The following is a 41926-nucleotide window of genomic DNA, read 5'->3' as shown; positions in this document are numbered from 1 at the left end:
ATAAGCTGGCATAGTCCATAGATAAAGGCGGTTAGCATATTTTGCTGCCCCGAAAGTGACGAAGAACCAAATAAAGTATATGTGTGAAGTGTTTCATTGACAGGGGCGGCTTATAAAAAAGAAGAAAGGAAGAGAATTGCTTCCCTTCCTTTTTTCGTATGAGGTTGATGGTCGTTATTCCATTCCTGGGTTCTGAACCATTGCTGTGTTACGTTTGATTTCGACAAATAATTAATACCCCGGATTCTGAACCAATGCTGTATTACGGTTCATTTCGTCACGATGGATTGGAGCGAAATACAGTTTGTTGTCCCATTTACGTACTTCACGGAAGCTTAAATCAAGCACTTGGTAAGTGTAATTCCATTTATCATCGTTGTGTACGTATGGTAATTTAGAGGTCTGTCCTGATTTCAAACGAGCAATTACAACAATACCGGTCGGTTCGCGAGTTACATCAGAAGTAATCATCCAACGACGAATGTCATAGAAACGTGAATCTTCATAAGCTAATTCGGAACGACGTTCCTGACGCAAAAATTCACGCAGGTCAGCTTGATTGAACGCTTTACCTCGGATTGATAAAGTTGTTTTTGTATCTGGACGACCGATACGGTTACGCAAAGCATCCAAATAAGTTGTAGCTTCGTCAAGTTTGTTTAATTCGATTGCAGCTTCGGCTGCGATCAAGTACATTTCAGCTAAACGAATGTATGGGTAGGTTGCAGTTTGCCAATTATGCTCGGTTGCATCAAATGATGTATCGATTAGTTTTTTTTCTATATAACCGGTGTAAGAACCATTCCAGTTTTCGATTGACGACTGTCGGGTGTCCACACCTACGATACCGGTGAAACTTTCACGGGAAGTTACTTCGCCTGTTGAAGAATAACCTGTCACTACATCGACAGTTGTTCCGTCAGGTGATTCGTAAAAACCCATTTGTAATGTTCCAAGTGGAGTCGGGTCGAGTGCAGTTGCGTCGGATCCACGAGGACGCCCCCATTCCAGACCATCGTAACCGATAGTGGCATAGAAACGCGGTTCGCGGTTGTAATACGGATTTGATGTCACTTTTTCTCCTGGTTTACGCAAATCTTCATATAGGCTTCCGTCTTCCATTTCGAACGACATAACCAAGTCATTAGTTGGACAAACGCCACCCCAATTATGGTAACCGTTCGGACCATGACAGATAGCGGCGCGATTGCGAAGCATATTTTCGTCTACATCTTTATTTATAAATTGCTTATACCAGATGGATTCCGAGTTGTTGGTCAATGCTATGTTATGGAAATTGTTGGTTATTTCTTCTATAGTCCCTGCATTGCAATTGACTAAATTGTAGATACCACTGTTAATGACGTCTTTTGCTGCTTGTAGAGTCTGTTCGTAAAGGGCTTGGCGGTCGCCATTGTATTGATTGCATTCTAAAGTGTTTATTGAACGGTCAGCAAACAATGGACTGGCGACGTGAAGCATTACTCGAGCTTTCAAAGCCATGGCTGCGCCTTTTGTCGCACGACCGGCATCTGCAGATTCGGGTAACAAGGTGATCGCTTTTTCTAAATCGGACAATATAAAATTCAAACAATCAGCCATGTTGCTACGCGGAACTTGCAAAGTAGAGGCTTCTTCAAGACTATAAGTTTTGTCTATCAGAGGAATACCACCGAAGCCACGCATCATCTCCGTATAGAGATATGCACGAAGGAAGTACGTTTCTCCTTTCATAATACTTAAATCATAACCTACTTTTTCAGGGACATTATCGATATTGGATAATATGAGATTGGCTTCATAAATACCTTTGTAACGTTCTTTCCAATAGAATGGACAGTTTCCATCGTCATACCAACCAACATCACTGGGGGAAATGGTTCCTTCGTTCACGGCTTTGCAACCATAATCGTGCGTGAAGTAAGCATCATCTGTCATTGCTGTAGTGCTACATTCATCAGATCCATGGCGTACAAAACTGTAAACATCATTTACAATTGCTTGTACCAAGCCTGCATCTGACCACACTGCATCTCCATCATACTGGTCGGCGGGTGTCAGATTCATAAAATCCGAACATGCACTCATTGAGGCTATGAAGCCTGTAGCAAGTAGTAAACCTATTTTTTTCGATATCTTATTCATAATTCAATCATTTTAAAAAGTTGCTTGTACACCAAAATTAATCACTCTTCTCACCGGATAAGAGTTCAAATCTTCAGATCTTGCTTCTGGATCAGCATCTTTAACCCCATCAATGGTGAACAGGTTGCTGCCATTTGTATAGAGACGTAACTTAGAGAACCCTGCTTTTTTCATCCAGTCGCCCGAGAAAGAATATCCGATTTCAAGGTTTTTCAGACGCAGATAATTAGCATTACGCAGGAAAATAGTGCTATAGTTATTGGGGTTCGCCCAATACTGGTTCTCACGTTCATAAGTGCGTGGACCATTTTTGTATGGTTCATCGGCTGTCCAACGTTCGTCGTAGTAGCTTTTCAGGAAGTTTCCAATCGTACCTGACCATGTCATGATATATACTTGGCCACCTGTAGCACCTTGGAAAAGAGCCATTAAATCCCAACCACGCCAATTCAAACCGAGGGTTAAACCTCCTACGAAGCGTGGTTCGTCGGTTTTGTCGGAACGGACTTTATCGTTGGCATCGATTACTCCGTCATTGTTGTAATCAACAAACTTTACGTCTCCCGGAACGGTTCCTTCCCAATGTGGGTAGGAGTCAATTTCAGCTTGATCGTTGAAGATACCGTCTGCAATATAATATAAGTCTGAACCTACTGGCATTCCAGTCGATTTTTGGTATTCCGGCACCCCAGGAGTCTCATCCCAGAAAAGAATTTTATTGCGGGCGTAGGTCATATTGAATGATGCATAATATTCCACTTCGCCAATGCGATCATTCCAGCTGGCCAACATTTCGAAACCACGGTTTTTCATTTCTCCTAAATTTTCGCGTGGAAGGGTAATACCTGTGATTTCAGGTAATGATGCATTGCGGGAAATCAACATATTAGTACGTTTGTGATAAAAAGCGTCAGCTTCTATGCTCAAACGGTTATTCAAGAATTTGAAATCAAGACCTACGTCGTATGTTGTACCAACTTCCCATGTGATTTTTTCGTTCGGTGTACGGGTCGGATATAAACGTTGTGACTCTGTTGTCCCGAATGGAATACCATAATTACGGAATCCGTAAGTGTTCAGATACTGGATGGAACGATCGTAGTTCCCATCGGCATTTAGCAAAGCATCGTTTCCTGTTTGTGATACGGAACCTCTCAGTTTGAAGTAATCGATAAAGCGAATATTTTCTTTCCACCAGCTTTCTTCAGAGACACGCCAAGCGGCAGATACGCCAGGGAAGAAACCGTAGCGTTCACTTTTGGGGAAACGATAAGAACCGTCAGCACGCCATACGAACTCAACCAGATAACGCTCCAAATAGTTGTAAGAAAGACGTCCAAAATAATTTAAACGGGATTCTTCCCAAGAATAACCTTCTGCTAACTGATTTGTAGCACCTCCTAAGTTTAACTCCGGTTTAGAATCTGTAAGGAAGCCAACGCGCTTAGCTAATGTGTATTCATAATGCTTTTTCTGAGCTTCCACACCAAAAGTAATACCAATGGTATGTTTACCGAATGTGCGGTTGTAATCAATCATCGCATTGGTCATCCAATCGGTCTGTTCGGAATGTTCACGTGTCAATTCCGGACTGCTGAGCCATTGTGCTGAAGCCGAAAGGCCGGAAGCATCACGGTTAATACCGTCCCACGAGTAAAGAATAATAGGTTTCTTTAATAGATTACGGTTGTAGAAATGGATGTCGTATGAAGCATTGCCACGTAAAGTCAAACCTTCTATCCAAGGTATCTTTACTTCTGCTGAAATATTGTTTTGTACATAGTAGTTTTTTTGTTTGTCGAAGCCTGCAGCATCGGTACAGGTTACAGCTGGATTATCACCACGTTCAATAGCTGGGCCTGGTTCGCCTGTAGGCCAGAAAGCAGGTGATGTTGGAAAGCTTCGACGTGCACCGTTGAAAATGTCTCCTGCACTTTTAGCTGGGTATTGAGTATATTCGAATCGACCTGTCGTGCCAAGAGTGAACTTCACATATTTACTTGGAGTTATATCTAAGTTTGTACGGAGACTGTACTGGTCGTAACGGTTGGCGGAGTTTTTATACAATCCATCTTCACCATTGGCTGCTAAGTTTACAAAATACTTAACTTTTTCTGTACCTCCATTTACACCTAAATCTACTCGATAAAGGGGAGAAGCTGGCTTTAATATGGTATTGAACCAGTCTGTATTAGGATAACCCCAAGGATCTTCACCGGATTGGAATTTACCTAAAGCATCTTCGGTATAGGTTCCGGGATTAATTTCGTTGATCATTGTTGCATATTCATAGGCATTGGCCATTTTAGGTATGCGGGTAGGTTGTGAGAAACCTGCATTTGCGTTAAAGCTAACGGAAGGTTTCCCTTCTTTACCCCGTTTGGTTGTAATCAAGATTACGCCGTTGGCTGCGCGTGCTCCATAGATGGCAGCAGAGGCGTCTTTCAAAACAGACATAGATTCGATTTCGTTTGGATTGATACGGTTCATTCCACCATCACGGTCGGGTATACCATCAATTACAATTAACGGATCTTTACTGCCTAATGAATTTGTACCACGGATACGAATGGTTGTACTACCACCACCGGGTTCGTCGGCTGTCTGAAAACCGATAACACCTGGCATTCGTCCTACCATGGCGTTGGTTAGATTGGAAGTCGGAGAAGCTTTCAGTTCTTCACCGGTTACACTGGCAACGGAACCTGTCACAGTCACTTTCTTTTGTGTGCCGTAACCGACTACTACGACTTCTTCCAGTTTTTGAGTGTCTTCTTTTAAAGTTATATTGATCGTGGATTGGCTGCCAACCGGAACTTCTTGCGATTGATAGCCGATGTAAGAAAAGACGATAGTCGAATTGGAGGGTACCTCCAACGTATAATTACCGTCGATGTCGGTAATTATACCGATTGTAGTCCCTTTTACTGATACGTTGACACCGATTAGGGGTTCACCGGTCACATCCACTACGGTACCTTTTATGGTCTTTTGCTGTGCAAGTGCCGTAGCTGTAAACATGACGCAAAGCAAAAAACAGCCGAGCGTCCTGAATAAATGGTTTAGAGAATATCTTTCCATGTTTTAGAGATATTAAATGAATATAAGGTTAAAAACATTAATGGATAACTACTTATCCGTTTTGTGAATAGATGAATTGAGCTATGTTTTCATAGGCGATAGTAATTTAATTAGACGTATGTTTGTAAAGAATAATTGCATTGAAGATTTTTTACTTGGTTGCATATAATTTAACTTTTTAGGTTAACATTGAGTTTCTTACGGAAATGTTTCTGTAATGAAACACAAGCCCTGTTAACAATTATGAACTTGTTCCGGGGACAAAAGTGGGCAAAAAGGAGATTGAATCAAAATAAATGTATAAAAATGTTTTGGCTTGTAATTGTTTATTGCGTTGTGTAATTCTGCTGTGGTTTTATTAAAATGATAAGATCAACATATAGAGATATTTGTTTATTTTCATGCGTTTTTTTGTTCTTAAATTGCAATAATAGTTTTTCCCGTTTATTTGAATCAAGACAAAAAAGGACAGTGGATAAGCCACTGTCCTTATAAAGAGTGAAGATCTAAATCTAATCAGTCACCATATCCCGGATTTTGAATCAGATTCGGATTACTAAGTGTTTCATTACGCATTATCGGTAAATAGTAGCATTTGTCAACAAACTGGCGAGCTTCTTCAGACAAGTCGATCGGTTTATATTTGAGATCCCATTTAGTCGGGTCTGCATTATATTTGTCTTGTTTGCCAACTCCCGGTTTCAGCCATGCGGTTACGCGAATACCTTTCAGGCTATTCAATCCCGGTGCTTCCGGTGCAATCATCCAACGGCGTAAGTCCCAATAACGGATTTCTTCAAAACTAAATTCCAGACGGCGTTCGTTTTGATAGATTTTACGCAGTTCTGCCTGGTCATTGGTTGTAACAGCCGGCAGATTGACATTTGCACGGTATTCGTTCAAGTACTTTTTGGCCTCGTCCAATTCTCCTAATTCAATACAAGCTTCGATATAGCAGAAATAAACTTCCGACAAACGGATAAACGGGAAAATGGCGTTGATTTTATTACGATGGTCGCCATCGGCCGGATTGATGTATTTTTTCAGATAATAACCGGTGTAAGTTGCATTCCACTTTTCACCACCTCCTGAGCGGGTATCCATACCTGAGTAAAATTTGGAATCATCTGTTTCTTGAGGATCCAATTGGTAATAACCTGTCTGGATTTTACCCTCAGGTTCAATCGCTGCATAGTCGGCCGGACGTTGTATCCATTGCATACCGTCGTACATGATGGTTGCATAGAAACGCGGTTCGCGATTTTCGTAAGGAGCAGTAGCATGTTTAGTATTGTTCCAGTCAAATTTACTTCCATCTTCCATTGCAAATGCGTCGACCAAATCCTGTACCGGAGTGTTTCCACCCCAGGCATGGTAGCCTGATGGACCGTTGAAAAGCGGCATTTTGGTTCCACTTTCATCTTTTGTGTCGATGAAATAGCGGGAGAAGATGTTGTCGGCACTTTCTGTCAGGAAGAAACGCCAGATCTCGTTTGCTTTTTCTTCCGTAGAAAGACCGGGACCTCCGTAAGTCGGGATGGCATGTCCCATCGGGTTGTCCAATAACTCTTTTGCGGCTGCTTTGGCTGCTTTCCAACGTTCGGTTTGTGTCCCTTCCGTATAGAAAATGAGTTCAGGATGGGCGTATGAACCCAGCAAAGAGGACTTGGCGGAGGCTTTCGCTTGGTCGTGAAGGTCACTTGCGACATCTGTCAGTACGCGTACTCTCAGGGCTTTTACCGCTGCCAATGTTGCACGGCCTTTCTGCGTGTTGGCGAAGGTATGGTCTTTCAGATATTCGGCAGCATTGTCGAGGTCGCTTAATACCTGCTTGATACAATCCGTATAAGAAGAACGGGGCAACAAGAATGATTCCTGTGGATCTGTCAGTTGCGTTACTTTCAGTTGCAAGGGGACACCGCCGAAAGCTCTTGTCAGGCGATGGATGAAGTAAGCACGTAAGAAATAGGCTTCACCTTTCAACTGTTGCTTGGCATCCTCTGCGAAGGTTGCCGTTTCAAGATTTTCGATGAAATCGTTGCAGGAACGGATATTCAAATACAAACGTTGCCATTGATGTCCGCTCTGTGTCTTTGCAAACCAGCCTAAGTTCACGTCTGTTACGGCTCCTGCATTGCTTTCACGGAATTCACGTCCGTGAGTGAACAGCGCCTCGTCGCAAGCAGAGGCTTGCAATTCTTCTGTAAAACCTGCATCTTGGAATGCGAAGTATATGTCATACATATACGCTTCTGCCAGATTTTTTTCTTTCCAGATGTCTTCAGCCATGATTTCAGTCTGGGATTTCGTATTCAGGAAATCCGTGCTACAAGATACTGTCATCAAAGCGGCTGACAATAAACATAATATATTCGCTTTTTTCATTTCGTACTAATTTAGAAAGTTACTGTAAAACCGACATTAATGATTTTAGACTGCGGATAGTTCGTTGCATTGCTGCTTGTACTTTCCGGGTCAATATCCTTGCAAGGCGAGAATGTCAGCAAGTTTACACCGTTTACATAAATGCGGGCGTATGAGATCAGCTTTGTCTGAGCCAACCATGCTTTCGGCAATGTCCAGCCCAGTTCAAGGTTTTTCAAACGGATATAATTTGTGTTGACCATCCAATATGTATTGTTACCGGCAGCCGTTCCGTCCCAGTAGTAAGCCGAACGTTCGTTTACGCGCGGGTAGAGGCTGGACGGATTTTCGATAGACCAGTGTTTGTCATAGACATATTTTGGATAGTTGCCGATATCACCTGCTTCCCAGTAAACCTTGGTCCATGAATCGGCTGCACCTTGGAACAATACGCTCAAGTCGAAGTTCTTCCATTGCAAGTTACCGGTAATACCATACGTCCATTTCGGTTCGTTGGTGCGGTCTGAACGATAGCGGTCGTCCGGTGTGATTTTGCCGTCGCCGTCCAAGTCTTTGAACTTCATGTCGCCGGGGCGCAAGTCTGCGTCTTTCGTGATACCGTCGTAGTTCGGGCGATTGGCCGTATTGTTGATTTCGTCCCAATCTTTGAACACGCCGTCATATTCATAATACAAATCTGTATTCATCGGATGGCCGGTTGATTTTTGCCATTCCGGTGATCCCGGTGCTTCGTCCCAGAACTTGATGGTGTTCTTGGCGTAACCTCCAGTCGCCGAAATGCTGTAACGCCAATCTTTTCCGATATTGTCACTCCATTCTACCTTGAAGTCGAAACCGGTGTTGTCTACTTTACCGATGTTTTCGGCCGGAAGTGTCAAACCGGATGTTGACGGGATGGAAGCATTTCTACGCCACAAGATGTTAGAACGCTTGTTGTAGAAATAATCGGCTTCCAAATATAAGCGGTTGTCGAATGTACGGGTTTCGATACCGACATTAAAGTTGTTTGCACGTTCCCAAGTAATGTTCGGGTTCGGGAATCGACTGATTCTTAATCCTTTTTCGTCTTTGTTGTCGATGATCATACCCCATTCGTAGTAGTAGGTCGGAGAGAACTGGTATTCTCTTAACGAACCGTCGAAGTAAACTTGGTCGTTACCCATCTGTCCCCAAGAGGCGCGGACCTTGAAATAGTCGATGAAAGATAGGTTCTCTTTCCAGAAATCTTCTTCAGAAATACGATATCCCAACAATACGCCGGGGAAGAAACCGAAACGGTTACCTTCTGCAAACATATAAGAACCGTCATAGCGCCAGACGAACTCGGCCAAATATTTTTCTTTGTAGTTATAGGCCATACGTCCGAAATAGTTCATACGGGCGCGTTCCCAATTGGCTCCGTCACTTTTGGCATTCTTTTCTTTATCACCACCGGCATTGAAGTGATGTAAAGCGTTTGATAAGAAATAACGGCGATAAGCATTGAATGATTCGGCATTTGACCAGTCACGTTCCATACCGACCAAAAAGTTTACGCCATGATCGCCGAAATTGCGGTCGTATGTCAAAATACCGCTCAATACCGTATTGGTCTGGTCGGTAGACTCCATTGATAAATCAGGATCTTCATGGCTTGGATAGCTTAACATCGGCGTTAATTTCGGTGTTTTTCCATCGGCGTCATAGCTGACACCATCCCAATCGTACAAAGTCCAAGGCTGGAACCAAGTCTTGCTTTGTTTCAAATATTTATCGTAAGAAACAGAGGCGGTCAGTTTTAATCCTTCAATCCACGGTTGGGTAATTTCAACTTTGGCATTGCTCTGGATGTAATAACGTTTGTCATGCGTATAACCGGTTTCATCCGTGCAAGCAACAACCGGGTTACGTCCGTATTCCTGTGCCGGTCCGGGCAGTCCGTTCGGCCAATAGGCATGGTCGGTTGGTCTTCCGCGGGAAGTGAACCACAATAAGTCACCTGCTCCCTGGCTGGGGAAATTACGGTTTTCCTGACGTCCCATCAACTGTGCACCTACTTTGATGTAGTCGTTGAACTGTGCGTCCACGTTCATACGCAGGTTGAACTGTTTGTAGTTGTTGGCTGATTTGTGGTACAAGCCATCGGTAAATTTATGACCGAAGTTTACAAAATACTGATATTTGTCAGAACCACCTTCCAAAGAAGCGTTATGTACACGCTGCGGAGACCAGTTTTTAAAAGTTGCGGCATACCAGTCGGTGTTGGGGTATCTCCAAGGGTCGCTTCCGTTACGATACAATTCAATTTCTTCCGGAGTCCTGAATAATGTATAATCACCCATGGTCTGTCCGTTGTTCTTTGCCGGATTGAGCATGGCTTTGTTCATATACAATTCGTTTACCAATTCGGAATATTGGACGGCGTCGCACATTTCCGGCAAGTTGGTCGGTTTAGACCAGCCTTGATTGAATGAATAAGTGAATTCCGGCTTTTTGCCTTGGCGTCCTTTCTTTGTTGTAATCAAGATTACACCATTGGCGGCACGTGCACCGTAGATAGCGGCGGAAGCATCTTTCAAGACAGACATCGTTTCGATTTCGTTCGGATCCAAACGTTCCAAACCACCGGCTCTTGCTGCCACTCCGTCGATAACGATCAGCGGGTCGTTGTTACCAAGTGTGTTTGAACCACGGATTCGAATCGTCGCTCCATCGTAACCGGGCTCTCCGGAACGTTGGTAGGTTACGACACCGGACATTTTACCGGCGATAGCATTTGATAAGTTGGCTACCGGCGATTTTATCAAATCATCACCTTTTAGCGTGGAAACGGAACCGGTAACGGTTTCTTTTTTCTGTACACCATACCCGACAACGACAACTTCATCAATGTTTTGAGTATCTTCTTGCATGGTGATATTGACGGTTGTTTGGTTTCCTACAGGAAGTTCTTGTGTTCTATATCCTATATAAGAAAACACAAGAGTGGCGTTTGTTGGAACTTCTAAAGTATATTTACCATCAATATCAGTAATAATACCGATAGTAGTACCTTTTACAGATACGTTCACACCGATAAGAGGTTCACCTGTAGCATCGACAACTGTACCTTTGATGGGCTTTTGTTGTGCAAAAACAACTGTTGTACATAGTACAAAAAGTGATAAGGTTAACATTCGGAAGAGGTTGCTGATGACACCGCTTCGTGTTGAATGTGTTTTCAAAGAAAAGTCTTTCATGTTCTTTCTTTATTAAATGAATATAAGGTTAAAAAAACAATAGGATATTGCTATCCAGCTTAAAAAAATAGAATTTCGAATATTATTTAGATCATAGGCAGTATGAATTAAATGAAACATATATTTTGGAAAAATTGATTATGCTGTATGAAAGAAAATTACGATAGGGGAGCGGCCGCTATAGGTCATCAACCCATTTGTTGATAATTGCTCTACGATGTATATCTTCGATAGATTGCGTTATACACTCCTTGAACTGTGTTTGAATGACTATTGGTCTCATAATGATTTTTTTAAGTTAACAGTCTATTAAGGGGCCGATCATTTACTTAAAGTAAACACTGACCTTGTTAATAGTTTTAAATTGTATCCGCGGCAAAGATATTACAAAATGTTATATATGCAAAAATAATTGCAATGAAATATTACAAGGTACGCTTATTTTGTTCTGGGACTATTGTTAATTTGGTTACATGAACAGTATATTAGAAAATATAGATACAATTCGAAGGAATAAAGGCTATTCGCAGGAATACATAGCGACTCAAATAGGAATGAAGCAAGCTGGGTTTAGTTTGATTATGTCTGGAGAACGAGAATTGAAATACAATACCTTATTGCAGATTGCAAAGGTGTTGCAGCTCTCTGTAATAGATCTTATCACATTTCCGGAGAAGTATGTTCTCTCCAATGGAGAAGGCATGTCGACTGAAGCTGTTCTGCAAATAAAATTGGACAGCGATAAAAAAGATCAGATATTGAATATTGTGTTTGGGGAACAGATTGCGGAATTGTTGAAATCGAGATGATTCCTTTTTAGCACGGAAGGAGAGGCTCGAACTCCCGACACCTGGTTTTGGAGACCAGTGCTCTACCGACTGAGCTACTTCCGTGTTTGCGGGTGCAAAGGTAAGAGAATATTCTATAATTCCAACTATATGTACAAAAAATAGTTGATAAAACCGCTTATTTTCTCGATTCTTTGGTGATTCCCGGAATTTCTTTTCTATCTTTGATGTAATAGAGTTGTTAATCGGATATGTAATTTATACAAACAATCAACAAAGACATGAAAGACGAATTAGACATGAATGCCAACCTCTTGGTTGAGTTTCTTCAGAAACCATCTTCCGAATTTACAAAGGCGGATATCGTATCGTACATTAAGGAGAAGAATATCCGGATGGTGAACTTTATGTATCCTGCCGGTGACGGGCGTTTGAAAACATTGAATTTTGTCATTAACAATGCCGCATATCTGGACGCAATCCTGACTTGTGGGGAGCGTGTGGACGGTTCCAGCCTGTTTTCGTTTATCGAGGCGGGTAGCAGCGATTTGTATGTGATTCCGCGTTTCCGTACGGCATTTATCGATCCTTTTTCCGAATTGCCGACATTGAGCATGTTGTGCTCGTTCTTTAATAAGGATGGCGAGCCGCTGGAAAGTTCGCCGGAATATACGTTGCACAAGGCGAGCCGGGTTTTTACGGATGTGACGGGCATGCAGTTCGAGGCGATGGGTGAGTTGGAGTATTACGTGATTGCGGATGAGGAAGATTTGTTCCCGGCAACCGATCAACGTGGGTATCATGAATCGGGGCCTTATGCGAAATTCAATCAGTTTCGTACGCAATGCATGCAATATATCGCCCAAGCGGGAGGGCAGATAAAGTATGGGCACTCGGAAGTCGGCAATTTTACCTTGAATGGTAAAATCTATGAACAGAATGAGATTGAATTCCTGCCGACGCGGGTGGAAGATGCAGCCGATCAGTTGATGATCGCCAAATGGGTGATCCGTAATCTGGCATACGAATACGGGTTGAATATTACGTTTGCCCCGAAGATCACGGCTGGAAAAGCGGGGTCCGGTCTGCATATACATATGCGCATTATGAAGGATGGCAAAAACCAGATGTTGCAGGAGGGCGTTTTGTCGGAAACGGCTCGTAAGGCGATTGCCGGCATGATGAAGTTAGCTCCGTCCATTACGGCTTTCGGCAATACGAATCCGACCTCTTATTTCCGTCTGGTCCCTCACCAGGAGGCTCCGACGAATATTTGCTGGGGCGATCGTAACCGCTCCGTATTGGTGCGCGTTCCGTTGGGATGGGCTGCCAAGAAGGATATGTGTTCGTTGGCAAATCCGTTGGAGACGGATAGCCACTATGATACGACCCAGAAACAGACGGTCGAAATGCGTTCGCCGGACGGATCGGCTGATTTATATCAGTTGTTGGCGGGACTGGCGGTTGCTTGCCGGTACGGGTTTGAAATTCCGGATGCGTTGGATGTGGCCGATAAGACATACGTGAACGTGAATATCCATCAGGAAGAAAACAAGGCGCGTCTGGAAACATTGGACCAATTGCCGGATAGCTGTGCCGCATCGGCCAAACGCCTGCAGGAGCAGAGGGCGGTATTCGAACAGCATAATGTCTTTAGTCCGAGCATGATCGACGGTATCCTGAAGAAACTGGAAAGTTATAATGATACAACGTTACGCGAAGACCTGGAAAATGATCCTGAAGGGATGCTTGAACTGGTAAACCGGTATTTCCATTGCGGGTAAATACTGATTTATATGTATTTTAAATCTTCGAACATCTTTTTGTATATTGCAGCCTTTTCCTCTAATGGCTTGGGGTAAGCCCTGGAGGAAGAGGGCATGCGATAAAGGCGGAAGATACGGCCTGAAAGGGTAAAGCGGGAGTAGGAGCCGACTTTGGGCTCTTCCAACGGGGGTAACATCGCAATAAGCGTGTCCATTGCCTTTTGGCCTGTAACGACGATTGCTTCGCATTCCGGTATTTTAGCCAGAACCTCGACCGGATCCAACGGTGTGACCACTTGCAGGAAGTTGTCGGAAGCATTATTCTTTAAACGAATGATTTCCATTGCCGTATCGCCGATCCCGATCCCTTTTTCCCGGCAGAAGGCTTTTGTTTTCTCTTCACTGAAAGCCTTTTTTGTCTCTAAGAAATATTCTTTATCATTATAGAAAATCAATCCGAGTATCCGCCACATGTCGTTTTGGATATTCGGATAGTAGAAGTTCATCGACCAGCGTGCACGTGGAGGAGGGAAACTCCCTAACATCAGCAACTTTGTGTTTGCCGGGAGGAAGAAGCCCAACGGATGCTGTTCTACCGCCTGTGGGACTGGAGTTTCCATTATTTTACCTGCTTGGTCCATTCGTCCGGTTTGAAGCCCACTACTACCTGGTCGTCGCCGACCAAAAGAGGGCGCTTGACCAGTTTGCCGTCAGAAGCCAACAAGGCGATCTGTTCCTCTTCGCTCATTGCAGGCAGTTTGTCCTTCAGCCTCATCTCTTTATAAACCTGTCCGCTGGTATTGAAGAAGTTCTTGAGCGGCAACTTGCTGCGTCCGATCCATTCCGTCAGTTCTTCGACGGAAGGATTCCGGTCGATGATGTGACGGTCTTCGTATGTTACCTTATGTTCATCCAGCCACTTTTTGGCATTCCGGCAGGTACTGCATTTCGGATATTCTAAAAACAGGTAGCTCATGCGGTCACGATATTATTTGTCTTCTTTCTTCTTTCTTTTGGCATCTTCTTTGGCCATCAGCACGACATTGTACACGAAGTCGGTCATCCATTCTTCCGAATAGCCGAGTGTCTCTTTGTATTTCCGTATTCTCCAGGCGACTTTCTGAACGCCGACGTCTTTCCATTCCGAACGGGTTACGATCTCGTGGATCGTTTTCTGGGTCTGCGAATATAACAGCTTTTTCACCAGCATGGAGAAGCGGAACTTCCATTGCATCAAGTTGTCGAGCAGGGAGAAGAGGTCGTTGTTGAATCCCTGGTACATGATGAAATAAGACTTGATGTCGTTCTGCGTCTTACAGTTCTTTTTGATGGACGCATCGATTTCTTTGAAGAAGTTCTCATTCAGTCCGTATTCCTGCATCAGGATTTTGCGGGAACGGGATTTCTCGGCTATACCCAACTTGTTGTTCTGTGTCGGAATCTTTAGCATCCGTTTAAACAACGCCATATCGTTCAATATGTTGAGGTTGGTGATACCTAACTGTACAGCCATTACCGCCTGGTAATACACGCGGATCAGCGTAACGAACTCCTCTACGGAACCTTTCGATACGACTTCTGTTTCTTCTTCTTTCTTCTTAAATAGCTTAGAAATGAAATTCATTGTGTGTATTTATAATTATTGCCGACAAATATAATAAGAATCTTTCTATATGCCTAATAGTATATTTTGCAGGATGTAAACAGCAGCTCCCGACAGATAGCCCGCCAACGCAAGCAAGGAGATCCGTTTCAGATACCAGATGAAGTTGATCCCTTCCAGCCCCATCACGACGACTCCGGCGGCAGAACCGATGATCAGCATACTGCCACCTACACCGGCACAGTAGGCAAGAAATTGCCAGAACACGCCGTCTTGTACGAAATAGGCCATATAGACCGGATCGGCAGCCGTAGCGATCATAGCGTCTGAAGCGACCGGATACATGCCGATAGCGCCGGCAACGAGAGGAACGTTATCGACAACGGCAGAGAGTGTCCCGATAATCAGGTTAACCGCATATACGTTGCCGATCGTATCGTCCAGCCAGATGGAAAAACTGCCTAAAACACCGCTACAGCGCAGGGCGTCCACAGCCAGCAGGATACCGAGGAAAAACATCAGGGTGGCGCCGTCGATACGGCTCACGACCTTTGACAAACGGAGTTTTAGGTCTTCATTGATAGGCGTCCGCCTGTACATCAGTTCGGTGAATACCCATAAAATGCCGACTCCCATCAGAATCCCCATAAACGGAGGCAGGTGGGTGATCGTCTTGAACACGGGCACGAACAGCAGGCAGAACACGCCGATGCAGAGGATAGCCAGTTTTTCGTTCGCTTTCAATACCTTTAATAAAAGGTTATCCCGGTTTTCCTCAAAAGCGTTCGGAGGCGTAACTTTGCCGTGCAGATAGCGGGATATGATCAATACGGGAACCATTGCCGATACGAGACTCGGTAGAAACAGATGCGGGATCGTTGCGGAAGTCGAGATATTCCCTCTTACCCACAACATGATCGTCGTCACGTCGCCGATGGGCGACCAGGCCCCGCCGCTATTGGCGGCGATCACGATGATGCTGCCGAAGATCCAGCGTTCCTTATAGTTACCGATCAGTTTCCGGATCAACATAACCATCACAATAGACGTCGTCAGGTTATCCAGGACGGCCGACATGAAGAAAGTGATCGTGGCAATGACGAACAGTAGTTTCCGTTTGCTGTTGGTGGTGATGCGGTTGGTGATAAACATGAATCCTCCGTGTGAATCGACCAGTTCCACGGTGATCATCGCCCCAATAAGGAAAATCAGGGTTTCCGCGATCTCACCGATACTGTTCAGTATCTGGTGGTCGACGACAAAGCGGATGCACTGGTCTACGTAGGGCAGATCCCGCATGAATGGGAATGCATCTAAAAAAAGTTTAAACTCTTCAGCCGAAGCTGTCGGAATGAATTGGGGAGAACCCAATGTATATAAAACCCAAAGGATTGTTCCGGTCAGGAGTGCTGTTCCCGCTTTATTGATTTTTAGCGGATGTTCCAGGGCGATAAGCAAATATCCTATCAGGAACACGATGATCATTGCTGTCAACATAGTGTATCTATTAAATTTAATTCAATGTGACAAAATTAAGAATTTATTATAAGAGAAACACATTTGTTAAGGGCTTTGTTTAGAATTGCCTGGCATATTGTTAAAAAAGCAGGTGACACTGAAAGAATTAACGAATATGCGGAATTTAATCCAGCTCCAACTTGATAACCGTCCCGTATGAAGGAACATTTTTGAATGCTTCTTTCAGGTCATACTCTCCGGCATAGACGCGGGCACAGGTTAAGACCCCGCCATGTGCGAAAAGACATACTTTCTGAAAGCCGCTTTTCCTTATTTCATTTAGGAAATGACTGACACGGTTGTATTGATCTTGCAGGGATTCGCCTGATGGAGCCGGAACATTGATCCAGTCGTCGAACCAGGCTCCCGACCGGGGATCGGAGGATAGTTCGTCCCAAGATTTCATCTCCCATTCCCCAAAGCTGATTTCTTTAATACGGTCTTCCTTTTCTGCATCCGGGTAGCCGCAATAGTCTGCGAGGCGGACACAGCGTGTAAGCGGGCTGCTCCACACCTTGTCGAATGTATGGCCGGATAAGGTCTCTTTTACGATTTTGGCTTCATCCTCGAATGAAGGGCGAAGCGGAACGTCGGTTTGTCCGTATGCATAGCCGGCGGGAACGTCGACGGAAGTATGCCTGACCAGATAAATTTCCATGTTATAATGCGATTTATATGATTGTTGTATAAATAACGGCTATTCCCAGATAGAAACTCAGTTCACAAAGCAAAAATGTTGCTCCGCAGCAGTCACCTGTATAACCTTGTATTTTCTTTTTCATCAGAGAGGTGAGAGAATAGAAGACAAGAACAGGCAGTAGACCTGCCAGAAAATAAATGGGTTCCGGCAGCCAGAACATCGGAATAAGGGCGGAGAAAAGGCAAAATGTATATTCACTTGTTGTCATCCGGCTGTAGACCGTTTTGTTTTTAGCCTCTTCTTCCTTACGTGCATAGGGAAGCCTGTTGATGATCATTCCGGCGACTCCTTTGGAAAAAGGATCGCCTGCCAGTATCGCACTTCCGGCGAGAGCCAGCGGCAGGCTATTTAACAGCGTATATAACAGCACAAAATAAAGAATCAATCCGATCACCCCGTAACTTCCTATATGTGAATCCTTCATAATTGAAAGAATGCGTTCGCGAGAGGTTCCTCCTCCGAAGCCGTCGAAAAAATCGGCAAGTCCGTCTTCGTGCAGGCAACCGGTTATCAGCAGGCGGGTGACGATTGCCAATAGTACGGCAACACTTGCCGGAAGTGCCAGTGAGGCTGCGTAAAGCACGATCACGGAAAGCCCGGCAGTGAGCCAGCCGACTAACGCCCAGCGGCTGACTACATTCTTGAAATATTCCGAAGGAACTTCAGCCAGTCGCCAGAATGGTAGCCGGGTGAAAAATATAAAGGCGGCAAGGATACGGAGCATGGGGGAAATTAAAAATTATGAATTAAAAATTAAGAAATAAAGGAATTAGAAATATTTGGTGATGGAGGCTTGCCGGAAGCTGTGCATCTCGTTGATCATGCGGACTGCCGAGTCAACAATCGGATAGGCACATACGGAACCGGAACCTTCACCCAGGCGTAAGCCGAGATGTAACAGCGGCTTGGCTTGTAAGATATCCAGTACGCGTTTGTGTCCAGCCTCGTCCCCGCAGTGCCCGAATATGCAGTATGGAATCATGTCCGGATACAGGCGTGAAGCAGCCAGTACGCAGTTCGTCATAATAAAGCCATCCACCAGAACAACCATCTTCAACTCGGCGGCACGGAGCATGCCTCCTACAGCCATCACCATCTCGTAGCCGCCGAAATAGCGGATCACGTCCAACGGGCTGTTATCTCCCTTGTAGTTGTCGAGTGCCTTTTTTAAGACATTATATTTATGTTTGATTCCTTCGTTATCCAAGCCGCTTCCGGCGCCTACGCAATCGATCAGTGGGATTCCTGTCAGGCAAGTCATCCACATGCTCGACGCAGCGGTGTTTCCGATTCCCATCTCACCAAAACTGATCACGTTGCACCCTTTGTCGTAGCAATCCGTGACAATCTCGGCGCCGTATTGGATGGCCAATTCCATTTCATCCTGTGTCATGGCCGCTTCATGCAGGAAGTTGCGGGTTCCTTTCCTGATTTTCCGGTCGATCAACTCCGGGATGGCAGGGAAGTCGAAATCCACACCACCATCGACAATCTTGATTTCGAAGCCGTGCTGGCGTGAAAGGAAACAGACGCCTGCTCCCCCGTTCAGGAAGTTATGTATGACTTGGCGTGTTACTTCTTTGGGAGATTTGCTGACTCCTTCGTCGGCGATCCCGTGGTCGGAAGCGTATATTACGTTAACCGGATGATGAAGTGCCGGGGATAATGTTTGCTGGATCAGACCGATTTGAAGGGCTATTTCTTCAAGCGTACCCAGTGATCCTTTGGGTTTTGTCAGATTATCGATTTTGTCCTGCAGGGCTGTGGCAATAGCGATGTCAGGTTTTTGAATATTGAAAGAGATCATTGTATAGTGTTTTATTATTTAACTTTCATGGGAATACCGCTCACCATGAGGACAACTTCGTCGGCATGGGATGCGATGTATTGGTTAAGCCAACCTTGCAGGTCTGTGAACCGGCGTTGCACCGCATCGGGAGAAACGCCACCCAACCCGATTTCGTTTGTGACGAAGATCAGATAGGCATCCTGCTCTGTAAATCTATTGAATTCATCTTTTAACTCGGCTAACGAACGATTCGTGTCGCCTTCATTGTCGAAGAAAAAGTTCGTGCCCCAGAGGGTGACACAATCGATGACGACGACACGCCCGTTCAGATCGTGTCTGCTCAGGTATTTTTCTTCCTCGATATTCGTCCATTCCGGTCCCCGGTCGGCTTGGTGGCGAACTACACGCTCGCGGAACTCATCGTCCCAAACACGTGATGTCGCCAGGTAAACCGGATTAGCGGTCAGTGACAGAGCGAGCTTTTGCGCATATCCGCTTTTCCCGGAACGTTGACCGCCTGTTACTAAAACGATATGCTTTTTTTTCATTGTCTTATTCTCCTTTCGGTTTATTGCGGGCAGCAGCGCGTTTAGCTTTGTTGAGCGGGTTGTTCTTACTTGTCTTGCGCAACGCTGCCGATTTCGGGGAAGAAGCCAGACGCTGTGCGACGGCCGACCGTCCTAATGATTTGCCGAATTTGGGCCGTAGAGCTTCTTTCAGCATCTCTTTTTCGATATCGGTTGCCTTTGTCTCTTTTTTTGCGCTTTTCCCGTTGCGAGCGGCATGACGGGCAGCAGCATATTTATTGTATTTTACATATTTACCGGGGCGCAGGCCTTTTGAACCGGTTGTTGGAGAGGCTGCTTTCTTTTCGGAAGTCGTTGCAACCTGCGGTTTCTCTTTTTTTGTTTTATTCTTCTGTTCGCCGAATACCAGTTCCTGGGCTTTGCCACGTGCGACGGAAGCATGTTCGGACGTATGCTTTCCTACTTTAACCTGTATATCATCCAACATGACGATATCGGCTTCGGTTACTTTCTGCCCGACATGAGGCAGGCTGCCGTTTACGGTGACACGTCCTTCTTCGATGAACTTGTCCGCTTCCCTGCGTGAACAAAGGCCGGAATCACTGATGAGTTTATTTAATCTTACTTCCATTCTGTACGTATTTATTTAGTGGATAATTATTGATATTAAACAAACAATAAGCCCCATGGCAAGTTCGGCATTACTGTTTATTTTGATAGCAATTAACATGTCTTCTGTTGTGAAAGTCCGTTCGTTAGTCCCGATATAAGGCTTTTCCACCGGCTTCCCGAAATAGTCGTGGGTTCCACCGAAACGGCAGTTCAATATGGCGGCAAGGGCGGATTCCGGGTAGCCTGAATTCGGGCTGGCATGAGCCGGGCCGAAACGCTTTACGAAATCCATTTTGTTCAAGTTGCCGGAGACAGCCAGCATCAACCATGCAGTCAACCGGGCTGGGATATAATTGGCAAGATCGTCGAGCCTTGCGGCAATCTGTCCGAATTCGAGATAGTGCTCGTTTTTATAGCCGATCATCGAATCGAGCGTGTTCACCATCTTATAAGCCATCATGCCGGGAAGTCCGAGCAGGGCAAACCAAAACATGGGAGCGACCACCCCGTCGCTCAGGTTTTCCGCAAGCGTTTCGAGAGCGGCAGCCCGTATCTCTTGCGGGGAAAGGAGGGAAGTGTCACGGCCAACGATCCGTCCGACCTGTTTGCGCCCTTCTTCCGTGCTGCGGTCCACAGCCTCGAAAACGGCTTTTACTTCTTTGGCCAGCGTTTTTCCCGCCAGGCAGTAAAAGACGCCTATTCCGACCAGGATCGAAGCGACCAGCGGGTAAAAGTACTCGGCAAGCACCAATATACGTTCGCAAAGCAAATAAGTTCCGGTAACCAATACGAGCGCCATGACACCTCCTTTGACAGCCCGGTCATTCCCTTTGTTCAGCGTCTTTTCTCCTAAGGAAATCACTTTGCCGAAGCCCACAACCGGATGTGGCCATCCCTCAGGATCACCCAACAGGCGGTCAGCCAGCCATCCACCGATGAACGGGAGGGCTTTTGCCATATAAAATGATTGATGAAACCAATAATACATAATAGTGGCAAAGATAAAAATATAATTTCAGTTATGGAATTCATTGCCTACATTCCTCATGATTTATCGGGCTGAAATCGTAACGGGGTCTGCATGTCGTGGTGTGTTTGCCGCCGGGTAATCGTTTGCCGACATTCGTCGGCAGGCCTGTTGACAATTGTCGGCAGGCTTGCTCATAACTGTCGGCAGGCTTGTCGACAATTGTCGACAGGCAACCGCTCCAGCATGAATATACGAAATAATCCCGTTCATTGTACCTAATCTTTTGTATCTTTGTCCTGCATTTAAAGCAGATATGAATATATGATAAGCTATTTACAAATAGACAAGTTGACTAAGAGCTTTGGGGATTTGGTTTTGTTCGAAGAGATCACTTTTGGAATCGCGCAAGGGCAAAAGGTCGGGTTGATAGCCAAGAATGGAACGGGGAAAACGACTTTACTGAATATTATAGCCGGAAAAGAGGATTATGACAGTGGGGCGGTCGTGTTCCGTAATGATCTCCGGGTTGGGTATCTGGAACAGACGCCGCACTATCCGGATGGGTTGACCGTGTTGCAGGCTTGTTTCTACTCATCGAACGAGACGGTCCGCTTGATCGCCGAATATGAGCAGGCGATGGCGAGCGGCGACCACTCCAACCTGGAAGATATCCTGCTTCGGATGGACAATCTGAAGGCTTGGGATTACGAACAGCGTGCCAAGCAGATTTTAGGACAGTTGAAGATTCATAATTTCGACCAGAAAGTGGAAACGCTTTCCGGCGGACAGTTGAAAAGGGTGGCTTTGGCAAACGTGCTCATCACCGATCCTGAATTGATCATCCTCGACGAGCCGACCAACCACCTGGACCTGGAAATGACCGAATGGCTGGAAGGATATCTGTCTCGCGCGAACATTAGTATTTTGATGGTGACGCACGACCGGTATTTTCTGGATCGTGTCTGTAGCGAGATTATCGAGATAGACCGGAAGCAGATCTACCAGTATAAAGGGAATTACAGTTATTACCTGGAAAAACGACAGGAGCGTATGGACGCGTTGAATGCCGAGGTGGACCGGGCCAGCAATCTGCTTCGTAAGGAACTCGACTGGATGCGCCGTCAGCCGCAGGCGCGCGGGACTAAGGCGAAATTCCGGATTGACGCTTTCTATGAGCTGGAAAAGAAAGCCAAGCAGCAGCATGACGCCGGAAACGTCAATCTGGATGTAAAGGCTTCGTATATCGGATCGAAGATTTTCGAGGCGGAACATGTCTCGAAAAGTTTCGGTGATTTGAAGATCGTGGAAGATTTCAACTATATATTCGCCCGTTACGAGAAGATGGGGATTGTCGGGAATAACGGAACGGGAAAATCGACTTTTATCAAGATGCTGATGGGAGAAGTGGAGCCTGACAGCGGCCGTTTTGACGTGGGCGAGACAGTCCGGTTCGGGTATTACAGCCAGGACGGCCTCCAGTTCGACGAGCAGATGAAGGTGATCGATGTGGTCCAGGAGATCGCCGAATATGTCGATCTGGGTGACGGGAAGAAGATGGGTGTTTCACAGTTTCTGAATTATTTCCTTTTTGCTCCGGAGAAACAGCATAACTACGTTTACAAGTTGAGCGGGGGAGAGAAACGCCGTTTGTATCTCTGCACGGTCTTGATGCGTAGTCCGAACTTTCTTGTGCTCGACGAGCCGACGAACGACCTGGATATCGTCACGCTGAATGTGCTGGAAGAATATCTGCGGAACTTCAAAGGATGTGCGATCGTCGTGTCGCACGACCGCTATTTTATGGATAAGGTGGTCGATCATCTGCTGGTGTTCCGGGGAAATGCCGATATAAAGGATTTTCCGGGCAACTACACGCAATATCGCGAATGGAAAGAGGTGCAGGATCAGTTGGAAAAAGAGGCTGAAGCGGCATGCCTGGCGAAGACGGCTCCCGCCGTGGAGAAAACGCCGCGTCCTGAAAAGGAGCAGAAAAAGAAACTGACTTTCAAGGAACGCAAGGAGTTTGAAGCGCTCGAAGTCGAGATTCCTCAGCTCGAAGCCGAAAGAGCAGAGTTGGAAACGGCTATGAGCAGCGGCTCGTTGAGCAACGACGAGTTGTTGGCCAAATCCGAACGAATCGCAAAAGTAATAGAAGAAATAGACGAAAAAACAATGCGCTGGCTGGAGTTGAGCGAGCTGGCGTGAGTAAAATGGAAGAGCATAAACCTATATTGTGGAACCGGAATTTTGTGCAATGCTGCATTTCCTATTTCCTGATGAACTTCTCTTTTTATATGCTGATGCCGACGATGCCGGTCTATCTGGTGGAAGTTTTAGGAATCGATACGGCAAATGTGGGGATCGCTTTGTCCAGCTATACGATCGGCTTGCTCTGTGTCCGGCCTTTTTCGGGTTTTTTAGTGGATTGTTTTTCGCGTAAGCCGTTATACCTTTTCGCTTTCTTTGTTTTTGCTTTCATGTTCGGCGGGTATCTGATTGCCACGACCATGCTGACGATTATGACTGTCCGTTTCATTCAGGGGGGCTTTATGGGGTTGACTTCGGTTGCCGGCAATACGATTGCGATCGATGTGATCCCTTCTTCCCGTCGTGGCGAGGGGATGGGGTTTTACGGTCTGACGATCAACTTGGCGATGTCGCTGGCTCCGTTGGTGGCGGTTGCCATCTATGGGAAAGGCGGGTTTCATCAGGTTGTCTCGATTGGTTGGGTGGCGGCTTTTATCGGGGTCGGTTCTGTTTGCCTGATCCGCTATCCGAAACGGGAAAAGGTTCCGCGGCCGCATTTTTCCCTCGACCGCTTTATCTTGGTGAAGGCGTTGCCCGCTGCGCTCGCTTATATCCTGGTTGCTATTCCTTATGGGATGATTACTTCTTTTGTCGTTTTGTACGGAAAGGAAATCGAAGTGGCCGATCCGGGCTATTTCTTTATTTATATGGCGATAGGAGTGGGAACGTCGCGCCTGATCTCCGGCAGGCTGGTCGATCACGGGAAAATCCATTGGGTGTCGGTCTGTTCTTCGGTCTGCTTGTTGGTGACGTTTACCGTGTTTGCGACTGTCCACCAGCCTTGGGTTTTCTTTGCCTGCGCCTTGATGATCGGCATCGGCTACGGAGTGGGGGTTCCGGCTTTCCAATGCCTCTTTGTCAATGTCGCTCCGCATAGTATGCGCGGTACGGCTACCTCTACTTATCTGACCTCTTTTGATTTGGGGGTCGGTATCGGGATGCTTTCGGCCGGTTTTATCGCTTCCTGTGCCGGGTTGGCTGTGGCCTATGGAGTGGGAGCCGGTTGTTGCCTGGCTTCGCTTGCCGTTTATCTGCGTTGGGTGAGGCCATCGTATGAGAAGCATAAATTATTAGTATAAGTTGATTATGAGGAAAGAGAAAAATAGTATTAAAGTACAACGTTACGAATCGCCTTGCGGTTTGTTGTTACTCGGTTCGTTTGGTGACAAGCTTTGCTTATGCGACTGGCAGGTGGAAAAACATCGTGATCATGTAGACCGACGGTTGAAACGGATGCTGTGTGCCGAATTCGAGATTGGCACATCGGAAGTAATCGAGAAAGCTGCAAGGCAACTCGACGAGTTTTTTGCCGGAAAGCGTAAAGAGTTCGACGTGCCGCTTCTTTTCGTTGGCACGGACTTTCAAAAAGCAGTATGGAGCGAACTGTTGAAAATACCTTTTGGAAAGACGGTTTCTTATGGCGAAATGGCCCAGCGTATCGGTATGCCTAAAGCTGTCCGTGCGGTTGCCAATGCCAATGGCGCAAATTCCATGTCGATATTCGCGCCCTGTCATCGGGTGATCGGCAGTGACCGTTCGCTGACAGGTTACGGCGGCGGGCTTCCGGCTAAAAAGTTCTTGCTTGAATTGGAATCCCAACCTAAGCTGGCTCTGTAAATCGAAGGTCGTCCGGTTTGCAAGTAGCCATGATGGAATTTCCGATATCCATCCGGTTTTACCGGAGTGGTTGGTGGGACAGTCTTGTTCGGTATCGGGAAATGCGAATTCAGGGTGATCAAGGAATAGGAACCGGATGCAAAGGCGCAATAAATGGAGTAAACAGACTTTGATAGATTATGCTTATACGCTTATCGATTTGATCTATTAGTAGAGAAAACGGTGTCTTATTTATAATAAATGTTTCATTTGTGACTCAAAAAGATTTCCTAATTGTTAAATAGTATCCAATTTGCCAATTGTTAACAATATTTGAACATATCCAAGAACAATGTTGTAAAACATGTTGTTATATTTGCAGTAACGAAAAGAAAAAAAAGGAAGGGGTAAATGGCCCCTGTGTTTAGGTTTAACAATTTAATGTTTAGGTATTATGAGACGTTTAGGTATGGCTGTAGCAGCCGTTTTATTATGTGCAACAATGGGTTTTGCACGCGAGAACCGTAACAATGTGAGTAAAGAACCGTTTGCTATTAACTTTGAAAAATTGAGCAACTATTTGCAGTTGTCTTCTAACCAAGCCAATGAAGTAGCAAACATCAACGAGTATTTTCTGGATATGCAGGGAGAAAGTCTCCGGGCAAGTGAAAAAATGCGTGACAAAAAGATGCGTCAGGCTGTTTATGGAAATCTGAAGTTGATGAAGAAGGTTCTGACACCGGAACAGTATCGCAAATACTTGGTTCTGTTGAATGTGACAAATAATAATAACCGCACTTTGAATTTCTAATGATTCAATCCTGATCAGGTTATTTTTGATAGTAGAAGAGATTGTGTGCTTTATGTGTGCAATCTCTTCTTTTTTATCTATCTTTGCGCTGTTTTTAACAAATAACAAACAACACATAAATCGAACAACGCAAACATGGAACAACCGCTTAAACTGGTTTCTAATGCCACGCTGAAAAGAAATGCAGCAGACTACACTTTGATTATCATCGGTGCTTTTTTACAAGCACTTAGTTATGTTCTCTTCTTAGCTCCTTACAAGGTCGTCCCGGGAGGAGTCTATGGTATTTCGATCGTATTGCACTATGTCACAAAAGGACTTTTCTCTTTTATGCCCGACGGTTTGCCGATGGGTGCTACGGCTCTTTGTTTTAACATCCCGCTGATGATTTTGGCGATGAAAAAGATTGGATTGGCGTCAGGTCCCAAAACAATTGTGACGTTTGTGCTGATTTCCGTTTTTACAGACTCTTTATCTTATTTGCTGGGTAACCAGCCTCTGGTGGAAAACGATAGCTTTATCGCTTGTTTTTACGGGGGAGCCATTTTGGGTATCGGTGTGACTTGCGTGTTCCGTGCGCAGAGTACCAGTGCGGGAACGGATGTTCTGGCCCGTGTGATTGCGAATAATTCGAATCTGAAAGTCAGCAATATGATTATTTTGTTAGATTCGGCTATCGTGATGTTGGGATTGATTGTTTTCCGGGATTGGGCGGTTCCTTTGTATTCCTGGTTTGCTATTTTTGTGTACGGGAAGATTGTAGAGATGTTCCAGACGGAGAATCCGAACCGGGCGGTCTTTATCGTATCGAGAAAAACACAAGAGATAAAAGATCTGATTGTCGGAAAGATGGGGATGCGCGGCACTTTCCTGCATGGCCGTGGTATGTATGAGGGCAAGGAGAAAGAAATCATCTTTACCATTGCCGAGCGTAAAGACCTGCCCCGCCTGAAAGATGAGGTGAAGGAGATCGACCCGAATGCCTTTATCTCGACTATGCACGCAAGTAAGGATTCGCCGCGTCCGGGTATTTAGGTAATTGAAAATTGAGAATTGAAAATGAAAACTGCCGTAAAGGCGACAAAGTGAAACTAATTTTCAATTTTCAATTTTCAATTCTCAATTATTTCCTATCTTTGCCACACCTATAAAAATAACAGTAAAAAGTAATGCCTAATATTTCACAACGAGGAGCCGATATGCCGGCTTCCCCCATTCGGAAACTTGCCCCGTTGGCTGATGCTGCCAAACAGAGAGGTGTTCATGTCTATCACTTGAATATCGGTCAGCCTGACCTGCCTACCCCGCAAGCGGCATTGGATGCGATCCGGACGATCGATCGGTCGGTGTTGGAATACAGTCCCAGCCAGGGATATCGCAGTTATCGTGAAAAGTTAGTGGGATACTATAAGAAGTATGATATAAATCTGACGGCAGATGACATCATCATTACGACAGGTGGCTCGGAAGCCGTATTGTTTGCTTTCCTCAGTTGCTTGAATCCGGGTGATGAAATTATCGTGCCCGAACCGGCCTATGCCAACTACATGGCCTTTGCCATTTCGGCAGGGGCGGTGATCCGTACGGTGACGACGACGATCGAGGAAGGTTTCTCCCTTCCTAAAGTGGAGAAGTTCGAAGAGCTGATCAACGAGCGTACCAAAGCGATCCTGATCTGTAATCCCAATAATCCGACCGGGTATTTATATTCCCGTCGTGAAATGAACCAGATACGGGATATCGTGAAGAAATATGATCTTTATCTTTTCTCGGATGAGGTGTACCGTGAGTTCATTTACACCGGTTCGCCCTATATCTCGGCCTGCCATCTGGAAGGGATCGAGCAGAATGTAGTGCTGATCGACTCGGTTTCCAAGCGTTATTCGGAATGCGGTATCCGTATCGGCGCCTTGATCACGAAGAATGCCGAAGTCCGCAATGCCGTTATGAAGTTTTGCCAGGCCCGTCTGAGTCCGCCTTTGATCGGCCAGATTGCTGCCGAGGCTTCTTTGGATGCTTCCGAAGAATATGCCCGTGAGACGTATGATGAATATGTCGAACGGCGTAAATGTTTGATCGACGGCTTGAATCGTATTCCTGGCGTATATTCTCCGATTCCGATGGGGGCTTTCTATACGGTAGCCAAGTTGCCGGTAGATGATGCCGAAAAGTTTTGTGCCTGGTGCCTGAGCGATTTCGAATATGAAGGGCAGACGGTCATGATGGCTCCGGCTTCCGGTTTCTATACGACTCCGGGATTGGGGAAGAATGAAGTCCGTATGGCTTACGTCTTGAAAAAAGAAGACCTGGCGAAAGCGCTCGTGGTGCTTCGGAAGGCACTGGAGACCTATCCGGGAAAAACAGTGTAAATGAATTGTAAATTGTTTTGAGCGTAGAGTACTTTATAGCAAAACGCATCTATTTCAGCAAAGAGGGGGACCGTCAGGCTACTCCTCCCGTTGTTCGTATTGCTATGGTCGGAATAGCCTTAGGACTGGCTGTCATGATTCTTTCGGTGGCTATAGTCATAGGTTTTAAGAAGGAGATCCGGAACAAGGTGATCGGTTTCGGCTCCCATATCCAGATCACGAACTTCGATAATAATGCTTCCTACGAATCGACTCCGATTGCGGTAAGCGACACGCTGCTGGATCACCTGAAGGCTTTTCCGGGCATTACGCACGTGGAGGCTTTTGCCACGAAGCCGGGAATCCTGAAAACAGATACCGATTTTCAGGGGATTGTCCTGAAAGGCGTGGATGAAGACTACGACTGGACTTTCTTCCGCAATAATCTGAAAGAGGGCGAACTGTTTACCCTTCCTGCCGATAAGGCGTCTACGGATGTGTTGATCTCAAGCTATCTAGCAAATTTGTTGGGACTGAAAGTGGGGGATTCCTTTTTGACTTATTTTGTGCAGGATGAAGTACGTGCCCGTAAATTCCGTATAACGGGTATTTATGAGACAGGCTTTGTCGATTATGACAAGCTGTTTGTGATAGCCGATATCCGCCAGATACGCCGCCTGAACGGTTGGGCGCCTGACGAGGTGAGTGGCTTGGAATTGCAGGTGAGTGATTATGACCGGCTGGACCGGATTGCCGAAGATTTGTATTTCGATATTGCAGAAAAGCAGGACCGGAATGGCAACACTTATTATACACGTTCCATCAAAGAACTGAATCCGATGATATTCGACTGGTTGGAAGTGCAGGATATCAACGTGGTGGTGATCTTGGTACTGATCCTTGCCGTCGCCGGCTTCACCATGATTTCGGGGCTGTTGATCATTATCCTGGAACGAACGAACATGATCGGCATATTGAAAGCTCTGGGTGAAAATAATGCCAGTATCCGTAAAATATTCCTTTATATCTCCTTTTTCCTGATTGGCAAAGGGATGATTTGGGGCAATGTGATCGGAATCGTACTTTGTCTCGTCCAATCTTGTTTCCGTGTCGTAAAGCTCGATCCGTCTGTTTATTACTTAGATGCGGTTCCTATCGACCTCACCGTCTTTTCTATCGTTTTACTGAACATCGGTACATTGGCTGCCGCCATGTTAATGATGCTCGGACCTTCCTACCTGATCACCAAAATCCATCCGGCAAAAAGCATCCGGTTCGAGTAATCATGTGCCAATTGGTTAATGTGCCCGATCAAGCATTATTCGTAAAATCTTTTTTCCCGTTGAACATCCTGTAAATGCGGACATATATGTCATAGGCCGGTTGGGCGATTTCCAGCAGGGGGAGCCAGGCGGTCAACGGTTTTTGTTGCAGGAGCAGCGCTGATTTTTTATAGACGAACGCTTTGATCGTGAGGCGAAGTAGCAAAAGCAATCCGGCTGATATCGAGAGCAGCCAGTTACCCGAAAGCCCGGCAATGATGGCGGCAATCGTCGCAATCGCGAAGAGCAGATAACTGAGGGTCTCCATCCGGTAAAAAGCCAAAGAGTGTCCTTTGTAAAAATGCTCGGTAACGGCGCGTGAGGCTTTCATCTCTCTCCAGGCTCCGATGTCTTCTATTCGGTTCATCTCAATGATGGAATTGGGTGAAAATTGCACCAGCGTATTGGTGGAATCCGATACTTCGTTGATGAACAGGTTGTCCGCCCCGGCGTGAAGGTTGAGTGATTTGGAGTAACCTTTGTGGGCGAAGAACAGTTTCTTGCGATAGGAAAGATTCCGGCCGTTTCCCGTGAAAGGATGGTGGGAGAGGGCGGAAGATATCATTTGCAAACCATTCGTCAGGTTATCATAAGCAATGAGTTTGTTCAGGAACCCTTTTGTATGGCGGTAGGCGCAAAAGCCTAAAATGATATCCGTTTCGGGGTGGTATGAATCGGCCATCGCCTCGATCCATTTCGGACCGAGCGGGCGGCAGTCTGCTTCGGTGAAAAGGAGGGTATCATGACGGGCTGCCTTGATTCCCATTGTGAGGGCGAGTTTCTTATGGCTCAGGTATTGAGTGTCTACAGGCACGTATGTGTAGTAGAGATTCTTGTATTCGTTTGAGAATAGTTTGAGGACATCCTCGCTGTCGGCATCGGAGCCGTCGTTGACGACGATCACTTCATAGTCCGGATAATCCTGGTTCAGAAAAGCCGGCAGGTTCTGCCGCAAATCCTCTGGGTCCCCGTGTGCATAGATAATGACGGAGACAGGTTCCGATTCCCGGTTTGCCGTAACCCGTCCCGTGCTTTCGACCGTCTTTGCCGCGCGTAGCGGACGTGCATATGTGACCAAATAGTAAAGCAATTGAATGAGAAACAGTCCTCCGGTCATTCCGGCAAGACACATTTCAATGTTTGAGAATACCAATACGTTTTCGCTCATCGATTTTTTTATTTTCGAATGTGCAAAGGTACGGAGATTTATTTGCTTTCGCCAGCTTTCGGGCATTGTTGAGGGATAACAATGGAGAAACGGCTGCCTTTTCCCACTTCGGACTGGACTTCTATATGTCCGCCGAAATATTCGGCGATTACTTTGCAAATAGACAACCCTAACCCGGTGCCTTTCGCGTACTCGTCCAACTTGGAGAAGCGGTTAAAGATGGTCTCCTGCTTCTCTTTAGGGATTCCTATGCCGGTATCTTCCACAAAGATGCAGATTTGCTCCTGTTCCATAGGCTTGAATCCGACTTTGATGTATCCGTTTTTGGTGAATTTGATGGCATTGTTGATAAAGTTATTGATTACCTGCATAAGCCGGTGCTTATCTGTGGACAGCAATATGTCTTTTTCCGGCAGTTCGGTGAGCAGTTTTACATTTTCCGGCATCAAGATATGGTAAGTCTGATAGATTTCCATCATTAATTCTTTCAATGGGAACTCTGTAAATACGAAAGTCATTCGTCCTGATTCGATACGGGACAGATCCAGTATGTCGTTGATCAGGTTGAGCAACAGGTCGCTGTTGATGTTGACCAGTTCGATGAAACGTTCTTTTTCTTCTTGATCAATCTCTATGTCGGAATTCAGAATGTTTGAAAATCCTACGATCGCATTCAGCGGGGTGCGGATCTCATGGCTCATATTGGCCAGAAACGCAGATTTCAAACGGTCGGATTCCAAAGCTCTCAATAAAGCCGCCTCCAATTCTTGGTTTTTAACGAACAACTGGGCTTGTGCGGTCTCCTTGTGTGCCTGTTCTTTCAACCACATGCGCCATAGATAGAGGGTGATGGTGCAAATAAGAATGAATATAATACTTGTGGAGATGGTAAGAGGCTGTTTGTATAGTTCATAGAACGGTACATTCACGAGACGGACGTAAGGAGGTATTTTCTCCAACGGGAAGTTAGCCGCCTTTATGGCATGCCATACCATAATGTATTCTTTGCTATGTTCTTTGAAGGGTATTTGCCTGGCTGGAGTCCCTCGCAAAATGAGGGAAGCCGTTTCTGCTTGTTCCTTTGCCTGTATTTCTACGGAAGTGAGATATCCTCCGATATATCGGTTGTTTTTCGGGAAAAATTCATATTGGACAGACTCGTTGTAAGCGGTGAGGGCCGGATAATCGACTTGTTGGCACATCGCGTCGGAAAGGTAATCTCGATTGATTTCCAAATAGGCAAAACCTGTTCCACGGATGAAAGCGCTTAATATGTGTGCGCTGGGCAAATTGCGGTACGGGATTGTAAAGACATACCCGATCGATTCGGGATCGGCATCGTCAGACGAATTGGCTCCGTCTGCAGTAATTTCCCGAAGTCTTTTCATGTAGTTGAAGGTTTGTTCGTCGACTAATTCCGGATGGCTCATGAGATATGTATTCCAGCGGATCAACTCGATGTGGGGGGCCGTCTTGATTTGTGCCAAAAGATCGTGCAATGTTTTTTCGCCCATTGGAGTGTCGACGCAATCGACCTTGATTTTTAACTGGCCGAAAAGGTCGTGCATAAATTCGATGTTTTTAATGAAATCGTGTTTGTCTTGCCATCCTGTTATGTTGGGAAAATCTTTTAACCGTTCCCAGTCCGGGTAACTTATGCCCGCGAAAACGACGGGCAGCTGTTTCGCAAGAGGATGTCCGCAAGACAGGAGGTAATCGAGCGCATCGTTGTCGTTGACCAGAAGGATGTCCGGCTTTATTTTTTTGATCGAGTCGAGAAACTGGTACATCCGTTCATTCATTTTTTGATTTTGATCTACCTGAGAATCCAAATAGAAAGGATAAATGTCCGCGTCTATCTTTTGTTTTTGGAACGTTTTTTCGAGTATTTCGTTAAATAGCGGATAGGTATCCTTCCCCTTTTCGTAGGAATGGATCAGGGCGACCTTCTTTTTATCATCGGAAATGTTTTTGCATCCGGTGATAAAAGGTACTGAAAGTATTAGAAGTAAGTAGATCGAATATTTTAAAAAAGGCTTCATCTGTATAGTTTATTGATTTGCAAATATAATTCAAAAACTATATATTCCCTTTATATTACGATCAATAGTTTGTTAAGTTTTTGAATTTAGATAACACGATTGTCAGCAGTTTGACGGGCATTTTGACCCGGTTATCAAGGCTGTCGGCATTCATATGGACCCGTTGGTCGCTGCTTTCCAGGGAGGGCAGACGCGTGCGTATGACGACCAGACGGGGATGACGAACCACTTCCTGCAGGAATTGCAGTCGGACAAGTATAAGGATGATGTGGAAAAACTGAACCTTTCCGGCTGGATCGATGCCTTGAAAAAGGCGAACGACCTATGCGCCTCGGAGCCGGAAAGGGTGGCAGCACAGGTTCCGGCGACATCACGCCCACTCCTCCTTCGGAGGCGGTGAAGAGGAGCGTCCCGGCGAATTGTAAACCCGGCGTTCTGAAAAAGAAAAAGCGGAGATGGCAGGATCTCCGCTTTTTTTATGGATAAAGATGCAAATCCTATTTCTTCCCGCATAGCTTAAACAGCTTGCAAAGGTCGTAACCGGCGGTGAGCTGGAAGACGCGGTTCTTGTCGGAAATGTTTTCCCTGTCTACATTGGAAGTTACTCCTGCGTTATAATTGAACGCCAGATCCAGCCCGAAGTCGAAACGATAACCAAGCCCTATAACGATGGAGATTCCTGCTTTTCGGTAGGAATTTGTACTAAAAGAACTTGTAGGGATATAAGGAGAATGCCTGTTTGGGAATATCTCCAATTGGGGGCCTGCAAAGATGTTCAATCCTTTCAGGAGGTAGGGCATGTATAGCTTGGCCTTCAAGGGGATTAGCAGGCATTTGTCTTTTCGGGAAGCATTACCGTGGGATTCTAAAGGATATTTCATGCCTTGTTTGGTGAACAGAAGATCCAGTTCGGTAGCAAAGTTGCTTATCCTGTATTCTCCGAAAATACCTCCGACGAAGTGGTTACAGTAGTCAAAACCTTCGGCTCTGTTGGAAAAACCGATACCGAGGCGAGGACCTACTGACCATTGATGTTGCGCCATCGCACCATTTAGGGAAAGAAAAGCGATGAGAGTAAAGATGATCTTTTTCATGTTTTTAATTTTTAGGTTTAATATTAGTCATTTCCAGATTATTCCTATAATCGAAAGTATTATAGGAATAGAAGCTACCACTTGTGTACCAGCCATCGGAGAAACCACCCCATCCCCAATTGCAATGAACTGAAAGTGGTCCTGATTCTTCTCGTTTTTCAACGTAAATGCGCCATATATCGTAGCCATCATCTTTTTCATATTTGTCATAAGTCTTGTAGGAACTTCGACGACGGCAGTCAATGATCCAAGTGTGGTCACTGTCCGGGTTATAACCGGAAACCATTACAGGAAGTACCATTTGTTCAGGCTTGTATGAACTATAATAGGAAGTTTGGTATCCATTGTTGTTTAAGAATTGGTTCGCACTTTTGTGAGAGATGCCAGTTCCATTGGCGTCAACGTCTTTGTTTTGAATCTCGTCAAATATTGATTTGATACAATCTTGCAACTTTTCTTCATAACATTGCGATGTTTGGGTAAAACGTTTCCAATCAGCAGTAGTAATATTTTTGTAACCGATTTTGTAGTGTCCCATTATTTGTACAAGAGCAATTAATGTACATCCGGCATATGCTTTTTGTGTTGCACTGACATAAGGGAGTTTGTTGTTATATGGAGATGTCTGCTTCCATTGGGTAGTCAGTATCGTCCCATATTCAGTTCCGGCATCACCTATTGTCTCTTCTCCCATATATTCATAATCCGGATCAGGAAGAAACCCTTGTTGCATATATAAATAATGGATCGGTCCGTCATCAATCCAACCGCTTTTGGTAGAAGCAAGACGTTCCGATACTGCGTTATACAAGGAGTCTGTGTTAAAGCTCTCTATTTTGTCTTTAATGTAATAAGGCAATCCTTCACAAAACATTTTTAGCCCTTCATTATAAGCCGTATCATTAAGGGAGCCATATTCGGAAAAGGCAAAAACCTCTTCAATGCGACGGTCTGCGGAAACCATGGAAAAGCCCTCTTTTCCTTCTGTGATAAATTCTACTACGTAGTATCCGGGGACTTCATCTGTTGAACTTTTGGTTTGCATTGTTGGTAAAGAGACTTTTTTGCATGACTTGATGATACTGTTATTTCCTGATTTAGTGAGTGCATCTTTCATATATCTCTGACGCACCATTTCGATGGCCTCGCTTTCCGGTATGGTGAAGCTTCCCGTTTTTTTGATCTTGATGGCGTTGGCTTCATCTACGGACATTTTGAGTGTGATCTCCTTTGCCTCTTTTCCTGATAGATTCTCTTGTATGTCCTCATTGGAACAAGAGAAGGATAAACATGACAAGAGTAGAATAAAGATCACTGTACAACCTGAATTTAGGGGATTGTTTACATGTGTTTTCATACGCAGTAATTTATAGTACTAAACTTAGGAAAAAATAATGAATACAAACATAAGGTTTTAAATAGAAAGATCCTAATATTGTGTAAAAAATAAAAGGCGGTGTGTCAAAACTCCTTTATTACGATCTTTAAGGCACGGATTTCACGGATTTACACGGATAAATTTATTATCTTTCCGTGTAATCCGCGTAATCCGTGTCTAAATTGTGTCTATTGTAAGCAGGATTTTCTTTTTGACACACCCTCTTTTACATATACATTCGGTTTTCAGCCTTTTACAACCTGTCCGAATAATAAGCCGCCGGCAGTTTCCGGCAGTTATATTGCGAGGCCATCACTTCGCCGTAAGCACCGGCGGAGCGGAGGGCGATCAGGTCGCCGCGATGGGCGCGATTCAGTTCGACGTCTTTGCCGAAGACGTCGGACGATTCGCAGATCGGACCGACAACGTCATAAACTTCAACTTCTTCGTTGCTGGTGATATTCTCCATGCGGTGGTATGCGTCGTACATGGCCGGGCGGATCAGTTCGGTGAAACCGGCGTCCAGGATGCAGAATTTCTTCGTCTCGCCGACTTTTACATACAGCACTTTGGAGATCAGCGAACCGCATTGTGCGACGATGGAACGTCCCGGCTCGAAATGAACCTGCTGGCCGGGGCGGAATTGCAACAGTTTGTTGAATACGGCAAAATAGTTGTCGAAAGCAGGGATCGGCAAATGGTTCGGGTGATAATAATCGATGCCGAGGCCGCCGCCGAAGTTCAGATTCTCGACTTCCAGTCCACGCGCTTCCAATTCTTCCTGAATTTCATTGACACGGATTACCAGGCCACGGAAAGCGGCCATATCTGTAATCTGTGAACCGATATGGCAATGGATGCCGATCAGTTTGACATGTTCGAGACGGCTGACCAAGTCTAACACCTGTCCGAGCTGGCTCAGGTTGATGCCGAATTTGTTCTCTTTCATGCCGGTCGTGATCTTGGCATGTGTATGCGCGTCTACTTCCGGGTTGATGCGGAGGGCGATCGAGGCCACTTTGTTCTTGGCGGCAGCCAGTTCGTCCAGGATTTCCAGTTCGGCTGCCGATTCTACGTTGAAGCAGAAGATATCGTTGTCCAGTCCTAAATTGATCTCCCAGTCCGCTTTGCCTACACCGGCGTAAACGATTTTGCCGGCAGGGAAACCGGCATCGAGTGCCGCTTGTATCTCACCGCCGCTCACACAGTCGGCTCCCAAGCCGTATTCTGCAATGACTGACAAGATACGGGGATTGGCGTTCGCCTTGATTGCATAGTGGACATGATAGCCATACTTTCCGGCTTCCGTTTTTACCATATCGAGCGTTTCCTTCAGCAGCTCGATGTTATAATAATAGAAAGGCGTTGTCAGCGCCTTGAATTTGTCTGTTGGAAATGTTCCTTTGAGCATATATGATAATTAGTATATAAAATTGGCACGGATTACACGGATTTCACTGTTTTCTGAGTTTGCTCAAACTGCGTAATCCGTGTAATCCGTGCCTGAAATTTTTTATGGAATTACTGTTAGTTGTTGAATAAGTGATCGCTTAACGCTTGCAGCGCCCTTGTCTTGTCGGAGGCTTTCACAAGCAGCGAGACGTTGTAGTTGCTGCCCCCGTACGAGATCATTCGTACCGGCACGTCCTTCATCGCCTGGACGATGCGGGCTTCGAAACCGACGTTGTCCCATTCCAAGTCGCCGACAACGCAAACGATGACCATATCTTCGTCCACCGTAACCGTTCCGTATTTTTTCAGGTCGTCGACGATCTCTTCCAAATGCTTGCGGTTGTCGATCGTAACGGAAACGCCTACTTCGGAAGTCGTTACCATGTCGATCGGAGTCTGGTAGTTTTCGAATATTTCGAACACTTTGCGCAGGAAGCCGGTAGCCAACAGCATACGGCCGCTCTTGATCTTGATGGAAGTGATATTGTCTTTTGCGGCGACAGCTTTGATCTTTCCTTTTTCCGTCATGTTGGAGATCATGGTGCCCGGAGCTTCCGGCTGCATCGTGTTCAACAAACGGACTGGGATATTGTTCAGCTTGGCCGGCAGGATGCAGGTCGGGTGGAGGATCTTGGCCCCGAAGTAAGCCAGTTCGGCTGCTTCTTCAAAGTGCAGGTGGCGGACCGGCGATGTCTTTTCAACGATGCGCGGATCGTTGTTGTGCATACCGTCGATGTCTGTCCAGATCTGGATTTCTTCGGCGCCGATAGCCGCACCGATCAGGGATGCGCTGTAGTCGCTGCCGCCACGTTGCAGGTTGTCGATCTCGCCGTAGGCATTGCGGCAGATGTAACCTTGTGTGATGAAAAGGTCTGCATCCTTGTGTTCGTCCAGCAACTTGACAAGCTTTTCCTTAATATACACGGGATCCGGTTCTGCGTTCTTGTCCGTGCGCATATAATCCAGTGCCGGGATCAGAACGGAGTTTACGCCGCATTCGTTCAGATAGAGGTTCATCATGCCGGTAGAGATCAGTTCGCCCTGTGCCAGGACAACCTTTTCTTCGAACAGCGTGAAAAGATCCTTCGTGAACGTGCGGATATGATCGAAATGATGTTTTATCAGTTCTTTGGCTTTCTGTTTGTATTCGTCTGTGCTGTAGAGTTCTTCAATATGGCCGTAATATTTCTGCGCCAGTTTATTGATGACCTCGTTTGCTCCGTCAGGGTTTTTCTTGTACAAGTAATCCGAGATTTCAACCAATGAATTGGTCGTACCGGACATGGCAGACAAGACTACAATGTTACGTTCTCCCGTAATCAGTTTTGCTACACCTTTCATTCTCTGTGCAGATCCCACAGAAGTACCGCCAAACTTTAAAACTTTCATTTTCTTTTACTATATTAATTTGTTCTTCTTCGCTTTAAATGCGTGTGCAAAGTTACATAAAAAATTATTCTCCAACATCACTTAGGCAGGCATTCTCACATTTTACTATACGCGCGGGATAATTATGTACCAGCGTGTAGTTGTGGGTCGTCATGATGACAGCCGTCCCTTTGCGGCAAATGTCGTGCAGGAGCTGTACGATTTGTCCGCTTGTCTCCGGATCCAGGTTGCCGGTCGGTTCGTCTGCGAGGATCAATACCGGGTCGTTCAACAGGGCGCGGGCAATGACGATGCGCTGCTGTTCGCCGCCCGAAAGCTCGTGCGGCATCTTATAGCCTTTATCCTGCATTCCGACTTGGAACAGCACGTCGTCGATGCGTTCGTTTATCTCGCTTTTGTTTTTCCATCCGGTCGCTTTCAGGACGAATTCGAGATTTTTGTGTACCGAGCGATCGGTCAGAAGCTGGAAATCCTGAAAGACAATACCCATGTCCCTGCGCAGGTAGGGGATGTCTTTCCGTTTCATATTGCAGAGGTCATAATCTAAGAACCTGGCATCCCCTTTCTTGATGGGTATTTCGCAATACAAGGATTTCAACAGGCTGCTCTTGCCGGAGCCGACTTTTCCGATCACATACACAAACTCTTCGCTGTAGAGCGTAAGGGAGGCTTCGTGAAGGATGACGTTCTCCTCACGGCAGATTTCCACTTTATCCAGTTCAAGCAGGGGTATCTTTTCCATTGTTGTTATCCTTTATGTCTGCTTTTTAATTCGCGTGCGAGGTCTTCGATGCGAAGTCCTTTGCTTGTCAATAATACGATCAGGTGGTAGATCATGTCGGCTGCTTCGTAAACGAGGCGTTCGTCTGTCCCGTTGGTAGCTTCGATAACTGTTTCGACGGCTTCTTCGCCCACCTTCTGTGCCATGCGGTTGATGCCTTTCTGGAACAGGGTGGTGGTGTAGGAACCTTCCGGCATTTCCTGGCGGCGCTGTTCGATGAAGTTCTGCAAATATTTGAGGAACATGATGTCTTCCACATTCTTTTCGCCGAAACAAGTGTCGGCGCCGGTATGGCATACGGGACCGGCGGGAATAGCCTTGATCAGCAGTGTGTCGTTGTCGCAATCGGCGGCGATGGTGATGACCTGCAGGGTGTTTCCGCTGGTTTCGCCTTTCATCCAGATACGGTTTTTTGTACGGCTGAAGAAGGTCACTTTACCGGTTGCTTTTGTCTCTTCGTAAGCTTCTTCGTTCATGAAGCCCAACATCAATACCTTGTTTGTGTTGTAGTCCTGAACGATGGCGGGAATCAGGCCGCCCATTTTTTCAAAATCTAATTTCATTTTTTTATCTGACTATTATATTGTTCTTAATTCATCCGTATGCGTCTCTTGGTCCTTCGGTATCTGTTTCCGGTTTCATAGGCATGAAACAAAAGTTTCACTTGCATGGAACGGAAGTTTCACCTGCATGAAACAAAAGTTTCTTTTAAAGGAAACGGTAGCTCTCTGCCGTGGGCATCAGAGGCGGACGTTGATTCCTTCTTCGTGGAGATACTGTTTCAAAGCTCCTATGCCGATTTCCCCGAAATGGAACACGCTTGCCGCCAGAGCTGCGTCTGCTTTTCCGAGAGCAAAAGTGTCGCGGAAGTGCTCCATTTTCCCGGCTCCCCCCGAAGCGATGACCGGAATGTGGAGGTTGTCGGCCAGCGTAGCCAACGCTTCGTTGGCGTAGCCGTCTTTCACGCCGTCGTGTGTCATGCTGGTAAACAGGATTTCTCCGGCTCCCAGGCTTTCAGCTTCTGCCGCCCACTGGAAGAGACGTTTTTCCGTCGGAATACGTCCGCCGTTCAAGTAGCATATCCAGTCGCCCGTTTCGAAATTGGCATCGATGGCGACCACACATACCTGGCTGCCGAAGTTCTTGGCAATCTCTTCGATCAGTTTCGGATTGCGCAGGGCTGCCGAGTTGATGGAAACCTTATCGGCCCCGGCGCTCAGCAGGCGGTCCACATCTTGCAGCTCGTTGATGCCGCCGCCGACCGTGAAAGGAATGCTGATATTGGCCGCGACCTTTTTGACCAGTTCCGTAAATGTCTTACGTCCTTCGTGCGAAGCGGTTATATCCAGATATACCAATTCGTCTGCTCCCTCCCGGCTGTATTGTGCGCCCAGTTCGACCGGATCGCCGGCATCGCGGAAGTTTACGAAATTGATTCCCTTAACGGTTTTTCCATCTTTTATGTCCAAACAGGGTACTATTCTCTTGGCAAGCATATATCATCATTGTTTTTTATCAGGTGAAGCGGATCAAATCTTTCAACTGTATCTTCCCTTCGTAAATCGCTTTACCGAAGATGACAGCCGGAATACCCGCTTCAGCCAGTTTTTCAATATCTTGTATGGAACTGACACCTCCGCTGGCTATCAGGTAAAGCAGAGGTATTTGTTCCTGTATCTCCTTATATAATCCGATGGCAGGCCCTTGCAGCATGCCGTCGCGACTGATGTCCGTGCAGATTGTCTTCGTGATTCCTTTGTCGTGATAATTCCGGACGAAAGGGATCAGCTCTTTGTCTGTCGTCTCTTCCCATCCGCTTATCGCGATCTTTTTATCTTTGGCATCTGCTCCGAGGATGATTTTCTCCGGACCGAACCTGGTGATCCAGGAGGTGAACGCCTCCGGGTTCTTCACGGCGATGCTTCCGCCCGTAACCATCTGCGCACCGCTTTCGAAAGCGATTTCCAGATCTCCTTCCTGTTTCAGCCCGCCTCCGAAATCGATGATCAATGACGTGCGTGTCGCCAGCCGCTCCAACGTGCGGTAGTTGATGATCCGTCCTTGACGTGCTCCGTCCAAGTCCACCACATGCAGGCGGCGGATGCCGTGATCTTCAAACATCTTGGCTACTTCCAGGGGGTCTTCGTTATACACTTTCTTGGTGTCGTAATCGCCCTGGGTGAGTCGCACGCATTTCCCGTCGATCATATCTATTGCCGGAATCAACTCTATCATATCACCTTACAGTTTTAAAAAGTTACTTAATATGACCTCGCCGATCGAACCGCTTTTTTCCGGGTGGAACTGTGTCGCATAGAAATTGCCTTTATGCAGGGAAGCGCTGAACGGAAGGATATATTCGGTTGTCGCGGCGGTGTATTCGTTTACGGGTACATAATAACTATGTACGAAATAAACAAACTTGTTCTCCAATTGCTTGCCGAACAGTCCGCCTTTGACATCCGTAATCGTGTTCCATCCCATGTGCGGGACTTTATCCGCATGTTGTTGCGGGATGAAACGTTTTACTTCCGTATCGAAAATGCCCAGGCAATCCGCGTCTCCTTCTTCCGAATGGCGACACATCAGTTGCATGCCGAGGCAAATCCCTAAAACCGGTTGCTTCAATCCTTTGATAAGGGCATCCAGTTTATGCTCTTTCAGGTGTTCCATGGTGGTCTGCGCTTCACCGACACCCGGAAAGATTACTTTGTCCGCTTTACATAACAGTTCCGGATCTGCTGTGATCGTTGCCTCGACTCCTAATCTCTTCAGTGCGTAACTCACAGAATAAATATTTCCGGCATTGTATTTGATAATGGCGACATCCATTGTTGCTTCCTTTTTTATATTGAGCTGCAAAACTAACAAATTATCATGACATATAGATGTCTGCTTTATGAAAAGTTGCAGAATAGATGTTATTTGTGATAAACTGGCCGGTTTACCATTCCGGGCTTATTGTATAGTTCCCTCAAATACCCGCTGGTCCGAATCGAAACAGTAGTGCATGAAATTTGATTTTCTACCCCGTTTATTTCAAATGGGTCTTGTTCACTTTTGCTGTATGGTTACTTTTTGTGTATTTAATTAATAAAAGAGCACAGCTTAAAAAATAAAAGTCTATATTATAAGT

The 41926-nt window shown here is 45.8% G+C and carries 34 protein-coding genes, 1 tRNA gene and 1 pseudogene; 10 read left to right on the top strand and 26 right to left on the bottom strand.

All coding sequences use genetic code 11. From position 1 onward, the window contains the following. Positions 1-231: 231 nt before the first annotated feature. The 4 genes from RDN79_RS15965 to RDN79_RS15950 all read right to left on the bottom strand — a co-directional run bounded on the left by RDN79_RS15965 (position 232) and on the right by RDN79_RS15950 (position 10829). The gene (locus RDN79_RS15965; protein ID WP_298550667.1) at positions 232-2145 is read right to left on the bottom strand and encodes a RagB/SusD family nutrient uptake outer membrane protein; all 1914 of its coding nucleotides are present in this window, start codon (positions 2143-2145) and stop codon (positions 232-234) included. Between the two features lie 12 nt (positions 2146-2157). Continuing rightward, the gene (locus RDN79_RS15960; RefSeq protein WP_298550665.1) at positions 2158-5226 is read right to left on the bottom strand and encodes a TonB-dependent receptor; all 3069 of its coding nucleotides are present in this window, start codon (positions 5224-5226) and stop codon (positions 2158-2160) included. Between the two features lie 516 nt (positions 5227-5742). Then, entirely contained in the window at positions 5743-7611 is a 1869-nt protein-coding gene (locus tag RDN79_RS15955) for a RagB/SusD family nutrient uptake outer membrane protein (RefSeq protein ID WP_298550663.1), read from the bottom strand. A gap of 11 nt (positions 7612-7622) precedes the next feature. Then, positions 7623-10829 carry a TonB-dependent receptor gene (locus tag RDN79_RS15950; RefSeq protein ID WP_308573260.1) on the bottom strand — a complete coding sequence of 1069 codons (3207 nt, stop codon included), beginning with the start codon at positions 10827-10829 and terminating at the stop codon, positions 7623-7625. A 473-nt stretch (positions 10830-11302) separates the two neighbouring features. On the opposite strand from RDN79_RS15950, the gene RDN79_RS15945 reads away from it, so the two are divergent. Continuing rightward, positions 11303-11638 (top strand): helix-turn-helix domain-containing protein, encoded by a 336-nt coding sequence (locus tag RDN79_RS15945; RefSeq protein ID WP_298550658.1) that lies wholly within the window; start codon positions 11303-11305, stop codon positions 11636-11638. Positions 11639-11649: 11 nt separating this feature from the next. Here the strand turns inward: RDN79_RS15945 and RDN79_RS15940 are convergent. After that, positions 11650-11722, bottom strand: a tRNA-Trp gene (locus tag RDN79_RS15940). Between the two features lie 176 nt (positions 11723-11898). Here RDN79_RS15940 and RDN79_RS15935 point away from each other — a divergent pair. Beyond that, positions 11899-13401, top strand: a complete 1503-nt coding sequence (locus RDN79_RS15935; protein ID WP_298550656.1) for a glutamine synthetase family protein — start codon at positions 11899-11901, stop codon at positions 13399-13401. Positions 13402-13409: 8 nt separating this feature from the next. On the opposite strand, the gene RDN79_RS15930 is transcribed toward RDN79_RS15935, so the two are convergent. The 10 genes from RDN79_RS15930 to cbiB form a co-directional block, all read right to left on the bottom strand. Next, a complete protein-coding gene (locus tag RDN79_RS15930; protein WP_298550654.1) occupies positions 13410-14003 on the bottom strand; it encodes a uracil-DNA glycosylase family protein in 594 nt (197 codons plus the stop codon). Next, positions 14003-14359: an arsenate reductase family protein gene (locus tag RDN79_RS15925; protein WP_298550652.1), complete on the bottom strand. Its 357-nt coding sequence runs from the start codon at positions 14357-14359 to the stop codon at positions 14003-14005. Before RDN79_RS15925 ends, RDN79_RS15930 begins: the two co-directional genes overlap by 1 nt. A 12-nt stretch (positions 14360-14371) precedes the next feature. Beyond that, positions 14372-15007, bottom strand: coding sequence for a hypothetical protein (locus RDN79_RS15920; protein WP_298550650.1), 636 nt, complete (start codon positions 15005-15007; stop codon positions 14372-14374). 45 nt (positions 15008-15052) lie between these two features. Further along, complete coding sequence (gene nhaD / locus RDN79_RS15915; RefSeq protein WP_298550648.1) at positions 15053-16483, bottom strand: sodium:proton antiporter NhaD; 1431 nt, start codon at positions 16481-16483, stop codon at positions 15053-15055. Between the two features lie 145 nt (positions 16484-16628). Further along, positions 16629-17162, bottom strand: coding sequence for an alpha-ribazole phosphatase (gene cobC, locus RDN79_RS15910; RefSeq protein ID WP_298550647.1), 534 nt, complete (start codon positions 17160-17162; stop codon positions 16629-16631). Positions 17163-17175: 13 nt separating this feature from the next. Beyond that, entirely contained in the window at positions 17176-17928 is a 753-nt protein-coding gene (locus tag RDN79_RS15905; protein ID WP_298550645.1) for an adenosylcobinamide-GDP ribazoletransferase, read from the bottom strand. 45 nt (positions 17929-17973) lie between these two features. Beyond that, positions 17974-19011 carry a nicotinate-nucleotide--dimethylbenzimidazole phosphoribosyltransferase gene (cobT, locus tag RDN79_RS15900; RefSeq protein ID WP_298550644.1) on the bottom strand — a complete coding sequence of 346 codons (1038 nt, stop codon included), beginning with the start codon at positions 19009-19011 and terminating at the stop codon, positions 17974-17976. A 14-nt stretch (positions 19012-19025) separates the two neighbouring features. Next, a complete protein-coding gene (locus RDN79_RS15895; RefSeq protein ID WP_298550642.1) occupies positions 19026-19541 on the bottom strand; it encodes a bifunctional adenosylcobinamide kinase/adenosylcobinamide-phosphate guanylyltransferase in 516 nt (171 codons plus the stop codon). A gap of 4 nt (positions 19542-19545) precedes the next feature. Next, positions 19546-20151, bottom strand: coding sequence for a S4 domain-containing protein (locus RDN79_RS15890; RefSeq protein WP_298550640.1), 606 nt, complete (start codon positions 20149-20151; stop codon positions 19546-19548). A 15-nt stretch (positions 20152-20166) separates the two neighbouring features. After that, on the bottom strand, positions 20167-21120 hold the full coding sequence (gene cbiB / locus RDN79_RS15885) for an adenosylcobinamide-phosphate synthase CbiB (protein WP_298550638.1): 954 nt from the start codon (positions 21118-21120) through the stop codon (positions 20167-20169). 303 nt (positions 21121-21423) lie between these two features. Between cbiB and RDN79_RS15880 the strand changes: the two genes are divergently transcribed. The 7 genes from RDN79_RS15880 to RDN79_RS15850 all read left to right on the top strand — a co-directional run bounded on the left by RDN79_RS15880 (position 21424) and on the right by RDN79_RS15850 (position 29447). After that, positions 21424-23307: an ABC-F family ATP-binding cassette domain-containing protein gene (locus tag RDN79_RS15880; protein WP_298550636.1), complete on the top strand. Its 1884-nt coding sequence runs from the start codon at positions 21424-21426 to the stop codon at positions 23305-23307. Positions 23308-23312: 5 nt separating this feature from the next. Then, positions 23313-24488, top strand: a complete 1176-nt coding sequence (locus RDN79_RS15875; protein ID WP_298550634.1) for an MFS transporter — start codon at positions 23313-23315, stop codon at positions 24486-24488. A 7-nt stretch (positions 24489-24495) separates the two neighbouring features. Then, positions 24496-25026 carry a methylated-DNA--[protein]-cysteine S-methyltransferase gene (locus RDN79_RS15870; protein ID WP_298550632.1) on the top strand — a complete coding sequence of 177 codons (531 nt, stop codon included), beginning with the start codon at positions 24496-24498 and terminating at the stop codon, positions 25024-25026. A gap of 433 nt (positions 25027-25459) precedes the next feature. Next, positions 25460-25816, top strand: coding sequence for a hypothetical protein (locus tag RDN79_RS15865; protein ID WP_298550631.1), 357 nt, complete (start codon positions 25460-25462; stop codon positions 25814-25816). 135 nt (positions 25817-25951) lie between these two features. Beyond that, positions 25952-26851: a YitT family protein gene (locus RDN79_RS15860; RefSeq protein ID WP_298550630.1), complete on the top strand. Its 900-nt coding sequence runs from the start codon at positions 25952-25954 to the stop codon at positions 26849-26851. A 134-nt stretch (positions 26852-26985) separates the two neighbouring features. Beyond that, positions 26986-28185 carry a pyridoxal phosphate-dependent aminotransferase gene (locus RDN79_RS15855; RefSeq protein ID WP_298550629.1) on the top strand — a complete coding sequence of 400 codons (1200 nt, stop codon included), beginning with the start codon at positions 26986-26988 and terminating at the stop codon, positions 28183-28185. Positions 28186-28202: 17 nt separating this feature from the next. After that, positions 28203-29447 carry an ABC transporter permease gene (locus RDN79_RS15850; RefSeq protein WP_298550628.1) on the top strand — a complete coding sequence of 415 codons (1245 nt, stop codon included), beginning with the start codon at positions 28203-28205 and terminating at the stop codon, positions 29445-29447. 28 nt (positions 29448-29475) lie between these two features. On the opposite strand, the gene RDN79_RS15845 is transcribed toward RDN79_RS15850, so the two are convergent. Together RDN79_RS15845 and RDN79_RS15840 are read right to left on the bottom strand one after the other, a co-directional pair. Further along, positions 29476-30654, bottom strand: coding sequence for a glycosyltransferase (locus tag RDN79_RS15845; RefSeq protein WP_298550627.1), 1179 nt, complete (start codon positions 30652-30654; stop codon positions 29476-29478). 38 nt (positions 30655-30692) lie between these two features. Further along, on the bottom strand, positions 30693-32456 hold the full coding sequence (locus tag RDN79_RS15840; protein WP_298550626.1) for a HAMP domain-containing sensor histidine kinase: 1764 nt from the start codon (positions 32454-32456) through the stop codon (positions 30693-30695). Positions 32457-32820: 364 nt separating this feature from the next. Here RDN79_RS15840 and RDN79_RS15835 point away from each other — a divergent pair. Then, positions 32821-33096 (top strand): annotated as a pseudogene (locus RDN79_RS15835) (DUF6261 family protein); the annotation flags it as partial. A 97-nt stretch (positions 33097-33193) separates the two neighbouring features. Here the strand turns inward: RDN79_RS15835 and RDN79_RS15830 are convergent. From RDN79_RS15830 to hisH, 9 genes are all read right to left on the bottom strand, one after another. Further along, complete coding sequence (locus RDN79_RS15830; protein WP_298550623.1) at positions 33194-33790, bottom strand: outer membrane beta-barrel protein; 597 nt, start codon at positions 33788-33790, stop codon at positions 33194-33196. Between the two features lie 4 nt (positions 33791-33794). Further along, complete coding sequence (locus tag RDN79_RS15825; protein WP_298550621.1) at positions 33795-35147, bottom strand: C10 family peptidase; 1353 nt, start codon at positions 35145-35147, stop codon at positions 33795-33797. A gap of 274 nt (positions 35148-35421) precedes the next feature. Beyond that, on the bottom strand, positions 35422-36579 hold the full coding sequence (lysA, locus tag RDN79_RS15820; RefSeq protein ID WP_298550619.1) for a diaminopimelate decarboxylase: 1158 nt from the start codon (positions 36577-36579) through the stop codon (positions 35422-35424). Between the two features lie 116 nt (positions 36580-36695). Next, complete coding sequence (locus RDN79_RS15815) at positions 36696-38009, bottom strand: aspartate kinase (protein ID WP_298550617.1); 1314 nt, start codon at positions 38007-38009, stop codon at positions 36696-36698. Positions 38010-38073: 64 nt separating this feature from the next. After that, entirely contained in the window at positions 38074-38751 is a 678-nt protein-coding gene (locus RDN79_RS15810; RefSeq protein WP_298550615.1) for a cell division ATP-binding protein FtsE, read from the bottom strand. A 5-nt stretch (positions 38752-38756) separates the two neighbouring features. Next, positions 38757-39353 (bottom strand): bifunctional phosphoribosyl-AMP cyclohydrolase/phosphoribosyl-ATP diphosphatase HisIE, encoded by a 597-nt coding sequence (hisIE, locus tag RDN79_RS15805; RefSeq protein WP_298550613.1) that lies wholly within the window; start codon positions 39351-39353, stop codon positions 38757-38759. Positions 39354-39530: 177 nt separating this feature from the next. Then, positions 39531-40286, bottom strand: a complete 756-nt coding sequence (gene hisF / locus RDN79_RS15800) for an imidazole glycerol phosphate synthase subunit HisF (RefSeq protein ID WP_298550611.1) — start codon at positions 40284-40286, stop codon at positions 39531-39533. A 19-nt stretch (positions 40287-40305) separates the two neighbouring features. Next, entirely contained in the window at positions 40306-41025 is a 720-nt protein-coding gene (gene hisA, locus RDN79_RS15795; protein WP_298550609.1) for a 1-(5-phosphoribosyl)-5-[(5-phosphoribosylamino)methylideneamino]imidazole-4-carboxamide isomerase, read from the bottom strand. 6 nt (positions 41026-41031) lie between these two features. Next, complete coding sequence (gene hisH / locus RDN79_RS15790; protein ID WP_298550607.1) at positions 41032-41622, bottom strand: imidazole glycerol phosphate synthase subunit HisH; 591 nt, start codon at positions 41620-41622, stop codon at positions 41032-41034. Between the last annotated feature and the right edge of the window lie 304 nt (positions 41623-41926).

Origin of the sequence: uncultured Parabacteroides sp., from assembly GCF_902493135.1 — a bacterium.
GTDB lineage: Bacteria > Bacteroidota > Bacteroidia > Bacteroidales > Tannerellaceae > Parabacteroides.
The sequence above is the reverse complement of the archived record's forward strand: the minus strand, read 5'-3'. Positions and strand labels throughout refer to the sequence as shown.

Bases quoted from the DNA above. Each gene is read 5' to 3' on its own strand.
- RDN79_RS15965 (WP_298550667.1), bottom strand. From the start codon at position 2,145: ATGAATAAGATATCGAAAAAAATAGGTTTACTACTTGCTACAGGCTTC.
- RDN79_RS15960 (WP_298550665.1), bottom strand. From the start codon at position 5,226: ATGGAAAGATATTCTCTAAACCATTTATTCAGGACGCTCGGCTGTTTT.
- RDN79_RS15955 (WP_298550663.1), bottom strand. From the start codon at position 7,611: ATGAAAAAAGCGAATATATTATGTTTATTGTCAGCCGCTTTGATGACA.
- RDN79_RS15950 (WP_308573260.1), bottom strand. From the start codon at position 10,829: ATGAAAGACTTTTCTTTGAAAACACATTCAACACGAAGCGGTGTCATC.
- RDN79_RS15945 (WP_298550658.1), top strand. From the start codon at position 11,303: ATGAACAGTATATTAGAAAATATAGATACAATTCGAAGGAATAAAGGC.
- RDN79_RS15935 (WP_298550656.1), top strand. From the start codon at position 11,899: ATGAAAGACGAATTAGACATGAATGCCAACCTCTTGGTTGAGTTTCTT.
- RDN79_RS15930 (WP_298550654.1), bottom strand. From the start codon at position 14,003: ATGGAAACTCCAGTCCCACAGGCGGTAGAACAGCATCCGTTGGGCTTC.
- RDN79_RS15925 (WP_298550652.1), bottom strand. From the start codon at position 14,359: ATGAGCTACCTGTTTTTAGAATATCCGAAATGCAGTACCTGCCGGAAT.
- RDN79_RS15920 (WP_298550650.1), bottom strand. From the start codon at position 15,007: ATGAATTTCATTTCTAAGCTATTTAAGAAGAAAGAAGAAGAAACAGAA.
- nhaD (WP_298550648.1), bottom strand. From the start codon at position 16,483: ATGTTGACAGCAATGATCATCGTGTTCCTGATAGGATATTTGCTTATC.
- cobC (WP_298550647.1), bottom strand. From the start codon at position 17,162: ATGGAAATTTATCTGGTCAGGCATACTTCCGTCGACGTTCCCGCCGGC.
- RDN79_RS15905 (WP_298550645.1), bottom strand. From the start codon at position 17,928: ATGCTCCGTATCCTTGCCGCCTTTATATTTTTCACCCGGCTACCATTC.
- cobT (WP_298550644.1), bottom strand. From the start codon at position 19,011: ATGATCTCTTTCAATATTCAAAAACCTGACATCGCTATTGCCACAGCC.
- RDN79_RS15895 (WP_298550642.1), bottom strand. From the start codon at position 19,541: ATGAAAAAAAAGCATATCGTTTTAGTAACAGGCGGTCAACGTTCCGGG.
- RDN79_RS15890 (WP_298550640.1), bottom strand. From the start codon at position 20,151: ATGGAAGTAAGATTAAATAAACTCATCAGTGATTCCGGCCTTTGTTCA.
- cbiB (WP_298550638.1), bottom strand. From the start codon at position 21,120: ATGTATTATTGGTTTCATCAATCATTTTATATGGCAAAAGCCCTCCCG.
- RDN79_RS15880 (WP_298550636.1), top strand. From the start codon at position 21,424: ATGATAAGCTATTTACAAATAGACAAGTTGACTAAGAGCTTTGGGGAT.
- RDN79_RS15875 (WP_298550634.1), top strand. From the start codon at position 23,313: ATGGAAGAGCATAAACCTATATTGTGGAACCGGAATTTTGTGCAATGC.
- RDN79_RS15870 (WP_298550632.1), top strand. From the start codon at position 24,496: ATGAGGAAAGAGAAAAATAGTATTAAAGTACAACGTTACGAATCGCCT.
- RDN79_RS15865 (WP_298550631.1), top strand. From the start codon at position 25,460: ATGAGACGTTTAGGTATGGCTGTAGCAGCCGTTTTATTATGTGCAACA.
- RDN79_RS15860 (WP_298550630.1), top strand. From the start codon at position 25,952: ATGGAACAACCGCTTAAACTGGTTTCTAATGCCACGCTGAAAAGAAAT.
- RDN79_RS15855 (WP_298550629.1), top strand. From the start codon at position 26,986: ATGCCTAATATTTCACAACGAGGAGCCGATATGCCGGCTTCCCCCATT.
- RDN79_RS15845 (WP_298550627.1), bottom strand. From the start codon at position 30,654: ATGAGCGAAAACGTATTGGTATTCTCAAACATTGAAATGTGTCTTGCC.
- RDN79_RS15840 (WP_298550626.1), bottom strand. From the start codon at position 32,456: ATGAATGAACGGATGTACCAGTTTCTCGACTCGATCAAAAAAATAAAG.
- RDN79_RS15830 (WP_298550623.1), bottom strand. From the start codon at position 33,790: ATGAAAAAGATCATCTTTACTCTCATCGCTTTTCTTTCCCTAAATGGT.
- RDN79_RS15825 (WP_298550621.1), bottom strand. From the start codon at position 35,147: ATGAAAACACATGTAAACAATCCCCTAAATTCAGGTTGTACAGTGATC.
- lysA (WP_298550619.1), bottom strand. From the start codon at position 36,579: ATGCTCAAAGGAACATTTCCAACAGACAAATTCAAGGCGCTGACAACG.
- RDN79_RS15815 (WP_298550617.1), bottom strand. From the start codon at position 38,009: ATGAAAGTTTTAAAGTTTGGCGGTACTTCTGTGGGATCTGCACAGAGA.
- RDN79_RS15810 (WP_298550615.1), bottom strand. From the start codon at position 38,751: ATGGAAAAGATACCCCTGCTTGAACTGGATAAAGTGGAAATCTGCCGT.
- hisIE (WP_298550613.1), bottom strand. From the start codon at position 39,353: ATGAAATTAGATTTTGAAAAAATGGGCGGCCTGATTCCCGCCATCGTT.
- hisF (WP_298550611.1), bottom strand. From the start codon at position 40,286: ATGCTTGCCAAGAGAATAGTACCCTGTTTGGACATAAAAGATGGAAAA.
- hisA (WP_298550609.1), bottom strand. From the start codon at position 41,025: ATGATAGAGTTGATTCCGGCAATAGATATGATCGACGGGAAATGCGTG.
- hisH (WP_298550607.1), bottom strand. From the start codon at position 41,622: ATGGATGTCGCCATTATCAAATACAATGCCGGAAATATTTATTCTGTG.